At 29.8% G+C, this 57,671-nt stretch carries 56 protein-coding genes, 1 tRNA gene, 1 other RNA gene and 1 pseudogene (1 of these 59 running past the window's edge); 16 read left to right on the forward strand and 43 right to left on the reverse strand.

Features of this window, described 5'->3' with window-relative positions; genetic code table 11:
* Positions 1-37 precede the first annotated feature (37 nt).
* From L8V88_RS03340 to dcd, 11 genes are read right to left on the reverse strand one after another with little or no spacing between them, the layout of a single operon-like run.
* Positions 38-256 carry an acyl carrier protein gene (locus tag L8V88_RS03340; RefSeq protein ID WP_214100219.1) on the reverse strand — a complete coding sequence of 73 codons (219 nt, stop codon included), beginning with the start codon at positions 254-256 and terminating at the stop codon, positions 38-40.
* Positions 249-1,316, reverse strand: a complete 1,068-nt coding sequence (locus tag L8V88_RS03345; RefSeq protein ID WP_263726784.1) for a beta-ketoacyl-ACP synthase III — start codon at positions 1,314-1,316, stop codon at positions 249-251. The genes L8V88_RS03340 and L8V88_RS03345 overlap by 8 nt, the downstream gene beginning before the upstream one ends.
* On the reverse strand, positions 1,306-2,829 hold the full coding sequence (locus tag L8V88_RS03350) for an HAD-IIIC family phosphatase (protein WP_263726786.1): 1,524 nt from the start codon (positions 2,827-2,829) through the stop codon (positions 1,306-1,308). The genes L8V88_RS03345 and L8V88_RS03350 overlap by 11 nt, the downstream gene beginning before the upstream one ends.
* Positions 2,826-3,230 (reverse strand): VOC family protein, encoded by a 405-nt coding sequence (locus tag L8V88_RS03355; protein ID WP_263726787.1) that lies wholly within the window; start codon positions 3,228-3,230, stop codon positions 2,826-2,828. Before L8V88_RS03355 ends, L8V88_RS03350 begins: the two co-directional genes overlap by 4 nt.
* Positions 3,227-4,117, reverse strand: a complete 891-nt coding sequence (locus L8V88_RS03360) for a class I SAM-dependent methyltransferase (RefSeq protein ID WP_263726789.1) — start codon at positions 4,115-4,117, stop codon at positions 3,227-3,229. Before L8V88_RS03360 ends, L8V88_RS03355 begins: the two co-directional genes overlap by 4 nt.
* The gene (locus L8V88_RS03365; RefSeq protein ID WP_263726791.1) at positions 4,104-4,340 is read right to left on the reverse strand and encodes an acyl carrier protein; all 237 of its coding nucleotides are present in this window, start codon (positions 4,338-4,340) and stop codon (positions 4,104-4,106) included. Before L8V88_RS03365 ends, L8V88_RS03360 begins: the two co-directional genes overlap by 14 nt.
* A gap of 2 nt (positions 4,341-4,342) precedes the next feature.
* The gene (locus tag L8V88_RS03370) at positions 4,343-5,125 is read right to left on the reverse strand and encodes an AAC(3) family N-acetyltransferase (protein ID WP_263726792.1); all 783 of its coding nucleotides are present in this window, start codon (positions 5,123-5,125) and stop codon (positions 4,343-4,345) included.
* Complete coding sequence (locus L8V88_RS03375) at positions 5,122-6,381, reverse strand: DUF4910 domain-containing protein (RefSeq protein WP_263726954.1); 1,260 nt, start codon at positions 6,379-6,381, stop codon at positions 5,122-5,124. Before L8V88_RS03375 ends, L8V88_RS03370 begins: the two co-directional genes overlap by 4 nt.
* A gap of 4 nt (positions 6,382-6,385) precedes the next feature.
* Positions 6,386-7,516, reverse strand: a complete 1,131-nt coding sequence (gene pseC, locus L8V88_RS03380; protein WP_263726793.1) for a UDP-4-amino-4,6-dideoxy-N-acetyl-beta-L-altrosamine transaminase — start codon at positions 7,514-7,516, stop codon at positions 6,386-6,388.
* Positions 7,513-8,520 carry a UDP-N-acetylglucosamine 4,6-dehydratase (inverting) gene (gene pseB, locus L8V88_RS03385; protein ID WP_263726795.1) on the reverse strand — a complete coding sequence of 336 codons (1,008 nt, stop codon included), beginning with the start codon at positions 8,518-8,520 and terminating at the stop codon, positions 7,513-7,515. Before pseB ends, pseC begins: the two co-directional genes overlap by 4 nt.
* Positions 8,521-8,570: 50 nt before the next feature.
* Entirely contained in the window at positions 8,571-9,131 is a 561-nt protein-coding gene (gene dcd, locus L8V88_RS03390; protein ID WP_012661997.1) for a dCTP deaminase, read from the reverse strand.
* 130 nt (positions 9,132-9,261) lie between these two features.
* On the opposite strand from dcd, the gene accB reads away from it, so the two are divergent.
* Both accB and L8V88_RS03400 read left to right on the forward strand, forming a co-directional pair.
* On the forward strand, positions 9,262-9,711 hold the full coding sequence (gene accB / locus L8V88_RS03395; RefSeq protein ID WP_039626958.1) for an acetyl-CoA carboxylase biotin carboxyl carrier protein: 450 nt from the start codon (positions 9,262-9,264) through the stop codon (positions 9,709-9,711).
* A 1-nt stretch (position 9,712) separates the two neighbouring features.
* On the forward strand, positions 9,713-11,044 hold the full coding sequence (locus L8V88_RS03400) for an acetyl-CoA carboxylase biotin carboxylase subunit (RefSeq protein WP_039619123.1): 1,332 nt from the start codon (positions 9,713-9,715) through the stop codon (positions 11,042-11,044).
* A gap of 18 nt (positions 11,045-11,062) precedes the next feature.
* On the opposite strand, the gene L8V88_RS03405 is transcribed toward L8V88_RS03400, so the two are convergent.
* A complete protein-coding gene (locus L8V88_RS03405) occupies positions 11,063-11,890 on the reverse strand; it encodes a peptidylprolyl isomerase (RefSeq protein ID WP_263723824.1) in 828 nt (275 codons plus the stop codon).
* Positions 11,891-11,954: 64 nt separating this feature from the next.
* Here L8V88_RS03405 and gltX point away from each other — a divergent pair, with 64 nt between their 5' ends.
* The 4 genes from gltX to gdhA all read left to right on the forward strand — a co-directional run bounded on the left by gltX (position 11,955) and on the right by gdhA (position 16,875).
* Positions 11,955-13,346: a glutamate--tRNA ligase gene (gene gltX, locus L8V88_RS03410; RefSeq protein WP_263726796.1), complete on the forward strand. Its 1,392-nt coding sequence runs from the start codon at positions 11,955-11,957 to the stop codon at positions 13,344-13,346.
* Positions 13,346-14,581 (forward strand): malate oxidoreductase, encoded by a 1,236-nt coding sequence (locus L8V88_RS03415; protein WP_039628903.1) that lies wholly within the window; start codon positions 13,346-13,348, stop codon positions 14,579-14,581. Before gltX ends, L8V88_RS03415 begins: the two co-directional genes overlap by 1 nt.
* A 248-nt stretch (positions 14,582-14,829) precedes the next feature.
* Entirely contained in the window at positions 14,830-15,495 is a 666-nt protein-coding gene (locus L8V88_RS03420) for a 6-amino-6-deoxyfutalosine synthase (RefSeq protein WP_039626949.1), read from the forward strand.
* A gap of 12 nt (positions 15,496-15,507) precedes the next feature.
* A complete protein-coding gene (gdhA, locus tag L8V88_RS03425) occupies positions 15,508-16,875 on the forward strand; it encodes an NADP-specific glutamate dehydrogenase (RefSeq protein WP_080750165.1) in 1,368 nt (455 codons plus the stop codon).
* Between the two features lie 22 nt (positions 16,876-16,897).
* Here gdhA and L8V88_RS03430 read toward each other — a convergent pair whose 3' ends face one another.
* The 4 genes from L8V88_RS03430 to selA are packed head-to-tail and all read right to left on the reverse strand — an operon-like array spanning position 16,898 to position 21,307.
* The gene (locus tag L8V88_RS03430) at positions 16,898-17,425 is read right to left on the reverse strand and encodes a hypothetical protein (protein ID WP_214125005.1); all 528 of its coding nucleotides are present in this window, start codon (positions 17,423-17,425) and stop codon (positions 16,898-16,900) included.
* The gene (locus L8V88_RS03435) at positions 17,412-18,125 is read right to left on the reverse strand and encodes a thioredoxin fold domain-containing protein (RefSeq protein WP_039642184.1); all 714 of its coding nucleotides are present in this window, start codon (positions 18,123-18,125) and stop codon (positions 17,412-17,414) included. The genes L8V88_RS03430 and L8V88_RS03435 overlap by 14 nt, the downstream gene beginning before the upstream one ends.
* A 52-nt stretch (positions 18,126-18,177) precedes the next feature.
* Entirely contained in the window at positions 18,178-19,983 is a 1,806-nt protein-coding gene (gene selB / locus L8V88_RS03440) for a selenocysteine-specific translation elongation factor (RefSeq protein ID WP_263726800.1), read from the reverse strand.
* Positions 19,976-21,307, reverse strand: coding sequence for an L-seryl-tRNA(Sec) selenium transferase (selA, locus tag L8V88_RS03445; protein ID WP_263726801.1), 1,332 nt, complete (start codon positions 21,305-21,307; stop codon positions 19,976-19,978). Before selA ends, selB begins: the two co-directional genes overlap by 8 nt.
* Positions 21,308-21,396: 89 nt before the next feature.
* Between selA and L8V88_RS03450 the strand changes: the two genes are divergently transcribed.
* The gene (locus tag L8V88_RS03450; RefSeq protein WP_263726803.1) at positions 21,397-23,049 is read left to right on the forward strand and encodes a 4Fe-4S dicluster domain-containing protein; all 1,653 of its coding nucleotides are present in this window, start codon (positions 21,397-21,399) and stop codon (positions 23,047-23,049) included.
* Between the two features lie 10 nt (positions 23,050-23,059).
* On the opposite strand, the gene L8V88_RS03455 is transcribed toward L8V88_RS03450, so the two are convergent.
* The 4 genes from L8V88_RS03455 to modA form a co-directional block, all read right to left on the reverse strand.
* On the reverse strand, positions 23,060-23,374 hold the full coding sequence (locus tag L8V88_RS03455) for a DMT family transporter (RefSeq protein ID WP_214125741.1): 315 nt from the start codon (positions 23,372-23,374) through the stop codon (positions 23,060-23,062).
* A gap of 191 nt (positions 23,375-23,565) precedes the next feature.
* A complete protein-coding gene (locus L8V88_RS03460) occupies positions 23,566-24,420 on the reverse strand; it encodes a sulfate/molybdate ABC transporter ATP-binding protein (protein ID WP_263726804.1) in 855 nt (284 codons plus the stop codon).
* Positions 24,414-24,803 carry a hypothetical protein gene (locus L8V88_RS03465; protein ID WP_263726806.1) on the reverse strand — a complete coding sequence of 130 codons (390 nt, stop codon included), beginning with the start codon at positions 24,801-24,803 and terminating at the stop codon, positions 24,414-24,416. The genes L8V88_RS03460 and L8V88_RS03465 overlap by 7 nt, the downstream gene beginning before the upstream one ends.
* Positions 24,800-25,546, reverse strand: a complete 747-nt coding sequence (modA, locus tag L8V88_RS03470; RefSeq protein ID WP_263726808.1) for a molybdate ABC transporter substrate-binding protein — start codon at positions 25,544-25,546, stop codon at positions 24,800-24,802. The genes L8V88_RS03465 and modA overlap by 4 nt, the downstream gene beginning before the upstream one ends.
* A 220-nt stretch (positions 25,547-25,766) precedes the next feature.
* Between modA and L8V88_RS03475 the strand changes: the two genes are divergently transcribed.
* The 3 genes from L8V88_RS03475 to L8V88_RS03485 are packed head-to-tail and all read left to right on the forward strand — an operon-like array spanning position 25,767 to position 29,497.
* A complete protein-coding gene (locus L8V88_RS03475) occupies positions 25,767-26,453 on the forward strand; it encodes a VacJ family lipoprotein (protein WP_263726810.1) in 687 nt (228 codons plus the stop codon).
* Positions 26,454-26,462: 9 nt separating this feature from the next.
* A complete protein-coding gene (locus L8V88_RS03480; RefSeq protein ID WP_263726812.1) occupies positions 26,463-27,032 on the forward strand; it encodes an ABC transporter substrate-binding protein in 570 nt (189 codons plus the stop codon).
* Complete coding sequence (locus L8V88_RS03485) at positions 27,032-29,497, forward strand: efflux RND transporter permease subunit (protein WP_263726814.1); 2,466 nt, start codon at positions 27,032-27,034, stop codon at positions 29,495-29,497. The genes L8V88_RS03480 and L8V88_RS03485 overlap by 1 nt, the downstream gene beginning before the upstream one ends.
* Before the next feature lie 24 nt (positions 29,498-29,521).
* Here L8V88_RS03485 and L8V88_RS03490 read toward each other — a convergent pair whose 3' ends face one another.
* On the reverse strand, positions 29,522-30,139 hold the full coding sequence (locus L8V88_RS03490; protein ID WP_263726815.1) for a non-canonical purine NTP pyrophosphatase: 618 nt from the start codon (positions 30,137-30,139) through the stop codon (positions 29,522-29,524).
* 76 nt (positions 30,140-30,215) lie between these two features.
* Here L8V88_RS03490 and L8V88_RS03495 point away from each other — a divergent pair, with 76 nt between their 5' ends.
* On the forward strand, positions 30,216-31,517 hold the full coding sequence (locus tag L8V88_RS03495) for an MFS transporter (RefSeq protein ID WP_263726817.1): 1,302 nt from the start codon (positions 30,216-30,218) through the stop codon (positions 31,515-31,517).
* Between the two features lie 6 nt (positions 31,518-31,523).
* On the opposite strand, the gene L8V88_RS03500 is transcribed toward L8V88_RS03495, so the two are convergent.
* Both L8V88_RS03500 and ruvB read right to left on the reverse strand, forming a co-directional pair.
* A complete protein-coding gene (locus L8V88_RS03500) occupies positions 31,524-32,567 on the reverse strand; it encodes an AI-2E family transporter (protein WP_263726819.1) in 1,044 nt (347 codons plus the stop codon).
* Positions 32,557-33,567: a Holliday junction branch migration DNA helicase RuvB gene (ruvB, locus tag L8V88_RS03505; protein WP_039619088.1), complete on the reverse strand. Its 1,011-nt coding sequence runs from the start codon at positions 33,565-33,567 to the stop codon at positions 32,557-32,559. The genes L8V88_RS03500 and ruvB overlap by 11 nt, the downstream gene beginning before the upstream one ends.
* Before the next feature lie 87 nt (positions 33,568-33,654).
* Between ruvB and L8V88_RS03510 the strand changes: the two genes are divergently transcribed.
* From L8V88_RS03510 to L8V88_RS03520, 4 genes and pseudogenes are all read left to right on the forward strand, one after another.
* Positions 33,655-34,065, forward strand: a complete 411-nt coding sequence (locus tag L8V88_RS03510) for a histidine phosphotransferase (RefSeq protein WP_263726821.1) — start codon at positions 33,655-33,657, stop codon at positions 34,063-34,065.
* A gap of 1 nt (position 34,066) precedes the next feature.
* Positions 34,067-34,425, forward strand: a transfer-messenger RNA (tmRNA) gene (ssrA, locus tag L8V88_RS03515).
* A 237-nt stretch (positions 34,426-34,662) separates the two neighbouring features.
* Positions 34,663-34,824, forward strand: a pseudogene (locus L8V88_RS07995) (hypothetical protein); the annotation flags it as partial.
* Between the two features lies 1 nt (position 34,825).
* A complete protein-coding gene (locus tag L8V88_RS03520; protein ID WP_263726823.1) occupies positions 34,826-36,319 on the forward strand; it encodes a DUF4435 domain-containing protein in 1,494 nt (497 codons plus the stop codon).
* A 29-nt stretch (positions 36,320-36,348) separates the two neighbouring features.
* Here the strand turns inward: L8V88_RS03520 and L8V88_RS03525 are convergent, their stop codons facing one another.
* Together L8V88_RS03525 and L8V88_RS03530 are read right to left on the reverse strand one after the other, a co-directional pair.
* Entirely contained in the window at positions 36,349-37,278 is a 930-nt protein-coding gene (locus tag L8V88_RS03525) for a ribose-phosphate pyrophosphokinase (protein ID WP_039619082.1), read from the reverse strand.
* A 64-nt stretch (positions 37,279-37,342) separates the two neighbouring features.
* The gene (locus tag L8V88_RS03530) at positions 37,343-37,747 is read right to left on the reverse strand and encodes an acyl-CoA thioesterase (RefSeq protein ID WP_039619080.1); all 405 of its coding nucleotides are present in this window, start codon (positions 37,745-37,747) and stop codon (positions 37,343-37,345) included.
* Between the two features lie 64 nt (positions 37,748-37,811).
* Between L8V88_RS03530 and ciaB the strand changes: the two genes are divergently transcribed.
* Positions 37,812-39,647: an invasion protein CiaB gene (ciaB, locus tag L8V88_RS03535; protein ID WP_263726825.1), complete on the forward strand. Its 1,836-nt coding sequence runs from the start codon at positions 37,812-37,814 to the stop codon at positions 39,645-39,647.
* An 18-nt stretch (positions 39,648-39,665) separates the two neighbouring features.
* Here the strand turns inward: ciaB and L8V88_RS03540 are convergent, their stop codons facing one another.
* From L8V88_RS03540 to L8V88_RS03625, 18 genes are all read right to left on the reverse strand, one after another.
* Positions 39,666-39,860 (reverse strand): hypothetical protein, encoded by a 195-nt coding sequence (locus L8V88_RS03540; RefSeq protein ID WP_087690067.1) that lies wholly within the window; start codon positions 39,858-39,860, stop codon positions 39,666-39,668.
* Positions 39,853-41,322, reverse strand: coding sequence for a DNA methylase (locus tag L8V88_RS03545; RefSeq protein WP_263726827.1), 1,470 nt, complete (start codon positions 41,320-41,322; stop codon positions 39,853-39,855). The genes L8V88_RS03540 and L8V88_RS03545 overlap by 8 nt, the downstream gene beginning before the upstream one ends.
* Positions 41,323-41,407: 85 nt before the next feature.
* A tRNA-Ser gene (locus L8V88_RS03550) sits at positions 41,408-41,497 on the reverse strand.
* 49 nt (positions 41,498-41,546) lie between these two features.
* Positions 41,547-42,101: a PepSY-associated TM helix domain-containing protein gene (locus L8V88_RS03555; protein WP_263677721.1), complete on the reverse strand. Its 555-nt coding sequence runs from the start codon at positions 42,099-42,101 to the stop codon at positions 41,547-41,549.
* A 63-nt stretch (positions 42,102-42,164) separates the two neighbouring features.
* A complete protein-coding gene (pssA, locus tag L8V88_RS03560; protein ID WP_173787723.1) occupies positions 42,165-42,875 on the reverse strand; it encodes a CDP-diacylglycerol--serine O-phosphatidyltransferase in 711 nt (236 codons plus the stop codon).
* On the reverse strand, positions 42,872-43,489 hold the full coding sequence (locus tag L8V88_RS03565; protein WP_263726829.1) for a phosphatidylserine decarboxylase: 618 nt from the start codon (positions 43,487-43,489) through the stop codon (positions 42,872-42,874). The genes pssA and L8V88_RS03565 overlap by 4 nt, the downstream gene beginning before the upstream one ends.
* A complete protein-coding gene (ftsH, locus tag L8V88_RS03570; protein WP_263726831.1) occupies positions 43,489-45,411 on the reverse strand; it encodes an ATP-dependent zinc metalloprotease FtsH in 1,923 nt (640 codons plus the stop codon). Before ftsH ends, L8V88_RS03565 begins: the two co-directional genes overlap by 1 nt.
* Positions 45,411-46,247 carry a 50S ribosomal protein L11 methyltransferase gene (locus L8V88_RS03575; RefSeq protein ID WP_214124990.1) on the reverse strand — a complete coding sequence of 279 codons (837 nt, stop codon included), beginning with the start codon at positions 46,245-46,247 and terminating at the stop codon, positions 45,411-45,413. Before L8V88_RS03575 ends, ftsH begins: the two co-directional genes overlap by 1 nt.
* A 12-nt stretch (positions 46,248-46,259) precedes the next feature.
* Positions 46,260-46,637: a chemotaxis response regulator CheY gene (locus tag L8V88_RS03580; protein ID WP_039619063.1), complete on the reverse strand. Its 378-nt coding sequence runs from the start codon at positions 46,635-46,637 to the stop codon at positions 46,260-46,262.
* A 111-nt stretch (positions 46,638-46,748) separates the two neighbouring features.
* Complete coding sequence (gene pglF / locus L8V88_RS03585; RefSeq protein WP_263726833.1) at positions 46,749-48,512, reverse strand: UDP-N-acetylglucosamine 4,6-dehydratase (configuration-retaining); 1,764 nt, start codon at positions 48,510-48,512, stop codon at positions 46,749-46,751.
* Position 48,513: 1 nt separating this feature from the next.
* Positions 48,514-49,674: a UDP-N-acetylbacillosamine transaminase gene (gene pglE / locus L8V88_RS03590; RefSeq protein WP_263726835.1), complete on the reverse strand. Its 1,161-nt coding sequence runs from the start codon at positions 49,672-49,674 to the stop codon at positions 48,514-48,516.
* Positions 49,671-50,267: a UDP-N-acetylbacillosamine N-acetyltransferase gene (pglD, locus tag L8V88_RS03595; RefSeq protein ID WP_114640582.1), complete on the reverse strand. Its 597-nt coding sequence runs from the start codon at positions 50,265-50,267 to the stop codon at positions 49,671-49,673. Before pglD ends, pglE begins: the two co-directional genes overlap by 4 nt.
* Positions 50,254-50,856 carry an undecaprenyl phosphate N,N'-diacetylbacillosamine 1-phosphate transferase gene (gene pglC, locus L8V88_RS03600; protein WP_263726836.1) on the reverse strand — a complete coding sequence of 201 codons (603 nt, stop codon included), beginning with the start codon at positions 50,854-50,856 and terminating at the stop codon, positions 50,254-50,256. The genes pglD and pglC overlap by 14 nt, the downstream gene beginning before the upstream one ends.
* Positions 50,849-51,976, reverse strand: a complete 1,128-nt coding sequence (gene pglA / locus L8V88_RS03605; RefSeq protein ID WP_263726838.1) for a N,N'-diacetylbacillosaminyl-diphospho-undecaprenol alpha-1,3-N-acetylgalactosaminyltransferase — start codon at positions 51,974-51,976, stop codon at positions 50,849-50,851. Before pglA ends, pglC begins: the two co-directional genes overlap by 8 nt.
* Positions 51,973-54,111, reverse strand: a complete 2,139-nt coding sequence (locus tag L8V88_RS03610; RefSeq protein ID WP_263726839.1) for an STT3 domain-containing protein — start codon at positions 54,109-54,111, stop codon at positions 51,973-51,975. The genes pglA and L8V88_RS03610 overlap by 4 nt, the downstream gene beginning before the upstream one ends.
* 1 nt (position 54,112) lies before the next feature.
* On the reverse strand, positions 54,113-55,213 hold the full coding sequence (locus L8V88_RS03615; protein ID WP_263726841.1) for a glycosyltransferase: 1,101 nt from the start codon (positions 55,211-55,213) through the stop codon (positions 54,113-54,115).
* 1 nt (position 55,214) lies between these two features.
* Positions 55,215-56,279 (reverse strand): glycosyltransferase, encoded by a 1,065-nt coding sequence (locus L8V88_RS03620; protein ID WP_263726842.1) that lies wholly within the window; start codon positions 56,277-56,279, stop codon positions 55,215-55,217.
* On the reverse strand, positions 56,276-57,671 hold the 3' portion of the coding sequence (locus L8V88_RS03625; protein WP_263726844.1) for an ABC transporter ATP-binding protein. 299 nt of this gene lie beyond the right edge of the window; only the last 1,396 of its 1,695 coding nucleotides appear in the window; the start codon falls outside the window, past its right edge; the stop codon is at positions 56,276-56,278. The genes L8V88_RS03620 and L8V88_RS03625 overlap by 4 nt, the downstream gene beginning before the upstream one ends.

Here is a 57,671-nt window from a genome sequence, read left to right on the forward strand (position 1 = left end):
TGTTTTAAGTGTGGAAAGGGTTTAAACAAATATTTGTTTAAACACCAGCTAAAGCTAAAAGATCGCTTACTTTTTCACATTTTTTAAGATCATCACCGCTAATTTGCTTGCCAAGTGAGTTTTTAAATAATACCATGATAGATACAAAAGCTAAGCTATCCCATTCATCAATATCATCTAAAATCATATCTTCTTTTAGTGTTTCATCCATATGCATAGCTTCGCTAATAGCCTCTAGTAATTCTTCTTTAGTCATTTTTTTCTCCTTTATAAATTGAAATTGTATCAGTTTTAAAGTTTTTATCAAAATTTATATAAGCACTCCCCCAGGCATATCCAGCACCAAAAGCACTTAAAATAGCACTAAAATCATTTTTTTGTATTTCACAAAGTAAAGCAGGTAAAGAGCAGGCACTTAAATTAGCATATTTTGACATCAAAAAATTTGGTGCTTTAGAGCTATCAATACCCAAATCATTTATAATAGAATCGACTAAAAATTGATTGGATTGATGCAATAAAAAATAATCCACTTCATCTTTATCTTTTTCACAAAAATCAAGCATTTCTTTTATGCTTTGGCTCTCAAGATTAAGCGCTTGATTAAAAATTTCAGCCCCATCCATGTAAAGATTATCTAAGCTTCTATGCTTATTGGTTTGAAATATTTCTTTATTGGAGCTTTTACTCTCATCAAGTTTAGCAAAAGCTCTATTAGGTATGATGAGTTTATCAAAACCTTCTCCATTAGAATAAAGCTTAAAAAAAGATTTTTCATTTGCACAGCTTATGAGTGTTGCGCTTACTCCATCGCCAAAGATTGGAGCTAAATTTGTATTCAAAGGATTTATGGTTTTACTTAAAGTATCACCACAAATTAATAAAATATTTTTTGCATTTTGATTTTCTAAAAAAGAAAAAGCTATAAATAAGCCATATAAATACCCTGAACACGCTTGATTTACATCAAAAGCTATGGTTTGAGGCTTTAAATTTAATCGTTTGTGAAGATAGTTTGCACATGATGGCATAAAAAAATCAGGTGTTTGTGTAATAAAAATCACCATATCAAGCTCATTTTTATCAAAATCAAGCATTTTAAATAAATTTATACTTGCTTCATAGGCTAAATCTGTTGTGCTAATATTTTCATCAGCGATAAATCTTTCTTGTATGCCTGAAATTTTTTTCATTCTTTTTAGCATTTTGGCATCATTTTGAAAAACATCTTCCAAACAATCATCTATATTTATGCATTTATTAGGCACGCAAACGCTTATGCCCGCTATTTTGGCTTTATTAAAACTAGCTTTCAATTATAAGTCCTTCGTAATTTATCATTTCTTTTTGGATTAGAGCAAAATTTTCTTTTATATTTGCATTTAAACTATATAAAAATTCTAAAAATGGCATATTTCTTTCGCCCTTTTGAAAGTATAAAATACATTCTTTTGTATTAAAATGCAGGTGTAATAATTCTATAGCCTTATATAGCATAATTTTTTCAAGCTTTCTTCCTAAGGCTCTACAACTTATACAAAGATCTTTTATGATTAAATTTGTTTCATCTTTATAAGCTACAAAAATTGCTATAATACCACTATCACTTAATTTATCATTCATGCTTATAGTCAAAATAGCATGTTTTTGCATAAATTCTTCACACTCTTTAAAGCTTAATCTTGAGTAATTTGATATAAATTGATTAGTTTTATTAAGCAGTTGTGAAATTCTTTCAAGTTCATTCGCATAGTTGATATGAAATTTCAAACAAATTTGTAATTTTTCAAAATACTCTTTAGAGCTAAGCTTGCCAAGCTCTTGTCTTTGTAAATTTGCTTTAATATCAGCACTTCTTAACTCATCTTCCTTGCTAAAGCTTGTTTTTAAAAGTCTAGGATAGAGCTTTAAACTATAAGCACTATTTTCATCAGCTAGTAAGGTATTAATATGAAGGTGTGATACATTTTCAATTTCGGCTATATTATCATCAATAAACAACACACTATCAAAAGCTATATTAAAAAAATTTACAATTTCTTTAATATTTTCGTCTTTACTTTTCCAATTAGCCTTGATCATACTAAAATCATCAAGTTGTAATAAAAAGTCTTTTCTTTGTGAAAAAAGTTTTTTTACATCTTTTTCTTCGTTTTTTGAAGCAATGGCGAGTAAAAAACCTTGATTTTTTAAATTTAAAAGCTCACTTTGCAAGGCTTTATGATTGCCAGATAAAGCAAGATTTTCAATGCCATCTTCACCTAAAATTCCTTGGTATAATGTATTATCAAGATCTATGATGATTGCTTTTAAAGTTGGTTGTAAAAAGCTAGGTAGGATTTTTAGTCCTAGAATTTGGGCTAATTTTACACAAGCTTTATTGCTAAGTCTGCTTGCATTTATTTCAAAATTACTATCATCTATGATGAGATTTTCATCTAAAAAGGGCTTTAGTATTTCACAAATACTATATTCTTTTAAGCTTGTATCGCCAAGTAAAAGTGTGATGATAGGAGCGTTGCTAATGCTTGATAGTTCTTGTATTTTTTCTTTGATAAAATCATCTACATTTTTTTTATAATTATTTAAATCTATAAATATGATGTTTAAATCTGCTTTTTGAAAATTATCATAACTTAAACTATCATCATAAGAGCTTATGTTAAATTCAGCCTTTAATCTGCTAAAAGATAAAAATGCATTTAGTATGCTTGAAATCACTTCAAAAGAGTGATTTCTAAAAACATTGATAGTAATTTTTTTATGATGATTTTCTTTGCTAAATTTTATGAGATCATTTCTTTTTAAATTTGGTGAAAAAAGATTCATTTTAGCTCTACCAATTCTATCAATAAATTATTACTCATCATCACAAAGCAAAGTTTTGCAAAATAACTTGCTTTCATTATATCAACAACTATCAAACCATCATTTAAAAGTAAAGATAAATCTTGCTCTATATTTTTGCTTTCATAAGCTATATGATACATTTTAGTTTTATTTTTCAAATAACTATCTAATACACCTTTTTCATTTAAATTTGATAAAAGTTCAAAGCGATATTGAGGAAATAAGTTATTTTTTGGAATAATAAATTCTCCTTTTACTCCCTGTTGTTCGTCTATAAATTCAGCTTCTTTAATAAAACCTAGCTTTTCAAATATTTTTCTTTCATTTTCTAAAGATTTACATGCTACACCTATATGGTGGATTGGTAAATTTAAATTCATTTTTCAAATACCACAGCCATAGTTATAGCATTTTTAAATTTCAAAGCTTTTTCTAAAGAATAGTCATTTGCCATAAAACATTCATATTGTTTTATTTTTAAATTTGCTTCTTTTGCCATTTCAAAAATTTCATTTGGATGTGTAAATAAGTATATATGATCAATTGCAGGTGCGTTGATAGGTATGGTTGCGAAAATTTCACCTTCATCATTTAATAAGTCTTTTGCTCTTTTTAAAAATTCTAAAGGTTGCTCAACATGTTCTAAAACTTCTCCAATTACTATTAAATCAGCCTTTTTGTGAAATTGAAATTGAAAAAAATCTTTACATAAAAATTCACAATTATTAATTAAATTTTTAACTTGATTTTCCACCATATTTTTTGTCAATTCACAACTAGTAGGGGACAAATCTAAACCTAAATAATAATTAAATTTTAAACTTTTAACAGCTTTAGTAAAAAATTCTCCATGTCCTGGACCTATTTCAAAATAATTATCATGTTTGCTTTTTGATTGAAGGTAATTTTCAAAATACTTTCTAACTTTTATATGAGCAATCCAAATATAAGATGAAAGTGCAAGCCCTATCATGTATTTTTTCATATAAGTTTCATTAAAATAGACTTTATCTTTTACTTCTTCAAAACTTTTATATCTGTATGAGTTATTTTCTATGAAATATTTTGTTTCTTCTAAAGTGTCATTAAGTATAGTTAAATAGCATTCGCACTGCTCTTGTAAAGAAATATTATTTTGAAGATAATATGAAATGAGATTTTCAAATTCTATTTCGTCTTCATTTGTTAGACTGATTTTATTTAAATATTTTGCGTGAATTGGATTTTTTATAGCTATTAACTCAAATAAGTTTTTAATATTTTTCATTTTTTACCTTTGATTTGATAGCTTGCAAAAGCTCATTTTGTGATTTTAGCTGACTTAATTCATCTTTGCTAAATTTGACTTCGAATTCTTCTTCTAAGCTCATGATTATATCAATATGATTTAAAGAAGTCCAATTTTTACAATTTTGTATGTTTAAATTTGAGTTTTCATCAACTTTTACTTCTAGTATATTTTCTAAAATTTCATAAAATTTATTTTCCATGATTAATCCTGTAATATAAAAATATTTTTATCTTCATCAAGAGCATTTTTTATCGCTTCTTTGTATTCTTTTGTATGAAATAAACATATAGTTGCACCACCAAAATTTTCGTATATAAAATTTTTTGTTTTTTTAGTAATATAGTTTATATTATCGACATTTGGTAAAGATTTTTTATCTAAATGTCTAACATAAAATTTTATTTTTTTATCATGCATTCTGTTTTGTTCGTCTATTATTTTTCCGTGAAAATCTTTAAAATATCTGTAATCTACTCGGTATTCTTCTTCGATATAATGAGTTAGAGTGTGTCCTGTAGTGCTTCCAAAAAGTATATATTTTCCATTTTCTTGTGTTAAAATATCATACACACAATTTTCTCCAAAACAACTTGTAGTGTCCTTTAAAAACAATTCTTCTTTGGCTCCTTTTATAGCAAAGGAAAATATAGGATCATTGGTGCGTTTTACCCCTGCTTGTTTGCGAAAATATTCATTTAAAGCACCCATGTTAGTTGGAGAATTTAATTTATCATAAACTTCATTTTTACAAAAGCTATAAGTGAATGTAGGCATGATTAAAGTACCTTCTTTGTCTATGACTTCAAAAAAACAATCTAATATAGTTTGTAAAAATTCATTTCTAGGAAGTAAGGGTGTGCCAAAATTAAAAAGTTCAGTATGCACACATAAAATATCGCCTTTTTTGATGCCAAGTTTTTTAAAAGCTTCTATTAGGTCAACATTAGAGTATTTTTTATCATTGTGTTCTAAGAAATATTTCATTTTATTAATCCGTGAAATTTTAATTTTTCTATTAAATCTTTTAATTCATAAGCTTGTATATTTAGCTTTGAGGTTATATCTAAAACATCATTTTTACCATCACAAAAGGCTAGAAAATCAGCTGAGATTGGTTTTTTGGTAATTCCTTGATTTAAAGTATGATATAATCCTCTTTTGCCTAAATTTGGTTCACAAAAAGTTGTGATTTGATAAATTTCATTCGCTTCTAAATTCATAATGATTTCTTGCATGGCTTTTAAGCCACCTTGCAATCCTTCTTCGCTGATGAAATTTAAATCATCCTTGCTAGTGTGGTATTCTTTATAATCACCAAATCTAGTCCTACATACACAAACTATGGGTAAATTTACTAAAGGAGAACAAAACTGTCTTTCGTTGCCACCTCTATATAAAAAACTAAATTCTTTAAAATTATTTTTAACTTTTAAAGTGTGCAAAGCTACTTTGTCTGCTAGGGTATTTTCACTTGGAGTGTGAATGAGTGAGTAAGCATTATCATCACCTATGCAAGAGAGTACAAAACCTGCTTTAGTGTGTTTTTGTAAATGTTTTAAGTGCTTGCTAAGATAAACTATACTTCCTATAGTTTCAGGAGCAAAAACAAAACGATAATTATATTTTCTCTCTTTGAGCTCTAAAAGCCATTTAACTAAAAATACAGCTACCACAGGACCACTTAACTCGTTATTTGCCATAGATGGATGACAAAGGTAAGTAGAGATTAAAATTTCATCTTTTGTTTCTTGCGTGCTAGGTATGAGTAAGTCAGCATAGTTTAAAACCCCATTTTCATGGTGCTTTGCATCTATGAAAACTTTATATTTTCCTTCTTTTAGTTTAATTCTATCTTCATGTTTTATGCAAAAACCCCAACGCCTTTTATAATAGCTTGTCACATAAGGTATGGCATCAGGCATATCCTCTATAGAGTAAAGATGTTCTTGTAAGCTTGCTAGATTAAGCTCTGTGTCTATGCCTGTGCTATAGTTTAATACATGAAGATTATTTTGCTTAAAATCACAAATTTTTTCTCCATCTGGAGTGATGATATAAGCATTGTTTATCTCCCATTCAGCAGGCACCTCCCAGTCAAATACTTTACTTCCACTTGCTATAGAGTGAATTTTTAATATACTCCCACCCATAGCTTCATCAAGTATTTTTAAGCTTTGTCTAAAGCCTTTCCCAGTGATACTTCTGCATATAGGAAAAAGCTCACAAGCTAGCTCATGCATACTTTTACTCACAACAAGCCTTTTTAGTTTCTTCTAAGATCTTAAATAAACTATCTTTAACAAATTGCGCTTCTTTTAGACTCATTTCTTGATGAGCAGGTATGCTAAGCTCGGCTTTATAAAAATTATCCGCATTTTCTAAAAATAAATTTCCATATAAATTTTTATAAAAACTAAACTCATAAGTTGGCTTATAATGCACTTGTACACCTATGCCTAAATTTAATAATTTTTCAAAAATAATCTCTTTTTGGCAATAAAATTCAGGAAAAAGCAAAATAGGGTATAAATGTCTTGAGCTTTTTTTATAATCTTTGATTTTTATAGTGCTAAAATAAGGATTTTTTTCAAATTCTTTATCATAAAAACTTGTGATGATTTCTCTTTTTTCTAGCATATTGTCAAGTTTTTTAAGTTGGTTTATACCTAAAGCACAAGCAACATCACTTAAGCGATAATTATAGCCTAGTTCAATCATATCACTATCCCAAAGCCTTTTTTTGACTATGCCATGACTTCTTAAAAGCTTGATTTTTGAGATTAATTCCTCATCATTGCTAACAACCGCACCACCCTCAAAGGTTGTGATAGGTTTAACCGGATGAAAAGAAAATATGCTCAAATCCCCCATAGAACCTACTTTTTGATTTTTATAAGTAGCACCTAGAGCATGACTTGCATCATCTATTAGTGGGATATTATATTGTTTAGCTAAGGCTAAAATTTCATCCATTTCTACGCTATTTCCCGCAAAATCAACCACGCAAATTGCTCCTATATTAGAGCTATCTTGGCTTAATCTTAAAGCAAGTTTTTTCTCATCAATATTTCCATCACTTTTTACATCTATAAACTCAACCCTAGCACCTGCCATTAAAGCTGCATTTGCAGTTGCAGCAAAGGTAATGGGGGTTGTTAAGACAATTTTATCTTTTACATCTAAAGATAAATACGCAAGGTGTAAAGCAGAAGTAGCTGAATTTAGCACGCAAGCATATTTTACACCTACATATTCACAAAGGGCTTGTTCAAATTCTTCAACCTTTCTTCCACCGGTTAAAAAATCATCTTTTAAAGCCTCGCAAACTACTTGTATGTCTTGCTCGTCGATATTTTGATGAGAATAAGTTATCATTTTTCAAGCTCTGTATGATTTATTATATTTAAAAGCTCTTCTTGGCTAATCCATGATGGATTATTATCTGAGCTATAAGAAAAGCCATTAGAAACTTTTTTGCCCTTTTGCCCTTTTGCATTTATGCTAAAATCAACATTAATGTTATTAAATTGAATACTTGGACTAATAGCATAATAATTTTCAAATTCATAAGTTAAATGACTATCATCACTTGAAATCATAATTTCATGTAGTTTTTCACCCGCTCTTATACCTATGATTTTATGAGTTAAATTAGGAGCCATGGTTTTAGCTAAATCAACGATTTTCATAGAAGGAATTTTTGGTACGAAAATTTCCCCTCCATGCATATAGGCAAAATTATTCAGCACAAAATTAACCCCATCTTCTAAAGATATCCAAAATCTTGTCATTCTCTCATCTGTGATAGGAAGCTCTTTAGCACCTTCATTGATTAGCTTTTTAAAAAATGGTATGACAGAGCCTCTTGAGCCCACTACATTGCCATATCTTGTAACGCTAAATTTAGTATGAGAATTTCCTGCAATGTTGTTTGCTGCTACAAAAAGCTTATCACTTGCAAGCTTTGTAGCTCCGTATAAATTAATAGGATTACATGCTTTATCGGTTGAAAGAGCGATACATTTTTCTACATTATTTTCCAAACACGCATCGATTACATTTTGTGCTCCATGGATATTAGTTTTTATACATTCCATTGGATTATATTCTGCAATTGGTACATGTTTCATAGCAGCTGCATGGATAACAAAATCAACATCTTTCATTGCTATACTCAGTCTTTCTTTATCTCTTACATCGCCTATAAAATAACGCATACAATCATCATTAAATTCTCTTGCCATTTCAAATTGTTTTAACTCATCTCTTGAATAAATGATGATTTTTTTGGGTTTGTATTTTTGAAGTAAAGTTTTAGTATAAGTTTTTCCAAAACTTCCTGTACCACCGGTGATTAAAATGCTTTTTCCATTAAACATATTTATTTTCCTATTACTTGACTAAGTTTTTATATCGGCTGAAAATAAAATTATTTTAAAATTCTTGGTAAAGTTATACCTGTTTGAGCTTGGTATTTACCCTTTTTATCAGCATATGTTACATCACAAGGTTCATCTCCTTGTAAAAATAAAACTTGAGCTATACCCTCATTAGCATAAATTTTAGCAGGTAGTGGGGTTGTGTTTGAAATTTCTATAGTGATATGTCCTTCAAAACCTGGCTCAAAAGGAGTTACATTTACTATAATGCCACATCTTGCATAAGTGCTTTTGCCAAGACAAATTGCTAAAACATCATTTGGCATTTTAAAATACTCAACCGTTCTTGCAAGCGCGAAAGAATTTGCAGGTACTATACATACATCGCCTACAAAATCTACTACATTTTCCTCTACAAAATTTTTAGGATCTACAACAGTGGAATTTACATTAGTAAAAATCTTAAATTCTCTTCCAACTCTTATATCATATCCATAGCTTGAAAGCCCATAACTAACTATACCTTTACCTATATTTGCTTCACAAAATGGCTCTATCATATTGTGCTCTAATGCCATTTTTTTGATCCAATTATCTGCTTTTAAGCCCATTTTTGTCCTTTATAATTAAAGTGAATTTTTAAATTATATCTTAAAATAAAAGTAAAAAATAAATAATTGAAGTTATTTTTAGTATTTTTATATATAATTATAAATTAAGTCTTATAAACAAGGAGAATATATGACAAAAGAAGAAATCAAAGAACTAATGCAACTTTTTGCAGAAGCAAATATAAGCAAGATTAAAATAAAAGAACAAGATGGATTTGAAATAGAACTTGAAAGAGATATGTGTTGTGAATTACCAGCTCCAGCTCCTGTTGCTCCAGCTCCACAACCAATTAACGTAAATGTAGTTAATGAAACCAAAGCAAGCTCAAACTCTTCTAATAAACCAACTATCAACAGTCCTATGGTAGGTACTTTCTATCAAGCTCCAAGCCCGGGTGCAGCACCTTTTGCTAAAGCAGGACAAACTATTAAAAAAGGAAGTACTATAGCAATTATTGAAGCAATGAAAATCATGAATGAAATCGAAGCTGAATATGATTGTAGGATAGTAGAAGTATTAGTTGCAGATGGTCAGCCTGTAGAATTTGGTATGCCTTTATTTGTGGTGGAGAAATTATAAAATGGAAATTAAAAAAGTTTTAATAGCAAATCGTGGAGAAATTGCATTAAGAGCTTTAAGAACTGTAAAAGAAATGGGAAAAAAAGCAATTTGTGTGTATTCTACTGCAGATAAAGATGCTTTGTATTTAAAATATGCTGATGCGAGTATTTGTATAGGAAATGCTAGAAGTTCAGAAAGCTATTTAAATATCCCAGCTATTATTAGTGCAGCTGAAATTAGCGAAGCGGATGCGATTTTTCCAGGATATGGATTTTTAAGTGAAAATCAAAATTTTGTTGAAATTTGTGCAAAACACAACATCAAATTCATAGGCCCTTCAGTAGCTGCTATGGCACTAATGAGTGATAAAAGCAAAGCAAAACAAGTAATGCAAAGAGCAGGCGTGCCTGTAATCCCAGGAAGCGATGGAGCTTTAGGTGGGGTTGAAGCAGCTAAAAAACTTGCTAAAGAAATAGGCTATCCTGTGATTTTAAAAGCAGCAGCAGGTGGTGGTGGCCGTGGTATGCGTGTAGTTGAAGATGAAAAAGATTTGGAAAAAGCTTATTGGTCAGCAGAAAGTGAAGCTATGAGTGCTTTTGGTGATGGCACTATGTATATGGAAAAATATATCCAAAATCCACGTCACATAGAAGTGCAAATCATAGGAGATAGCTTTGGTAATGTGATACATTTGGGTGAGAGAGATTGCTCTATGCAAAGACGCCATCAAAAGCTTATAGAAGAATCTCCTGCAATTTTACTAGATGAAAAAACAAGAGCAAGACTTCATGAAACAGCAGTAAAAGCTGCTAAGGCTATTGATTATGAGGGTGCGGGAACTTTTGAGTTTTTAGTGGATAAAAATTTAGATTTTTATTTTATCGAGATGAATACGCGCTTGCAAGTTGAGCATTGTGTGAGTGAGATGGTAAGTGGGGTGGATATTATCGAACTTATGATTAAAGTAGCAGAAGGGTATCCTTTGCCAAAACAAGAAGAAATTAAACTTAAAGGCCATTCTATAGAATGTAGAATCACTGCCGAAGATTCTAAAACTTTCTTACCTTGTCCAGGTAAAATCACAAAATACGTAGCTCCAGCAGGACGCAATGTAAGAATGGAAAGCCATTGTTATCAAGATTATAGCGTACCTCCTTATTATGATTCTATGATTGGAAAATTAGTCGTTTGGGGAGAAGATAGAAACACAGCTATAGCTAAAATGAAAATAGCCTTGCAAGAGCTTATCGTAGGTGGGATTAAAACAACAAAAGATTTTCATTTAGCGATGATGGATAATGCAGATTTTATCAATAATAATTATGATACAAATTATCTTTCAAGACATTAATTAAGATAGGTTTTAAACCTATCTTAATTCTTCTATATGGGCATTTGCTCTTATTTTATCAAGATGATTTTTTAAGGCTTGTTCTCTTTGGGTTAGGGTGTAGACATTGCTAACTTGATCTTTGATTAAGTCAAATTCGATAGGATTTTTACCATATTTTTCTTTTACAAAATACACTATATAAGCATTTTCGCCATTTAATACCGGAGTAAATTCTCCTATTTTGGTATTATTTAACAAAGCAAGTAATCTTGGATCTATGCTAGCTGCGTTTAAACTAATGGCTTTTGATTTAATTTGAGAATTTTTATACATAGGATTTTGTGCAAGCTGTTGTAAAAGTTCTGGATTAGTAGAATTATAAACAACTAAGTCTATATTTGAAAAAGTGCTAAATTTATCAAGATTGCTTTCATAAAAATGTTTTAGTGTTTCATCATCGATATTGATTTTTGCATTTTGCATTATACTTCTATAAAGTTTTTCTCTTTCAAGATCTTTTTTAATCTTGTTTTTAAAAACTTCAAAACTTAAACCGTCTTTTTCTATCTTTGCTTGCAAACCATTAATGTCAGTTTTATTGCCTTTTGCTATTTGGGCTAATTTTTCATTAAGTTCAAAAGTACTTACATAAATTCCTAGTTTTTTAGCTTCACTTTGTTGAATTTTATCATCTACTAAAAATGCTATAGCTTTTTGTCTATCGTTGGTTTTTAATTCTTTCATGGTTTGTTCTATATCATAAAGAGTAATAGGTTGATTTTCTACTACCATTGCTACGCCACCAAGGGTTTGAGCATATAAAATATTTGCAGCAAAACAACAAGATATTAAAAATTTTCTCATATAAAACCTTTATTTAAGTGTAAATATAGCATTATAACAATAAAAATTTAAAAAAGGTAAAAATATGCAAGAAATCACAACGCGTTTTGCTCCTTCTCCAACAGGATATTTGCACATAGGAGGGCTTAGAACGGCTTTATATAATTATCTTTATGCAAGAAAAAATAAGGGTAAATTTTTATTGCGTATTGAAGATACGGATTTAAAAAGAAATTCACAAGAAGCTACACAAGCTATTATAGAAGCATTTAAATGGTGTGGGCTTGATTATGATGGGACGATTGAGTATCAATCCCAAAGATTTGAAATTTATAAAAAATACATTCAAAAATTACTAGATGAGGGTAAGGCTTATTATTGTTATATGAGCAAAGAAGAGCTTGATGAGTTAAGAGCTAAGCAAGAAGCAGCCAAAGAGCGCCCAAAATATGATGGTAGATATAGAGATTTTAAAGGAACTCCCCCAAGTGGTATTGAGCCTGTAGTGCGTATAAAAGCACCACAAAGTGGAGAGATCAAATTTATAGATGGTATTAAAGGCGAGGTTAGTTTTAAGGCTGAAGATATTTTAGATGATTTTGTAATTGCAAGAAGCGATGGTAGCCCAATTTATAATTTAACTGTTGTAATTGATGATGCACTAATGGGTGTGAGTGATGTTATAAGAGGGGATGATCATTTATCAAATACCCCAAAACAAATCGTTCTTTATGAGGCACTAGGCTTTAAAATTCCTAAATTTTATCATGTGGCTATGATACATGGTGAAGATGGTAAAAAACTTTCTAAGCGTCATGGAGCAACTGATGTGATGGAGTATAAAAATATGGGGATTTTACCTCAAGCCCTACTAAATTTTTTAGTGCGTCTTGGTTGGAGTCATGGCGATGATGAAATTTTTTCTTTAGAAAGTATGCAAGAGCTTTTTGATCCAAATCATATTAATAAAAGTGCTTCTTGTTATAATTTTAAAAAGCTAGAATGGCTTAATGCTCATTATATTAAAACTTTACCTTTTGAAGAAATCAATAGACAATTAAAAGATTTAGGTTTTGATTTGAGTCAGTATGAAAAAGCAGGCTTTTTGCTAGATATGTTAAGAGAGAGAGCTAAAACCTTACATGATATTATTAGTGGGGCTAAAGTGTTACTAAATGACCCAAAAGAATACGATCAAAAGGCTGTAGATAAATTTCTTAATGTAACAAATTTAACTTATTTGGAAAAATACGCTATGGTTTTAAATGAGCAAAAAAATGCTTGCGAATTTGAAGAATTAACTAATCAATTCTTAGAAGAAAATAATCTTAAGTTAAAAGATCTAGCTCAAGCTATACGCATTGCACTTACTGGAAGTTCGGTAAGTCCTAGTATATTTGAAGTATTAGAATTTTTAGGAGTGCAAAAAGCTAAGCTTAGAATAGAAAATTTACTAACTTACATGAAGGAGAAATAATGAATTTAAAAGAAGAGGCTTTAGAGTACCACCTAGGTGGTAAAGTAGATATTATTGCTAGAAAGCCTATGGATAGTGCGCATGATTTGTCTTTAGCTTATTCTCCAGGGGTTGCTGAACCTTGTGTTGAGATAGCAAAAGATGAAACTTTGGCTTATAAATACACTAATAAAGCTAATTTAGTTGCCATAGTAAGTGATGGTAGCGCGGTTTTGGGACTTGGCAATATAGGAGCAAGCGCAAGTAAGCCTGTGATGGAAGGAAAGGCTTGTCTGTTTAAAAAATTTGCTAATGTTAATGCTTATGATTTAGAAATTAATGCTCATAGTGTAGATGAGATTGTTACATTTTGTAAAGCTATAGCACCTACCTTTGGAGGAATTAATTTAGAAGATATTTCAGCACCAAAATGCTTTGAAATAGAAGCTGCTTTGCAAGATCTTGGAATTCCTGTAATGCATGATGATCAACATGGTACAGCAATCATTTCTACAGCAGGATTAATGAATGCTATGGAAATTAGTGGTAAAAAATTTGAAGATATTAAAGTAGTAGTAAGTGGTGCGGGTGCAGCAGGTATTGCAAGTGCTAGAATGTATAGAAATTTAGGGGTTAAAAATATCGTTTTAGTAGATAGTAAAGGTGTGATTAATACCCAAAGAGATGATTTAAATAAATACAAACTAGAATTTGTAAGCGATACCAAAGATAGTACTTTAAGAGAGGCCTTAAAAGGTGCTGATGTGTTTTTGGGTTTAAGCGCACCTAAGATTTTAGATGATGAGATGATTTTAAGTATGGCTAAAGATCCTGTGATTTTTGCACTAGCTAATCCTGTGCCTGAAGTAATGCCTGAAGATGTTAAAAGGGTTAGAAATGATGCTATAGTTGGAACAGGTAGAAGTGATTATCCAAATCAAATTAACAATGTTTTAGGTTTTCCTTTTATTTTTAGAGGAGCCTTGGATGTAAAAGCGACTAAAATCACTGAAAATATGAAAGTAGCTGCTGCTAAAGCTTTGGCTGATTTAGCTAAGCTTGAAGTAACTGATGAGGTAAAACAAGCTTATGGAGTAGAAGAGCTTAGCTTTGGTAGAGATTATGTGATACCAAAACCATTTGATAGCAGGGTAAAAGCTGTAGTTAGTGCTGCTGTGGCAAAAGCTGCGGTTGAAGATGGAGTGGCTTTGGTAAAAGAATTTGACTATCAAAAATATCTAGCAAGCTTACAATAGTTTTTATAGATTAAGTTTTATTTAAAATATTTTTTTGAATAAAACTTAATTTTTATTTTTAATCTTTCAATTTGACTTTTCTATTATTTTAATTTTTTACTTAATAATCTAAGATTACAAAATAATTTTTTACAATAAATGTTAAATTTTGATATAAATTTTAGTATTGATTATATTTTTAATTAAATTAATTTATATTTAAGATATTTTTTTATAGGATACTAATACTTAATCATAGAAAGGCTAAGATGGTTTTTGGAAAGATAGATTATCTTAATTTACTCCCTTTGCATATCTATCTTAAAAAAACAGCTTTTCCTAGCTATGTTAAGCAAACTACAGAATACAAAAAAGGGGTTCCTAGTAAGCTAAATCGCCATTTGTATTTTAGACGCATTGACGCAGCGATTATTTCAAGTATTGAAAGTCGTAGAAAAAAATACAAAACCTTAAATGTGGGAATTTGCGCAAGCAAAAAGGTAAAAAGCGTTTTAGTGAAAAAACATTCTCAAAGCAAAGAAGATGCAAGTTCTGCAACTTCTAATGCTCTTGCAAAAGTTTTAAAGCAAAAAGGGGAGGTTATCATCGGTGATAAGGCTTTAAAACTTTATTTGCAAAATCCAAAAGATTATATTGATTTGTGTGAATTATGGTATGAAAAAACAAAATTACCTTTTGTTTTTGCACGTTTTTCTTGTGTTAAAAATTTTTCTATTTATAAAAAAATGATGAAAAATTTCACAAAAAGTAAAATTTTCATTCCGCAATATATTTTGCTAGATTATTCTAAATCAAGAAATCTTTCTCAAAAGGAAATTAGCGCATATTTAAAGCTAATTTATTACAAAATAGGAACAAAGGAGCAAATGGCGCTAAAAAAATTTTTAGCTAAAACAAACAGCAAGATACTATAAAAAGGACAATTTATGAGTATGGCTAAACAATATATCAATGAAACTTTAGAAAAAATTCAAACAATTTCCCCAAGACAACCTATATTTTTTCAAGCAGCAACTGAGGTATTAAATTCTTTAGAACCTTTACTTGAATCTAATAAAACCTATCAAGATCATGCAATATTAGAGCGTATTGTAATGCCTGAAAAAACAACTATATTTAGAGTTGTATATATCAATGATGCGGGTAAAGCTCAAACGCATTTTGGCTATAGAGTGCAGTTTAATTCTAGTTTAGGTCCTTATAAAGGTGGGATTAGATTTCATCCTAGTGTGAATTTGGATGTTTTGAAATTTTTAGGTTTTGAGCAAATTTTCAAAAACTCTTTAACGGGTTTGATGATAGGTGGTGCTAAAGGTGGAGCAAATTTTGATCCTAAAGGTAAAAGCGAAGCAGAAATTATGCGTTTTTGTCAAGCTTTTATGGCTGAACTTTCAAAAATCATAGGCGCAAGCACTGATGTGCCAGCGGGTGATATAGGGGTTGGTGCTAGGGAAATTGGATATATGTTTGGAGCTTATAAGAAAATTAGCTCTAATTTTGATGGAACTTTAACGGGAAAGAAAATTCCATGGGGTGGAAGTTTAGCAAGAACAGAAGCAACAGGATATGGTTGCGTGTATTTTACTCAAGAAATGCTAGCAAAATATAACAATGCATTAGAAGGAAAAGAGTGCGCAGTTTCAGGTAGTGGAAATGTGGCAATTTATACCATAGAAAAATTACATCAACTTGGTGCAAAAGCAATCACAATAAGCGATAGCGATGGATTTGTTTATGATAAAGATGGAATAGATTTAGATTTATTAAAAGAAATTAAAGAAGTAAAAAGAGCTAGAGTGAGTGATTATGCAGCGCTTAAAAAAGGTGCTATTTTTACTCCAAAAAGCGCGTATAAACAAGGTTGTAATGGAGTATGGAGCATACCTTGTGATATAGCTTTTCCAAGCGCTACGCAAAATGAGTTAAATTTAGAAGATATTAAAACCTTATATCACAATGGTTGTCGTATGGTAGCAGAGGGAGCTAATATGCCAAGCACACTTGAAGCGATTGATTTTATGTTAAATCAAAAAGACTTTTTATTTGCTCCAGCTAAGGCTGCAAATGCAGGCGGTGTAGCGACTTCTCAACTTGAAATGCAGCAAAACGCAAGTATGTGTCAATGGAGTTTTGAGGAAGTTGATGCAAAATTGCATAAGATTATGAAAAATATTTTTGAAAATTCATACGAGTGTGCAAAAGCTTATAATCATGAAGGAAATTTAGTAGTAGGTTCAAACATAGCAGGCTTTAAAAAAGTGGCTGATGCGATGATTGATCATGGTTATATTTAAAAAGATGGCTTAAATGCCATCTTTAATGCATATAAAAAAAGCTTGTTATTTGATTAGCAATTTTTTCTTCTAAAGATTCTTTGGCTCTGTCTATATTGCTAAGATAAGCAGTTCTTGCTAAAAGCGAGGTGCTTTGAGTAGAGTTTTTGGAGCTAATTTGTAAATTAACTTGCAAAAGATAGTAATTTTCTACTTCCATTTCAAAAACATCATCTATTTTATCAAAGTCATTATAAAAAAATCTCGCATTAGAAGCAATTAGTCTTTGTGCATAAGAAAATTTTTTAAAATCTACTATATTGATATAAATTTTATAATCACTTTGAGTATTATCTAAAACCAATCCCAAATTTTGTAATTTTTGAGTGAGCTTAGCTTCTAAATTTGTGTTTAGTTTTGAAGGATTATTGATGTGTAAAGAAAAACTTTGATTTTTATTAGCATGTAGGAAAATACCCTCATTATTTGTTTGGATAAAAGTTTGCATAGGGCCTGTGCAAGCACTTAAAAATAGTGCAAACACAAGCAAGAAAAGATTATTTTTGAGCATCGATTATGGTTGGTACGGCACGAAGACCAAGTTTAGAGTATTTTGCGAAAGTTTCTCTTACTGCTTTAACCTCAGCTTCACTAGGTTTTTTATAATCTTTTAAATTTTTATCATAGTATTTTTTCATGATAGCAATTTTTTGTGCATCATCTTTAGCATTTTTACTTTCTTTATAAATTAATGCAGATTTTTCAAAAGCACTAGTATCATGGATAGGGGTTAAGATAAATTTAACTTGATGAGTTTTTAGTGTTTCTTCTATCTTATCTAAATGCATTCTACAATATGGACATTCAGGATCGCTAAATACATAAAGTAAAGGTTTGTTTTTATCGCCTAAAGAAACAAACATTTTTTCTTTTTTAAGTTCCACTAGAGCTTTTTTTGAAAATTCAGCTTGTTGTTTTTCCATGAGTTTTGCTTGATAAACTTGAGAATAAAACTCACCTTTTTTTACATCAATTACTTCGGTTGTGATGATATTATCTTGAGTAAAAACGATTTCTTGGAAATTTTTACCACTAATTTCAAAATTAACTATCACAGCTTCAAAGTTAGTATCAGGAATTTTTTCTCTACTAGAAACACTAATATTTGCATTTGATAAATTTGGATTTTTCTTAAAAAAATTAATAATTTCTTCATTACTTGCAGCAAATAAAGAGCTAGCAAGAGTTAAAAGAGCTAGAGATTTTTTCATTTTTTTCCTTTAATTTAAATTTTTATCAATTATAAAATGTAAATTTTAACACTTAGACTTTTAGCATTCTTTTTTCCTCGATTTTTATCACTTGAGGATAGTTTTTATCAAGGTATTCTAAATAAGCTATGGCGTATTTTCTTGAAATTTGAAAATGATTTTTTACAAAAGCGACATCTAAATGATGATTTTGTAAAAGCTTTAAAAACTCTTGCATGAGATTTTCAAGGGCATTTTTTTCTATAAAAAGATTATGTGCTAATCTTTTGACTTTGTTTTCTTTAGTGAGTTTTTTTAAGATAAGATCTCCATTTTTCCTATCAAGTTCTAAATATTCATAAAGATTATAAGGTGCGGTAGGTTTTATACCTTCTTTTTTTAAAATTTCATAAAGCTCACAATGAGCCTTTTCTTGTAATTTTTCAAAATTTTGTCCTTTTAAAAACCATATGCCATCTTTAAAATCTAATTTTTCTTGCATTTGCTTGAGTATATAAGCACAAAAACTCTCACTTGCCCAGCTAAGCCTTAAGGCGATAGAATGAGGCGAGATTAAAGCATAAGGATTTTTAGAGAAAATAAAATCAATAAATTCTTTCAAAGTTTGCATAGCATTTAGATCGTATACATTTAAAGCTTGCTCATCGACAAAAACATGATCTAAACTTTTTGCTAAGTTTAAGGCTTGCTCATGAGTGAGTTTAAAGCGTTGATAGCTTGAAAGTAAGCCAAAGCCAAGTTTGTGAGTTTGTTTTAAAAACTCAAATACTTTTTTAAAATCATTTTGTTCTAAAAGTGTTAAATACTTAGCTTTTATATCTTTTTTTAAAGGCTCACTCACTGCATTTAATACCACACCACCACTTTTAATACGCCCATTTTCAAGCAAGATGAATTTATCATCAAAACACAAAGGTAAGTTTTTATCAAACTCTAAACTAATATAAGTTTTATCTTCAAATTCTTTGATTACACTAATTTTTGCATTAAGCTTTTTTGAGCCACTACAAAATTCTAAAATACTTCCGTGTTTAATCTCTGTATTAAAAACAACCCCATCGATACTTTTAAAGCTTTTAAAAACACCTTTTTTACTTAATACATAGCCTTTTTTTAACTCATGATAATCACAATTTAAACTCAAAGCAACTCTATTATAAGCTTTTGCTTCTAAAACATTTTCTTCATGAATTTGTATATTTTTTACAATGATATCTTTTTGATTTTCAAGGCAAAATATTTTTTCATTTTTGCTGATTTTTCCTTCATTTAAGCTCCCTGTTACTACCGTTCCTATACCTTTTAAAGAAAAAACCCTATCAATGTAGTATCTAAAAATCAAATTTTCATCATTTTCTTTAGGCTTTAAACTAAGTAGATAGTTTTTTAAATTTAATATACTTTGCTCATCATAAATGCTTGTTGGAAAAACTTTTAAGATATTGATTTTAAAGGCTTTTAATTCTTTTAAAAGCTCTGTTTGCTTTTGTGCTAAATTTTTACATAAATCAACCTTACTCAAAATAAGCATCACATCTTTTACGCCTAAAAATTCCAAAACCCTTAAATGCTCTATACTTTGAGCCTTTAAACCCTCGTTTATATCTATGACAAACATACACACTCTAAAGCCAAAAGCACCACTTATCATAGTTTTAATCAAACTTTCATGCCCAGGCACATCGATAAAAGCAATATTTAAATTTTCACTTTTTAAATTTGAAAAGCTAAGATTAATCGTAATACCTTTTTCTTGCTCTTCTTTTAAATCATCACCTTCAAAACCATTTAAAGCTTTTATAAGCGAAGTTTTACCATGGTCAATATGCCCAGCAGTGCCTATGATGATACTATGCATGAAATACCTCTTTGATAGCGTGGATTAAACGGTTTAAATCTTTTTCTAAAATACTTCTAAAATCTAGCACAAAATGCCCATTTTCAACACGACCAATCACTCTTTTTTTTCTAAATTTTTCTTGTAAAAGCAAAGCTTTTTCATCAAAACTTAGCACAAAAGTATCTAAGCTTTTATCAGGCATAGAGCCACCGCCTACTAAACTTTTAGAAGTTTTTAACTCACATTTAATAGGAATTTTTTCTTTGACAAAAAGAGCCTTTTTTTCTATGGTTTTTAAATCATCATTTAAAAGTTTTAGTGTAGGAATTTTTTCATATTCTTTTTCTAAGTAAGCTTTGGTAGTTTCATTTAAAAAAGCTAGAGTGATTTTATCAACCCTTAGCATTCTTAGAAGTTGATTTTTCTTTAATTGTTGAATGTATTTTTTCTTTCCAAGTATAATGCCTGCTTGCGTAGAGCCAAAAAGCTTATCACCACTAAAACTTAAAATATCACAATGTTTTAAAAGCTCTTTTACGCTTGGCTCGTTTTTACTAAGTTGTTTATTAATTTTTTCACACCAGCCAGCACCCAAATCATAATAAGATATGAGTTTTTTCTTTTTTGTTAAAGCATGAATTTCACCTAAACTTACCTCTTCAAAAAATCCTTTAAAAGCAAAATTAGAGCGATGAGTTTTTAAAATCATCTTAGTATTTTCATTGATAGCTTTTTCATAATCGTACAGATGAGTTTTATTAGTCGTGCCTATTTCTTTTAGTTTAACTCCAGCTGCTAGCATAACTTCAGGAATTCTAAAATTTCCCCCAATCTCAACTAACTCACTTCTTGAAGTAATAACTTCTTCATTTTTTGCTAAGGTGTTTAAGATTAAAAATACAGCTGAAGCGTTATTATTAACAACCAAGCAATCTTCACAATCAAATAATATTTTTAAATTCGCACTAAGTGCGTCATACCTTGAGCCTCTTTTGCCACTTTGCATGTTAAACTCTAAATTTGAATAAGAGCAGATGATTTCTTTAGTTCTTTCAAAAATACTCTCATCAATAATGCTACGACCAAGATTAGTATGTATGATAACTCCAGTAGCATTGATCAAACTTTGACTTTGTATATTTAAAAACTCATCAATACTTTGAGCAATTTTACTTAGCAAATCTTGCAAGCTAAAATTTAAATTTTCATTTTTACTTAGTTCTTTTTTACAATTTGAAACAACTATTTTTGCAAAATGAGATCTTAAATACAAAGGATAATTAGCCAAGTTTTCATCGTTTATAAGCGTGTTTATGGGTGGAAAATTTCTAAATTTGTTCATCTTAAACCTTAAGAATAAATTAGTAAAATTATAACTTTTTTATAATGAAATTTATATAATTAAGATTAAAAAATTTAAAAGAGAGTGTTATGAAAGATTTTGTATTTTTAGAAAATAAAGATTTAATTCCTCTAAGTGATGATATTAGTATAGTTCAAAAAGCCTGTAATGAAGAAGTTTTTATAGGAAATTCAAAGCTTTTAAACCCTGAAGTTTATGCGCCTGAGATTAATTTTTACCTTAAAAACTCACAAGATGATGTGCTTAAAAAAGCCAAAACTATTGAGTCTTTATATAAGATTAGATCTAAAGTTTATGATTTAGGACTTGATTTAGAATACACCAAAGAAGTGGGTAAAAATGTAATTATTGTAAGCAATGAGGATCAAGATGAGCTTATAGAAAGTTTAAAAAAACAAGAATACAAGGTTTTAAAACTAAACAATGAGCAATGTTTGGGTGTTTTAGGTTGCGTGGGCGAGCTTTGCGTGATAGCTTTAAAAGATAATGAGCAAGTAGAGATTGATTGTGATTTTTTCTTATATGATGTAAAAAAAGAAAGTTTTGATCAACAAAGTGGTTGCTATGATTTAACTACTTTAAGTCAAGAAGAAATTATAAAACTTTTAAATTCTAATTCTCCAAAATATAAATTTAGAAATTATATTAGTTATGATGATAGCATTTGTCAATACCATGAAAGAAGAAGTATTCATTGTGGAAAATGTGCTGAAATTTGTCCTAGTGTGGCTATTTTAAAAGATGATGAGCAAAGAAAATTAGAATTTTCTCATGTGGATTGTTTAAGCTGTGGTGATTGTGTAGGAATTTGTCCTAGTGGGGCGCTTGATTATGCACCTATGCCACGTAATAGCTTTTATGAAATTTTAAAATTTTATGAAGATAAAATCATTTTAATAATCCCTGAGAAAATGCCTATAGAAAATTTAAACATCGCTTTAAAAGAAGATATAATGCCTTTTATGATTAAAGGCGAAAACTATCTTGATCAAGCGCATTTTTTAGCTATGCTTCAAACAAGTGGTGCGAGTGTGATTTTTTATAGCGATGGCTTATCGCAAGGTGCTTTAGAAGTGATAGCTTTGATGAATGAAATTTTTCAAAGAAAATTTAAACAAAATGCAATTTTTCTAGCTAAAGATGAAAAAGAACTTTTAGAGGCTATAAATCAAGCACATTTTATAGAAAATCTTAAATTTATATCTTATAATCCTGCGCTTTTAAAAAGAGAAGATTTTGCTATAAGATTAAGAGAGCTTATAAAAGAAGAAAATTTAGGCAATATTCCAAGCAAAGAATGGATACGCTATGGAAAAATCACTATCAATACAGACACCTGTACCTTATGTCTTTCTTGTGTGGGAGCTTGTAATGTAGGAGCTTTAGTAGCTGATGCTAAGGATAATTCTTTGAAATTTAATGCAAGCTTATGTACTACCTGTGGATATTGTGAGGCAAGTTGTGCTGAAAAAGATACTTTGATACTTCAAAGAAGTGGGATAGATTTAGAAAAAGAGTATTTTTCTTTTATGGTTTTAGCCCAAGATGAACTTTTTGCTTGTGTAGAGTGTGGAAAAGAATTTGCTACTAAAAAAGCTATTGAGAAAATCGCTAGCATTATGAAGCCAAGATTTATGGGTGATGAAGCTAAGATAAAAACACTATATTGCTGTGCTGAATGTAAAGCAAAAGTGATGATACAAAGTATGAATGTGCTTTAAGCCAAAAGGCTTAAGCACTAAGTTTTAATCCCACCACTCCAGTGATGATTAAAATAATAAAAATGATTTTATTAAGAGTAATTGTCTCTTTAAAGATTAAAAATCCCACCACGCTAACTAATGCCAAACCACAACCTGCCCAAGTTGCATAAGCTATACTTAAATCAATTTTTTTCAAAGCATAAAATAAACCTACTAAAGAAAATGAAAAAAACACCGCAAAAACGATTAAATAAAGATTATTTTTACTTATGCTTGCATACTTCATCGAGCTTGTTGCAATCACTTCAAAAACTATACTAATTGCTAATACTAACCAATGCATTTTATATCCTTTTAAATTAATTTAAAAATGAAACTACAAAAGGATAAAAGGTGGAGCTATGGCGTAGAAAAAATAACCATATGCAGTTTTTATCTTCCATTTTGTCCATAAGCTAGTATAAAATTTTAAGATAAAAAGTCCATAAGTCATTTATAACCTTGCAATAATTTATCTTATTTTAGCATTGTTTTTTATATCTTAGTTAAATTTAGCGCAAAAGCTTTTTGACTTAAAAGTACTTCATCATTTTCTTTAAAATCTTTAGCTTCTAAAGGGCTTAGTGCTACTTGGCTGATTTGATTACCTATGGCAAGTATGGCTATAAATATGCTATCTTGCTTTTGTAGTTTTAAAATGCGTGCTTTTATAGCAAATTTTTGTGAGCCTTGTGTCTTTAAAAAAACTTCATTAGGCGAGCCTTCTTTGATAATGGCTCCATTTTCTAAAACAATGACTTTATTAGCCAATTTATAAACTTCACTTACATCATGACTGATTAAAATAGTAGTGATTTTATAAGTTTTATGTATATTTAAAAGATAATCATGCAAGTGTAGTTTTATCTCATTATCTAAGGCGCTAAATGGCTCATCTAAAAGTAAAAGTTTGGGTTTTTGCATAATAGCTCTTGCTAAAGCTACGCGTTGTTTTTGTCCCCCGCTTAGTTCTAAAATATGACTTTTTTTGTGTTTGTTTAAATCTAAAAGTTCTAAAAGTTCATTAGCAAATTTTAGATCTTTTTTGGCAAAAAGTAAGTTTTGCTCTACATTCATATTTTCAAATAAAGCATAATCTTGAAAAACAAAGCCAAGCTTTCTTTTTTGTGGACTTAGAAAGTTTTTATCATCAAAAAATATCGTATTATTAAAAGTGCAAATTCCTTGTGCTTTTTCAAAACCTGCTAAAATTCTCAAAAGCGTAGTTTTACCACTACCACTTTTTCCAAAAATAGCACAAAAATCCCCTTCTTTAACTTCAAATTTAACCTTAAGTTTAAATTCTTTTTCTTTATTTTTAAAGATTTTTTCAAAGTCAAGTTTTAGCATAAATACTCTTTGATAAATAAAGCACTAGGATGTACATAAGCAAATACAAAATCATTTTTTTGATAATTTTGTTCTAAAAACTCATGGGTGCTAATTTGAGCTTCAAAAGTGCAAATTTCATTTTCTAATCTTACGATAGTGATGATTTGTCCTTGAAAAATATCAATGATTTTTGCATAAAAGGTATTTAAAAATGAGTTTTCTAAATTTTTTTTACTAAGCAAACACTCGCTACTTTTAAAAGCAAGTAAAACTTCTTGATCAATGCTTGCTTTTTCATCAAGTTCTAAAGCAAGCATATATAATTTATGTTTATTTATAAGAAATTCTACCCAGTTTATATTTTCATGATTTTTTATAGTGTTTATTTTAGCTTTAATCATGGGATATTATAGCCATAAGCTTTGAAAATTTCCTTAGCCTTTTTGCTTAAAATAAAATCATAAAATTTCTTAGCTTTGGCATTATCTTTACCATAAGAAGTGATGATAATACCTTGATTGATTGGTTTATAAAGTTTTGGATTGATTAAAATATAATTTTTTCCTTCTTGGAGTTTATAAGATTTTAGCGTATCTTCATATAAAGCACTTGCTGCTATAAAACCCACATCGGCTGCTTTTAATGTTTGAGTAAGTGCTTCTCCTATTGATTTTGCTTCGATGATTTTAGCTTTTGTTTGCTCATAAATTTTAGCATTTTGTAAAGTTTCTATGCTAGCTTGACCATAAGGAGCAGCTTTGGGATTGGCTATGGTGATGATTTTTACTTTTTCTTCTTTAAGTGTGTCTAATCCTTTGCTTAAATCCATTCTAACACTGAGTAAAGCTAAAGCTCCTTGAGCATAAATAACAGGTTTTGTGCTAGCAAAATTATCATCATACAAGCTTTGTGCAAATTTCATATTTGCAGCCATAAATATATCAAATGGCGCACCATTTTTAATTTGTGAGACTAAATTTCCACTAGCGCCTAAGCTTACATTGATACTAATATCAGGGTTTTCTTTTTGAAATTCTTTTTGCAAGGCTTTAAAAGCATAAGCTACATTTGCAGCTGCAGCGATATTTACATCAGCGCTATAACCAAAAATGCACAAAAAAAGTAGGGTGAAAATTTTTTTCATTTTTTATCCTTTTAGTAGTAAATTTTGAAAAAATTATAGCTTATTTTTAAAAGCAAAAATAAATTTGTATTTTTTGCATATTTTCTAAGACTTATTTCATAAGCAAATAAAAAATTTTAATTTTTTTAAAGAATATTTTAAAAGCATTTTAATGTAAAAATTTATTTTAATTTTTGTATAATTTAAGATTTTAATTTATGAAATTTTAAAAGGAAAAAGCTTGTTAAAATACATACTAAGTTTGTGTTTATTTTTTAACACTTTGATTTTAGCAAATGACTTTGAAGATTTTGAACAAGAATATCAAAAAAAAGAAGTCAAAGATAGCTTTTATACCTATAATAAAGCTATGAGTAAGTTTAATTATGATCTTTATACTTATTTTTTAAGACCGGTTGCACTTTCTTATAAAAGTATTACTCCAAGTTTTATAAGAACAGGGGTAAAAAATGCTTTTGATACCACAAGATCGCCTTTTAGATTTATCAATCACCTTTTAAGTTTAGAATTTAGAAAAGCCGGTGAGGAATTTGGAAGATTTTGTGTGAATATGATTTTTGGATTTGGTTTGTTAGATAGTGCAAGTAAAACTCCTTTAAAAAGTTATGAGGCTGATTTTGGAACGACTTTGGGTAAATGGGGAGTGGGTAGTGGACCACACCTAGTGCTTCCGCTTTTAGGTCCTTATAATGTAAGAGATGCTTTAGCTTTACCTGTAAATTGGTTTATGGTGCCTGAGGGGTATATTGAGAATTTTTGGGTTGGTGTGGGTGTAAATGCTGCATTAAAACTTAATGAATTAAGTTTTGAGTATGAAAAAATAGATGATATTTACCAAAATAGTGTAGATTATTATACTTTTATACGCGATGCGTATGAACAAAGACGCCAAGAACTCATCAAATAAGGAGATAAAATGAAAAAAATCATAGTATTATTTTTTAGTGTAGTATTTGTTTTTGCTCTAAATTTGCAAGATATTTCTAAAACTATGCAAGAAAAAATTGATGAGAGCTTAAAAATTTTAGATCAAAATAAAAACGATAAAGCTAAAGCAGCGGAAAAAATCTTTGCTTTATTTGATGGTGTTTTTGATTATGAGCTTATGGCTAAACTTAGTCTTTCTACAAGATATGAAAAATTAAGTGAAAATGAAAAAAATGAATTTAACAAAGCTTTTGAAAAAAACCTTAAAAAAAGTTTCACAGATAAGCTTGCTTTGTATGATTCTCAAAAATTAAAAGTGATTAATTTAGAAGAAAAAAATAAAAGAGCTTTTTTGAAAACTTCTATGATAGTAGATGGCAAAGAAAATTTTGTAATTTTTAAATTTTATGATAAAAATAATGATTGGCAAATTTATGATGTAGATATTTTTGGCATAAGTATCATACAAACTTATCGCTCACAATTTAAAGATGTCTTACAAAATGGCGATTTTAAAACCTTGCTTGAAAAGCTTTCTAGTGTTGATTTTTCTAAATAATGCTAAGTAAAATTTTAAAAATCTTTCTTAATTTCCCAAAGCTAACTTTGGGGATTACTTTAATCTTTTGTATATTTTTTAGTTTTTTTGCTAAAAATTTAAGTGTTGATGCAAGTGCTGAAAGCTTGCTTTTAGAGCATGATGAGGGTTTGAAACTATATAGAGAAGTTTCAGCACGTTATGGCAATGATAATTTTTTAATGCTTGCTTTTGCTCCTAAAGATAAAGATATTTTTGCTAAAGAAAATTTAGAAACTATAAAAAATTTAACTCTTGATTTAGAAAAAATCAATGGTGTGCAAAAGGTATTTTCTATCACTAATGCGCCTTTACTTGCAAGTTCTAAAGGTAAAGAGTTAAAAGAGCTTATCCAAAATATACCTAATATTTTTAGTCAAGATGTGGATGTTAATCTAGCTAAAAAAGAAATTTTAAACCAACCCTTTTATAAAAATAATATCATCTCAAAAGATGGAAAAACAACAGGAATTTTGATTTATCTAGCACCTGATCTTGTTTATAATGACTTGATTAATTCAAGAGATAATGCAAAAAGTGAAAATGAAAAAGAGCATTTTAGAGCCTTGATTAAAAAACACCAAGAAAACTCAAGAGAATTTAGTGCCAAAAGATTAGAAGAAATTACTAAAATAGTATCTAAATATAGTCAAAATGGAGACTTTTTGCACCTTGGCGGTGTAGAAATGATCGCTAATGATATGATTAATTATGTAAAAAGTGATTTAAAAATTTATGGTCTTAGTTTAATAGGGCTTTTATTTATAGCGCTTTGGTGGTTTTTTGGCTCTTTGCGCTTGGTGTTTTTGGCTTTGGGAATTTGTGTGGTTTCGCTTTTTACTTCAAGCGGGATTTTCGCACTTTTGGGATTTGATATTACTGTGGTGTCTTCAAACTATGTAGCTTTAGTGCTTATTATCACCGTTTCTGTTGTGATACATTTGATCGTACATTTTATAGAAAATTTACACAAACACTCAAAAGCTAGCGTTTATAAGCTTTTGCTCTCAACCTTGCTTGATAAAGCAAGTCCTAGTTTTTTTGCTATTTTAACTACAGTTGTTGGGTTTTTAAGTTTTGTCTTTTCAGATATTGAGCCTATTATCAAACTTGGTATTATGATGAGCCTTGGTATTAGCGTGAGTTTGGTTTTAGCTTATATTTATTTTGCAAGTATTTTGGTACTAATGCCGCGTTTAAATTTTAAAGAGCTTAATCAAAATTCATTGAAATTTTTAAGTTTTTGTGCAAATGCAAGTTTAAAACATAGAAAAATTATCTATGGCATAAGTTTATTTTGTGTAGCTTTTGCTTTGTATGGAATTTTACAAATCAAAGTAGAAAATAGCTTTGTGAGTTATTTTAAAGATAGTTCTAGGATTAAACAAGGTTTATTGATTATAGATAAAGAACTAGGCGGAACTATGCCTTTAGATGTGATTGTTAAGTTTAAGCAAGATCTAAAACAAAATGAAAGTTTAGATGAGTTTGAACAAGAATTTGATGATTTGGCCAAAGATGATAGGTATTTTTTTAGTAGTGAAAAAACAAGAATAGCTGCTAAGGTTCATGAGTTTTTAAGTAAGCAAAAATATGTAGGCTCTGTGCTTAGCTTGCAAAGTTTGCTAGAGCTTGGAAAAAGCATTAATGATGGTAAGGCTTTAGATGATTTTGCCTTAGCATTTTTATATGAAAATTTAGATGAGAATTTTAAAAAGCAAGTTTTAACCCCTTTTGTAAGTGTAGAAAATAATGAGTTGCGATTTAGCGTGCGTATGCTAGATAGTGATCCAAATTTAAGACGCGATGCTTTTTTAAAACAGCTTGAAAAAGACTTAAAAGAACTTTTGCAAAATGATAATGTAGAGGTTAAAATCAGTGGTATTATGCCTTTGTATAATAATATGCTTCAAAGTCTTTTTTCATCACAATTTGACACTTTAGCCTTTGTGGTGCTTGTGATTTTTGCTTTGTTTGTGGTGATTTTTAGAAGTTTTGTTTATGCTTTTGTGGCAATTTTAGCTAATCTCATACCTTTGGCTTTAGTATTTGGCTTAATGGGTATTTTCAATATACCACTTGATATTATGAGTATTACCATAGCTGCTATTTGTATAGGAATAGGGGTTGATGATATGATACATTATATTCATCGTTTTAAAGAAGAATTAAAACATAAAAGCTTAGAAGAGGCTATAAAAGCTTCACATATGGGTATAGGAAGTGCGATTTATTATACTAGTGTTACGATTATTTTAGGTTTTTTAGTGATGATTAGCAGTAATTTTATCCCAACGATTTATTTTGGCTTACTTACGGTTTTGGCTATGAGTTTGCTTTTGTTTGGTTCGCTTTTTTTATTACCAAGTTTTATTTTAAGCTATCATTATCTTAAGCAAAATTATAATAAAGCAACATCCAAATCACATAAAGCCCAAAAGCAATAAGCATATATTTTATAAATTGTTTCATTAATACTCCATTTTTTCTAATGCTCTTAAAATATAAGTAGCAAACATTAGTGCTTGTGAGCGGTGTGAAATTTTTAATTTTACTTGCTCATCTAATTCACCTAAGGTTTTATCAAAACCTTTTGGGATAAATAAAGGATCATATCCAAAGCCATTATTACCCCTTGGAGTATCAATAGCAAGGCCATGCATATATCCATGTGTGCTAAAATGTCCATATTTTGAGCTTATGGTTATGGCTGCAGTGTAAAAAGCTTTGCTTTGATGTAGATTTTTTTCATGTAAGGCTTGGATGAGCTTGTTTCTATTGGCCTCATCAGTGCCTTCTTGAGAGTATCTTGCAGAAAAAATCCCTGGTGCATTGTCTAAAGCCTCTACGCTTATACCGCTATCATCACTTAAGGTGATAAATTCGTCTTGTTTTTTTCCTAAAGCATTAAAAATGGCTTTAGATTTTATCAAAGCATTTTCTTTAAAACTTGTGCCATCTTCGATGACTTCAAAAGGGGTAATGATTTCATTTAAGGCATAAATTTCATAAGTAGTTAAAAATTTTTTGATTTCTTCTACTTTGTGTGCGTTAGAAGTTGCTAGAATGATTTTTAATTTTTTCTTCATAAATTACTCTTTTTGTTTTGACTTTAAAAAAAGTTTATCAAAATCATAGTAAAATTATCCTTTATAAGGAGAAAAGATGTTAAAAACCGTTTTACCTTTGTCTTTTATTGTAGGAACTAGATTTTTTGGATTGTTTATAGTTTTGCCGGTTTTAAGTTTATATGCTTTAAATTTAAAAGGAGCTAATGAGTTTTTAGTAGGGCTTTTAGTAGGTGTGTATGCTCTAACTCAAATGGCATTGCAAGTTCCTTTTGGAATCATTTCAGATAAAATAGGGCGTAAAAAAACTATGCTAATAGGACTTGTGGTGTTTATCATAGGTTCTTTGGTGTGTTCATATGCTGATGATATTTATACGATGATGTTTGGAAGGCTTTTACAAGGTGCAGGAGCCATAGGAGCAGTAGCTACTGCTATGATAAGTGATTTTATCAATGAAGAAAATCGCGGCAAGGCTATGGCTATCATGGGTTCATTTATAGGACTTTCTTTTGCAGCTTCTTTGGTGCTTTCTCCTTTAATGAGTGCTAAATTTGGACTTTCAAGTTTGTTTGATTTAAGTGCTATTTTGAGTTTAATTTGTATCGTGCTTTTATTTAGCGTTGTGCCAAAAGAGCATACAATAGTACATGAAAATACTAAAACCCCATTAAAAAAACTTTTAAAAGAAAAAAACTTAGCTTTGATGAATCTTACTAATTGTATGCAAAAAATGCTTATGAGTATCGCGTTTTTAAGTATTCCTTTGGTTTTGGTGCATGAGTTTAATTACCCAAGTGAGAATTTATGGCATGTTTATGTTAGTTCTATGGTGCTTGGGTTTTTAGCTATGGGTTTATCAGGATCGTTGGGAGAAAAAAGAGGCTTAAGTAAAGAGATATTGCTTTTAGGTGTGGCGTTTTTTATCATTGCTTATATTATATTTGTTTTTTCGCATAATGCTTTAGTGTTTATGGTGGGTGTTGTAGTATTTTTTATAGGATTTAATTTGCATGAGCCTATTATGCAAAGTTGTGCGAGTAAATTTGCTAAGGTAAATGAAAAAGGCGCAGCTTTGGGTGTGTTTAATGCTTTTGGCTATTTTGGAAGCTTTTTAGGTGGTGTTGTTGGAGGGTATTTTTTACACCATTTTAGTTTAGTTTCTCTTGCTTTTATTTTGATAGCTTTGTCTGTAATTTGGTTTGTATTGCTTTTGTTTTTACAAAGTCCGGCAGATTTTAAAAATGTCTATTTATCTTTAGAAACAAAACATGATTTAAATAATATTAAAGGCATAAATGGAGTTTTAGATGTGTATAAAAACTCTAAATTTTTAGTGATTAAATACAATAAAAAACTTACAAGCGAAGAAGAAATTTTAGCGATTATTGAAAAATAATCGCTTTTATACAAAATGCTTTTCTTTTAAAATCACATATAATTTTAAAGTAGAAATAAAGAAAGTCAAAATAGCAGGTCCAAGGATAATACCCCAAAAGCCAAAACTTGAAATTCCTGCTATCATCGCAAAGAAAATTAAAAGTTCGTTAATTTGTGTTGGAATTTGAACAAGTTTTTCATTGATCCATTTAATGATATAGGGTTTTACTAAAGTATCTGCGATAAAAGATATCATTACCACGCTATAAATGAAAATCACTAAAGCACCGCTTAGATTGTTATTTGCAAATTCATATAAAGAAACAGGCACATAAACTAAGGCCCCACCTACAACAGGGATTAAAGAGCTAAAGCAAAATAATATCCCCATTAAAATCGCATCATAACCATAAAATTTAGTAATGATAGCAAAAAGCACCCCTTGTAAAATGGCATTTAGCACCATAGAATAAAACACAACAGACATTACATTACTCACTTCACTTAAAATGCCTTGAGTTTCTTCTTTTTTCATAGGCACTATGCTTTTTATATAGCCAATGAGTTGGGCTCCATACAGATTAGCAAAGAAATAAAACACACAAATTAACACCATATCAGTTAGAAATTTAGTGCCAAATTTAGTTGCACTTGAAAGATAGGTTAAAACATTTTTAGAGATAGAATTTAAATCAATACTTGCTAGTGTTTCTTTGATTTTGGGTTCTATAAAGCTTAAAGATTCAGGTAGGTGCAAAGAATAATTTTTAAAATATTCTATGGTATTGTGAAAATAGCTTATATCAAAACCTTTTGCAGCTTTTGCAAGTTCTATAATAGCATATACAAAAGGTATAAAAAATAAAGCCAGCATAAAAGCAGTAGTAGCTGCTGCAGCAACGACTTTTTTACCTTTGAAAATATTTAAGAATTTAACATTAACATTAGAAGTAGAAACAGCCATTAAGCTTGCTATGGCTATATTCATCAAAAAAGGTTTAAATAAAAAAAGTACCCAAAATAAAATGATCAAAATAAAACTAATCAAGAAAAAATTACTACTTTTCATCAAATAAACCCTTGTTGTATTTTAATTTTAAAACATCAAAACTTTTTAAGCTCGCAATACGACCTTTGGCTGTTCTTTCTATATAGCCATTTGCTAGTAAATATGGCTCTATTACATCTTCTATGGTATTTTCATCCTCGCTCAATGCTGCGGCTATACTAGAAAGTCCTATAGGTTTTCTTTTAGCTTCAGTTAAAAGCTCTAAATACCGCAAATCCATCGCGTCAAAACCAAGCTCATTTACCCCTAAAGAATCAAGCGCTTCTTTAGCTCTTTTTTCGCTAATAATTTCTTCATCATTTACATCAGCAAAGTCTCTTACACGCTTAAGCAATCTTAATGCTATTCTTGGGGTTGAGCGACTGCGTTTGGCTATTTCTAAAGAAGCTTTTTTTTCACATGTTTTATTAAGCTTTAGAGCTGCTTTTTCTAAAATGATAGCAAGTTCTTCATTTTTATAAAATTCCAAGCGAAATTGCATACCAAAGCGATCGCGTAAAGGATTGCTTAGCATACCTGCTCTTGTAGTAGCACCAATGAGTGTAAATTTAGGTAAATCGATTTTGATTGTTTGTGCAGCAGGGCCACTACCGATGATAATATCAAGACGAAAATCTTCCATAGCAGGGTAAAGCACTTCTTCTATGGCAGGGCTTAAGCGATGAATTTCATCGATAAATAAAATATCTCCCTCGCTAAGGTTAGTTAAAATCGCAGCTAAATCCCCGCTTTTTTCTATCATGGGCGCAGCGGTAGTTTTGATATTTGCATTCATTTCATATGAGATAATGTTTGCTAAAGTTGTCTTGCCAAGTCCTGCAGGCCCACTAAAAAGGATATGATCTAGACATTCATTTCTTTTTTTAGCAGCTTTGATGAAAATTTCTAAATTTTTTTTAATGTTTTCTTGTCCTATGTAGCCGTCAAAATTTGAAGGTCTAAGGCTTGTTTCATAAGTTTCATCAGGGGAGAATTTTTCAATCTCTACGATTCTATCCATATTTTTTCCATTTTATTTTGTAAGAAATTTTAATTTTATCTAAAATTTGCTAAAATAAACATTTAAACTTAGATTATAGAAGTTTTTATGGGAATTTTAGAGCAATTAGAGTTAGATTACGAGCTTGAAGAAATCGAGCGTTTTTTGTATTTTTTTAGAAGTCTTTGCGATGTTTTAGAGCCTTTGATAGTAAAGCTAAGCAGTGATAGCTCAAAATACAAAGAAGCTTTAAAAGACTTAGAGCAAAATATCCACAACGTAGTTTGGGCTGCTAAAAGATTAAATTTAGATGAGATTGCAAATTTTTGCATATTCTGTGAGGAAATTATGCAAGAAGCAGCTAAATTTGATGGTCCTGCTAGCGATGAATTTGTGGATTGGATGTTTTTAGTGGGTGAGCAGCTTGATAGATATTGCAATGATTATGAAAAAAATGCTTCTTTTTTAAGCGTATTTAACCCTCAAATTGCAAATGTTCCTGATAAAATTTCTAAATAATGGGGACGACTTGGCTTCGACAGGAGTAGAGTGGCCTTGGTGGCATGTCGCTTTGAGCAAAGCGTATAAAGCTCAAATTAAAATTAAACGCAAACAACGTTAAATTTGCTCCTGCTTACGCTAAAGCTGCGTAAGTTCAGTTGAGCCTGAATTTTAAGTGATACTATCTAGCTTAGAATTTGGTTATTTTTGATAGTGTAGATTGAAATTTGACAAGTTTTAATTGAAGTTAAAGTCTTAGTCTAGCTTGAAATTTTGGAAGGTGAGTTTGGCTAGATGAAGTTTTCACCTTTGCTAAGCATGTAGATGCCGTGGTTGTTTTATTTTTGGACAGGGGTTCAATTCCCCTCGTCTCCACCAAATTTAATCTTTCATATATCAATTTATTAGAATTTAATATTTTAATAATATAATTTCATCAAAGGTTCCTTGCTACTGATAAGACTTCAAGGAAGGCTTCTTTTTAGATAGGCAGTGAGGTCTTTATTAATTCTAAATTTAAATTACATTATAAAGCTTGATAGTATTTCTTAGCATTTTAAAAAGTTCTTTTTGCTGTCATTTTAAAAAAATACTAAGGTATTCTATGAATTTTATGAAGAAATTCAAAATAATGAAATTTATAAAACTCTAGCCAAAAATACTTTATTAGTTAAAGAACTTTATGGTTTAAGTGATGATGAATTTTCTTACATGATAAGCACTTTTAAAGTCTTAAACGAAAAACAAAGCGAATATATAGCATTATTAAGGAATTAAGATGGAAGAATATATTTATTATTTACCTGATGAAAATGGAGATAAAAAAGAATTTAAAACAAATGCAAATTCTATCATAATCGTAGGTGCTAATGGCTCAGGTAAAAGTAGGCTTGGGGCTTGGATGAAAAATAATGAAAATATACATATTATTGCTTCAAAAAGATTGTATTATATAGATGAAAAAATTGAATACGTGTATTCAGATGCGTCAGATAGTAATAACTTAGAGATAAAAGATATACAAGATGACTATACTACTGTGATATCTAATTTATTTTTTAAACAATTTAGAGAAATTCTTTTGAGAAACAAAGAAGAGCCTATTACAACTTGTGTAGATTATTTATTTGATATTTTTAAAGAAACCACGCAGAAAGAATTAGGAATAAATCATGATAATAAATTTTATATAAAACATAAAGATTATGAAATAATTAATTTTAGCAGAGGAGAAGAATTGATTTTATATTCAATAGCTAAAATATTAACAATACCAATTAAGGACAATAAACAACAAACTATTATAATTGATGAGCCAGAATTACACTTACATTCATCTTTGACTAATAGACTTTGGAGTGTTTTAGAAAAGCATAGGCAAGATTGTTTATTTATATACATAACGCATGATTTAAATTTTGCCGCAAATCATATAGAAGCGGATAAATTTTGGATTAAATCCTACAATGGGCAAAAATGGGAAATAGAAAAAATAGAAAAAAATGATATACCACAAGAATTATTTTTAAAGCTTTTAGGTGTTAGAAGAGATATTTTATTTGTAGAGGGAAAAAGTGAAAGTTTAGACACTAAAATTTATAGTATATTATATCCACAATATCAAATCATTCCATGCAGTAGTTGTAAAAATGTTTTAAACTATACAAAAACTTTCAACGAACAAAATGCCTTGCATGGTTTTAATGCTTATGGGATTATAGATAGAGATTTTAGAGCACAAGAAGAAATAGATAGTGCAAATAAAAATAAAGTGAAGGTTTTAGAAGTAGCTGAAGTTGAAAACTTATTTTTATTAGAATGCATTATTTTAGCTATTTTAGAACAATCAGATGTAAGAGAAAAATTTAAAGAAGTAAAAGATTATATCTTTGAAACAAAATATAAAAATGTTCTACAAACTCAAATTTCAGAAAAATTAAAAAAAGAAGTAAAACATAAATTAAAATCTATATTTAAAAAATCAAAAACATCTAAACAAATACAAGAAAAAATTAGTTCTTTAGAGCAACTAATAGACTTTAAAAATTTACACAAAGAGATTGAAGATAAATTTAATTCTGTATATGAAAGTAAAGATTATGATGAATTGTTAAAAATATTTAATCAAAAAGGAATTTTTGAAGATGGTGTATTTTTAAAGAAAGTAGGCAAAACAAAAGATACTTATGCAAAATCGGTTTTAAAATTATTAAGAGAAAATGAAGTTCTTAGAGAAAAAGTCTTAAAATACATCCCAAGCTTTAAAGAATAATTCTTTGCAAGATAATTCTTGCAAAGAATTTATACAAATAAAGAATTTACGCTTTCATTGTGATAAACTCTGCGTATTACCTCACCAAAGATAGGTGCTACGCTTAGGACTTTGATTTTATCCATTTGTTGTTTTAAAGGTATAGTGTCAGTTACTACTAGCTCATCAAGCGCATCTTTGGCTATTCTTTCATAAGCTACGCCACTAAGCACAGGGTGGGTACAGCAAGCTATAACTGACTTTGCACCTTTGCTTTTAAATACTTCAGCAGCTTTTACTATGGTTCCTGCTGTATCGATAATATCATCTACCAAAATTACTTCTTTATCTTTTACATCACCGATGACATTCATTACTTCGCTTTCATTAGCCTTTTCGCGTCTTTTATCTACTATAACTATATCAAGTCCTAAAGCTTTTGCTACGCTCCTAGCTCTTGCTATACCGCCTATATCAGGACTTGCAATGATAGGATTTTTATAGTTTTTATTTTTAATATAATCATTAAAAATAATACTTCCATAAAGATTATCCACGGGTATATCAAAAAAGCCTTGAATTTGTCCAGCATGTAAGTCTATGGTAGCTACTCTATCTACCCCCGCTGATTCTATAAGATTTGCTACTAATTTTGCAGTAATAGGCACCCTAGGACTTGCTTTTCTATCTTGTCTAGCGTAACCAAAATAAGGGATGATAGCTGTGATAGAGCTTGCACTTGAGCGACGCAATGCATCTGTCATGATTAAAAGTTCCATTAAATTATCATTTGTTGGAGCACAAGTACTTTGTATGATAAACACATCTTTACCACGCACGCTTTCATCTATTTGAATGCTAATTTCACCATCGCTAAAACGCTTCACACCTGCATTGCTTAGAGGCAGTGAAAGGTATTTTGAGATTTTTTTAGCAAATTCCTCATTTGCTGAACCAGAAAATATTTTATATCCACGCATATATAAGCCTTAGAAAGTTTTCTGTGATGATATAAAATTTTTTTTGAAAATACAATAAAACATATTAAAAGCCATGTAATCTTTTTAAATCCGCATCAATAGGAAATTTATTTCCATCTTTATCTACGCTCACATAAGTTACCACAGCTGAAGTTACATGCATACAGTATACACGGCCATATTCATTAGCTCTTTGAGTAACTACTTCTACTTCTACGGTGATGGATGTATTACCTGCTTTGATGATTTTTGCATAGCAAGATACCAAATCACCTACGAAAATTGGCTCTTTAAAAATGATTTTATCCACTGCTACAGTTACTACTCTTTGTGGGGAGAGTTCTCTTGCGGCAATGGCTCCAGCTAGATCAATTTGCGACATGATCCAACCACCAAAGATATTACCAGCGGGGTTTGTATTGCTTGGCATAGCTATAACTCTTAGCTTAGGTTCTCCCATATCTTTCATACATTCTCCTTGTGTTTTAAAAAAAACATTATAATTAAGTTTTAAAAATAAAGAAAGGTAAAAAATGAATGATTTTAAGCAAATAGCAAAAATTGTGAAAAATAGGAAACAAAATATCAATAGTCTTTATAATATACTTCAAACTAATCAAAGTCATCCTTTGATAGATAGAGCTTTAGAACTAGCTAATCTTGAAAGCGAAAAAAGCAATGTTTTGGCAATGTTGCGTCGTTTGGTGGATTTAAAAGAGGAAAATTTAGTCCAAGAACTTGAGAAAAAAGGTTTAAATGAAGAAGAAATTTCTCAAATAAAATATAAAGTTTTTTCTTTAGTAAGAGCCTTTTATGAAGTAGAACATCAAGATTTAATCGATGAGATTAAGAGTAAAAATTTACTTGATGAGTTTTATTTGGCTTTAGTTCAAGGTGTGCATAATATAGGCGTAGTTATGAATTCTTTTGAGCTTGTTTGGAGCAAGCAAATTTTAGATACAAATAATAAAATCTTAAAAGAACAATTTCCAAATTTAAGTGATGCTTTGGAGTTTTTAAAACAAAATGAGCTTTATCAGCTTAATCAAGATGGCGAAATTTGTGAAAGAAGTTATGGGGCTTTAGTTAAAATAGGAACACTTTGGAGATTTTTACCTTATGCAAAAGCTTTTGAAAATGAAGTTTTAAAGCTTGAATATGAGTTTGATAAACTTTTAGAAAAACTAAGAAATTGTGCATTAGATGATGAAAAAAATGCTTACATTGATTATATAGAAAAATTAAAATTTGCTTTTTGTGAAAAAGATAACAATGAAGTGGTTAAAAAATGGCAAGAAGCAGAGCTTGCGTGGATGGAAGTAAAATGCCCATTGCAAATTGGCCATCCTTTAGAGTACTATGAAGACTCTTACACACATGCAGTAGCACTTGAGTGGGATATACGCTTAGAAGATGTGAGTGATTTTAATGCGAGTGAGTTTAAAGATAAAATCAAAGAAAGTTTTGCAATGGTGTATGCAAATTTAGATGAAGAAGATGAAACTTTGTTCGATGAGGTAAATTTTAATCTTGAAAAAACTCAGCTTTATATTTGTATGCCTATGATTTTTTATGGAGCAGAGCTTAAGGGGCTTTTTTCTGCTCAAGTAGTGCCAAATGATGAGTATGTAAGCAATATAGCAGGTAAAAAGATCTTTGCTTTTTTAAATTATGTTTATGAAAATGCTAAAACCAAGCCTTTTATGAAGCTTTCTTCTATGGTGTTTGAAAAAGAATTTTTAGATTATGGTAGAGAAATTTTATTTTATAATGAAAAATTATGGAAAAGAATTTATGAAGTTTCTACCATAGGTCATGAGTTTGGGCATATTTTCTTTGTAGCAAATGATAGTGAAAAGAAAATGAATGAAAGCGGTGTGTTTAAAAATATAGAAGAGTTTAAAGCTACTGCAGGTGGGCTTGTAAATTTCTTTTTGCATGAAGAAGATGACTTAAAGCTTCCTGTGTTTTATGAGCTTATTAAAAGAGCTATAGGCTTGATTGCTTGGCAAAGAGTAGAGGAGGTTAAGCCTTATTATACTGAAGGTTTGATTCATTTGTCATTGTTGTTTAAATCAGAGGTGTTATCTTTTGCAAACGAGAAATTAAACATTAAATTTGATGAGGAAGCTTATGAAGCCTTTAAGGCTGTGTTTATGCAAAATTATTATAAGCTAGCAAGACATTATATGTTAAAAGAAGATGCTAAAAATTATTTAGACGAATTTTGTGTTTTAGAAGATGAGGTGTTTTTACCACTTGATGAAGAATGCAAGGAATTTGTAAAATACTACTATGAATTACACAAACTTTATGGTAATGAAATCGATGAAAGTGGAGAGTTTGAAAAATACTCTAATGCAAAATAAAATTTTATCAAGAAGAACTTAGCTTTCTTCTTGATATTTACTATTTTCTAATGCTTTTTCCATATCTTTTTGCGTTTTTAAAATAGCTTTACTAAAGCCATTTAGCACTGAAAATGGAGCAAATTGCGCTGCTCTTTTTTCTCTTGGCATTGGTGGAAATTGTTTTGATTTTTGATATTTTTTATCTATTATATCTTTATACTCATCATGCATTATGACCTCCTATTAAAGAAGTAATTTCTTTAGTTTCATTATCTAAGCTTGAAGCTTTTAAAATAGCCTTTTTGCCAAATTTTTGCATGATTTGAAGTCTTGCTTTTTGGAGCTTTTCTTCTTTTTCAAGTTGATTTTTTTCTTGCAAAATTGCATTAAAATCACTAAATAAATTTAATTCTTGGAAATTTTCTTGAGCTTTATCTGTGATATTATTTAAACTTAGGCTGATTTTTCTAATGCTTAAGTTTTTATTGTTGATTTTACAAAAAAGTTCTAAGGCTTTTTTATTGATGATTTTTAAAGAATGGGTGAAATTTTCTAAATTTATACTTCCATGAGCATTTTTAGGTATAGTTCTTCCGTAATTATCTTTAGTAATAGCTCCTTTATAAGAAGCTAAAAGGTTTGAATTTTCTAAATTGCTTTTATCATATTGTATATCTAGTGTGATATGATTTGTTTTAAGGTTATTTTGAATAAGTTCAAGTACTAAATGATCGACAAGTTCTTTTAAAACTTTTATTGTTTGATTATTATCATATGCAAAAGGCAAAACCTTAGCCATGACTTTAGAGTGATTTTGTGATTTGTAATTTTTAATATCTTTCATCGTGCAAGTTTCAATGCCCCATGCATGATCGATTAATAATTCAGCATTAACACCAAAGTGTTTATAAAGCAAAGCTTCGTGTTTTAAAGAAAATCTTGCAAGATCTCCCATAGTATGAATGTTTAAATTTGCAAGTTTTAAGGCAATGCCTTTACCTATACGCCAAAAATCTTTTAAAGGTTTGTGTTGCCATAATTTATATCTGTATAATTTTTCATCTAAAAAGGCTATAAGCAAGCCATTTTCATCTACTTGTTGTCTTTTAGCAAGTATATCCATGGCAATTTTAGCTAAGTATAAATTTGTGCCTATGCCTGCTGTTGCGGTGATTTTACTTGTATGTAAAATATCAAGTAAAACCTTAGTAAGTAGCTCATAAGCTGATAGTTTGTATTTTTCAAGATAAGAACTAAGATCGATAAAAACTTCATCAATAGAGTATATATGGATATCTTTAGCATCAAAATACTTCAAATAAATGCTGTATATTTTAGTGCTAAATTCTATATAAGTAGCCATTCTAGGCTTAGCAATAATGTAGTCTAATTCTAAATTTAAATCATTTTCAAGTTCTAATGTGTCAAAACTTTTAGCTTTAAAGCGGTGTTTTTGAGCTTGTTTTAATCTTTCTTGATTGATTGAATGGATTTTTTGTTTAAACTCAAAAAGCCTTAACCTACCGGGTATATTGTAAGTTTTCAGCGCAGGTGAAACTGCTAGTATGATGGTTTTATCTGTTCTTGATTCATCTGCTACAATGAGATTAGTTGTTAAAGGATCTAGATTTCTTAAAACGCATTCAGCTGAAGCGTAAAAAGATTTCAAATCAATAGAAGCATAAATTTGCATAGTATGTGAAGCTTGCCTTTAAATTTATTATAATTATAACAGTAAAAATTATTAAAATAGATGAAAGGAAATGAATTTTATAAGGTGGCGGACAGAGAGGGATTTGAACCCTCGAGACCCGTTAAGATCTGCACCCTTAGCAGGGGTGTGGTTTCAGCCACTCACCCATCTGTCCGTATTAAAAGGGAAAGTATATCTTATTGTTTATAAGATATACCTTAAATTTATACACTAAGATAAGCTATGATTAAAGTTATAACAAAACCAGCACCTAAAACTGCGATTTGTTTGCCTCTGTCTTTGCGTATAGCTATGATAGTGATTAAAAGTCCTGAAATATAAAGGATTATCATAGCAAGTGCAAAAGCTAGTCCAAGCACAGAAAAATACCACATACCTTTATCTTTATGAAGCAAAATCATATTTCCAAGTAAACTTCTTTCTTTTGTGATGATTTCATAATTGTTTTCATCTATTTTAATAATACTTGCAGTATAGCTTATAGTGCCAAGCTCTATACCATCACCTTTTTTGTTAAGTTTTGGTTCTAAAGATGAAGGAAGTTTTAAGTTATTTTTCTTTAAAAAATCAATTAAAAATTCAGCTTCGGCACCTTCTTGGATAATGGCTTGAACTTTTTGACTTTGAATTTTAGCTCCACTTTCTCCATCAAAACCAGCTATATAGGCAAAACCAGTAACAGCATACAAAAATGCTAGTGGCAAGAAAAATAAGCTAATGTAAATGTGAATTTGTCTGAATAATTTGTTTTTATTCATTTTTAACTCCTTTTTTAAAAATAATGAAAAGTATATTATTAAAAAATGAAGTGAAAATAAAATTTAATCTTTTTTAAATTTACGGGCTAGGGTAAAAAAGCTTCGTATAATTCCATAAAGTACATATAAACTTGCGACGATTAATGCACTTTCTAAAAAATACAAATAAAGCATTGAAAATAAGATTACTAAAAGGATTAACACTTTTAAAACATTTGCGCGTTTTAAATCGATTTTTTTAAAGCTTGGATATCTTATATTGCTTACCATTAAAAAAGCTAAAAGCATTTGAATACATACTATCATCAAAGAAAAATCACGCAAAAAATCATAATATAAATAAGCACTTACCCATAAAGCGCTTACAACTGCTGCTGTTGGTATAGGAAGTCCTATAAAAACTGAAGGTTCATAAGTACCTGTGGTAACATTAAATCTTGCTAAGCGTATGGCACCAAAAACTACAAACAAACCTGCTATTAAGGAGCCAAAACGACCATATTCATAACCTATACTCATATAAAAAAGCATAGCAGGTGCTACGCCAAAGGCTATTAGATCTGCTAGTGAGTCAAACTCAACTCCAAATTTAGAAGTTGAATTTGTAGCTCTTGCAACGCGTCCATCTAAACCATCACAAATTAATGATAAAATGATATAAATTAATGCTTTATCAAAATTTTGATTAATAGAAGCAATCACTGAAATAATGCCTAAAAATATAGAAGCAGCTGTAAAAAGATTAGGTAAAATATAAATTAGTTTAAAATTCATGGATTTAAATACCCTATCAATGCACCAATGCGTACTTTGTCATTTTCATTTACGCAAATTCTAGTATCTTTTGGAAGCAATAAACTCACACTACCATCAAACATAAAACCTATATTTTGCCCATGGTTTAAATGATGACCAAAATCATCAATATGAGTTTTTCTATTTAAAGCGCCAAAAATGATGCGTAATGCCCATTGTTTGCCTTTGGAGTGTGCTAAAAATAGCATTCTTTCACCCATTAAATTTGTATTTTTCATAAATGGACATAAAAAAAGCCCATGTCTTAGCCTAGTTTCTTCTATATCCATATCAAGTGGAGCTATGATGTTGCCTTGATGAATGATATTGTTTATAATTTGCACTTCTATACATTCGCCAAGCTCTTTATATGAGCTTGTTTTAATGCTTTTTATTTTTCCTTCTATGGGGGCTATGATAGTATTTGGATCTGCTATATAATCGATTTTACTAGTTCTAAAAAGACAAGCAAAAAGTATAAAAATACACCATAAAAGCCAAGAAAATCCCCATATAAATTGAGCTATTGCAAAAACTATAGCTAGAACTATGAGTAAATTCCAGCCTGCCTTTGCAATAAAATTTGTTTTCATTAGTTATCCTTAGTAGCTTCTTGCTCTTTTTCTTCTAAGCGCGTTGGAAGATTATTTTCTTCTTCATAATTTTTAATAATCTCTCTAACTTTAGCACCATCAATAGTTTCTTCTTCATAGAGTGCTTGCACCATTACTTCTATAGCACCGCTATAAGTTTTTAAAATTTCTTTTACACCCGCGTAGCGTTCATCTAAGGTTTTCTTCACATACTCATCTAAATCTTGCGCCATTTTATCAGAATAATCTTTGATAGTTTGTCCACCACTTAAGAAAGTATTTCTTTGTTTTTCAAGCACCATTAAACCTGCGATTTCACTCATACCATACATAGAAATCATAGCTTTTATGATATCAGTTGCGCGTTCAAGGTCATTGCTTGCACCAGTTGAAATTTCTTTAATGAAAATTTCTTCAGCTGCACGTCCACCTAAAAGTACATCAACTTCAGCTAAAAGCTCATGTTTTTGCATTAAAAATTTATTTTCTTCAGGAGTATTGAGTGTATATCCTAAAGCTGCTAAACCACGCGGTATAACAGAAACTTTACTTACTTTTTTAGCACCTTTTGTGGTTTCAGCGATTAAAGCATGGCCGCATTCATGATAAGTTACGATTTTCTTCTCTTTATCATTAATTCTACGTGATTTTTTCTCAAGTCCTGCTATGGCTCTTTCTACTGCTTCAACTAAGTCTTTTTGTTCTACATGTTTTTTAGAATCCCTACCTGCAAGTAAAGCTGCTTCGTTAATGATATTTGCTAAATCAGCACCCGCAAGTCCTGCTGTTAATCTTGCGATATCTTCTACCTTTACTTCAGGTGAAATTTTAACATCTTTCATATGAACTTTTAAAATATCACATCTGCCTTTAAAATCAGGCTTGTCTACCAAAACTTGTCTATCAAAACGTCCCGGTCTAAGTAATGCCGCATCTAAGACTTCAGGACGGTTTGTCGCTGCTAGTACGATTACTGGCGAGCTTTCAGTACCAAAGCCATCCATTTCTGCTAGAAGTTGGTTTAAAGTTTGCTCTCTTTCATCGTTTCCACCCATCATGCCACTTGCAGCACGTGATTTACCTATAGCATCGATTTCATCTATAAATACAATAGCTGGAGCTTCTTTTTTAGCATTTTCAAATAAATCTCTAACCCTACTAGCTCCAACACCCACAAACATTTCTATAAAAGATGAACCTGAGACGCTAAAAAATGGTACATCAGCTTCGCCCGCTACTGCTTTTGCAAGTAAAGTTTTACCCGTACCTGGAGGGCCTACAAGCAAAAGTCCTTTTGGGATTTTTGCTCCAAGATTGATATATCTTTCAGGATATTTTAGAAAATCAACTATTTCTTTAACTTCTTCTTTTGCTTCTTCAACGCCTGCAACATCATTGAATTTAACTTTTGGTTTTTCTGAATTTACAAGTTTTTTAGAGCTTCCTATACCAAGTATAGATCCACCCATATTTTTTTGCATACGAGAGGCTAAAAACATCCATATACCAAAGAAAATAAATACCGGTAAAACCCAAGAAAGCAAGATATCTATAAACCAATTACTCTCGTTAAAAGCTCCATAAGAAACGCCTTTTGAATCAAGTAAAGGCACAAAAGTAGCATCATTTGGAACTTTTTTAGTAATATATACCATATTTCCTGCTTTAGACACAGCTTTTACGGTGGTTTGGCCTATATTAACTTGGGCAATTTGATTATTTTCAATTAGAGTTTTTAATTCAGAATAAGTAACTTTTTTGGTATTTTCTCCGCCCATAATACCCATGCTACCATCATCTGAAAATCCTTTAAATAAAAGAATCATCACAATGGCAAAAATAGCAAAAATAAAAATAGGGTTTTTATTGAAAAAGCTATTATTGTTTGGATTATCTTTTGGTTCGTTTGGTTTTTTATTCATTATTTTGTTTCCTTTTTGTAAGCTAAACTCAACCACTCTCCTTTGTGTTTGCATTCTAACAAAGTCAAATCTTTGAATTTATCTTTAATTCTTTCTTCGTATTTGTTTAAAATACCAGATAAGATTAAAATTCCACCTTCTTTGGTTTTTTCTTTAAGATCTTTTTCTAGTATGATTAAAATATCAGCAATGATATTTGCCACAACTATATCATATTTATGTAAGCTTTTATTAATAGAACCTACCCAAATATCATCAAAGCTAACTTGATTTAATTTTGCATTTTCCTTGCTTGCAACTATGGCTAGTTCATCTGTATCGCAAGCTTGCACTTTAGCTCCAAGCTTTGCCATGATGATACTTAAAATCCCACTTCCACAACCTACATCTAAACAAAATTTGGAATCATCTGTGTATTTTTGTAAAAATTCTATACAAGTATAAGTACTTTCATGATGTCCTGAGCCAAAAGCTAGGGCAGGATCTATAATGATATTGATTTTATCTTGCATAGGTTTTTGCCAAGTGGTATGAATGTGGATATTGTCAATTGTTAAAGCTTGTATGCCTTTTTTATACTCTTCTATCCAGTTTTTATTTTCTTTTTTTTCTAAAGTAGAATGAAAATAAATCTTAGTGTTAAATTTTTCACATAATTTTTGATGAAAATTTTGTAAGGCTATTTGAATGAGTTCTATATCTTCTTCTGATCGTATATAAATGCCATCGTTTTTTTCTTCTATGGCGTCTATATCTAGAGAAAAAATAAGATCAAGGAATAAATCTAAATATTCCTTGTCTGTTTGAAAAAAAAGTTCGTAATAATGTGTTTGCATAAAAACTTATAATTAGCCTTCGTTTGTTCCTAAAACATCTTCAAGTTTTTCTTTTAATACTTGAGGTGTAAAAGGTTTTACGATATAGTTATTTACACCTGCTTTTAAGGCTGTAATAACTTCTGCCTTACCACCTTCTGTAGTTACCATGATAATAGGCATATCAGCATATTTTTCTTCTGCTCTTACTTTTTTTACTAATTCTAAGCCATTCATTTCAGGCATATTCCAGTCGGTAATTAAAATTTTAATATCATCATTTTGTGAAAGTAAATCCCAAGCTTCAACTCCATGTTCAGCTTCTAAAACATCTTTATGACCTAATCTTACAAGAGTGTTTTTGATTATTCTTCTCATGGTAGAACTATCATCAACTACTAATAACTTCACTTTTTTTCCTTTATTTCGATGTAATTACATAAGTGTAATTGTATCGTTTTTATTTTTATTAATCAATTAAAAGTATATATTATACCATTTTAAAATAAAATTAGAATTTAATCACTCTCCATTTTTATTGTGATTAAATTCAGGCACAATTTCCTTTAAAACTTTTGCAGGATCTGTGCTTTGGAGTAATTTTTCTATTTCTTGATTTAAAATTTTTAAATCTTTAATTTCACTAGTGGTGACAAAAATGCTTTCATATTGAGTTTTTAAATCATCTTCATGGATTAAAAGCTCTTCATAAAGTTTTTCACCTTTTCTAAGTCCGGTGATTTTAATTTCTAATTTTTTATTAGAAAGCAAAAGCATTTTTTTAGCTAAATCCATGATTTTAACAGGCTCGCCCATATCAAGTACAAATAATTCTCCACCTTTTGCAATAGCCGCAGCTTGTAAAACAAGTTGTACAGCCTCATCCACAAGCATAAAATAACGCACTATATCAGGATGAGTAAGAGTAAGTGGCTCATTAGCTGCAATTTGAGCTTTAAATTTAGGTATAACACTTCCACTTGATCCTAAAACATTACCAAAACGCACACAAGCTACTTCAAAATTTTCACAACTTGAGCTTAGTGCATAAAGCTCACAAATTCTTTTTGTACAACCCATGATATTAGTTGGTCTTACAGCTTTATCAGTACTTATCATAACAAATTTAGCAACCTTGTAAGTTTTTGCAAGATCGATTAAATTTTTAGTACCTATGATATTATTTAAAATAGCTGAATGCGGATTTTGCTCACACAAAGGCACGTGTTTATAAGCTGCTGCGTGTAAAACCAAATCTATGTTTTTTTCTTGTAAAAGTTTTTCTAGAGCCTCTTTGTCTAATATACTCATCATAATAGGCTCGATTTTTTCTTTATGCAAGCTTAATTCTTCATTGATTTTATATAAATTATACTCACTATGATCAAGCATGATTAAATGTTTTGCACCAAATTTAATGCATTGTTTACAAAGCTCGCTTCCTATAGTCCCACCAGCCCCACTAACTAAAACTACCTTATCTTTGATAAAATCAATCACGCAAGCATTATCTAAATCTTTTGGCTTACGCGCTAATAAATCTTCGATGCTTATATCTCTTGCTTCATTTTGTGTAAAAGAAAAAAGTTTTATATCATTAATCCCATAAGCAATAAGCTCATCAAAAAGCTTTTTGAGTTCTTCTTGCTCAAGTTTTAAAGCAATGATAGCAGTATGAATACCTTCAGCGGTATATTTTCTAATTGCTTCTTTTTCTTCAACTATAAATTTATCACAATAAGTACCTATTAAATTTTTACGCTCATCTACCACAGCTACAGGGAAAAGCCCTAAGCTTCCTTCTTTGGCTCCTTTTAATAAATGTAAAGCCTTTGAAGTGGCACCAACTACTATACAAGGGTGTTCTTCGTTGTATTTTGGCTTTCTAAAATCAACTATCATTCTTTTGCTTATACGCAAACTTCCAATTAGCATACAAGATAAAACAAAGTCTATTCCTATAACGCTTCTTGGAAAAGGATTAAAAAAATCATCATAAAAATAATAAATTGCTAAAAATACAAGTTCAGCTAAAGCTAAAGCGATAACTAATTTACGTGCCTCATTAAGTGAGAAAAATCTCCAAGCAACTTGATAAATTTTAAAAAAAGCTAGAAAAATGATTTTAAGTAAAATCAAAATCACAGCACTTTTAAACATGCCTTCATAAAATTCACTTGGAATGTCTGCACTAAAGCGTAAAGAAAAAGACAAATAAATACTTATAACAAAAAGTAAAATATCAGCGCCTAGGAAAAAACCTAAGCGTTTGCTTTTATAATCCATCTTAGTCCTTTAAGGTGTTTAAGATTAAAGTAGAAACTTCCTCTACATCAGCTTTACTCATAGTAGTTGCACTTGGAAGGCAAATTCCATTGCTAAAGAAAAACTCACTATTGCCATTTAAGTAAGCATCGCAACCTTTGTAAAGTTCTTGTAAATGCATCGGTTTCCAAAGCGGACGACTTTCGATTTTATTATCTTTTAAAACTTGTATGATTTTTAAAATTTTATCTTGAATTTGAACATTGTTATTTTCACATATACAATGTTTTTCATAAGTATTAAGTTTATTTAAATCAAAATCAAGTAAAGCAGTGCTTAACCAGCGATTTGACTTGGTATTTTCAAGTTCATCTAAAAAAGTAAAGGTGCCACTTAAAAATTCTTTATACCAGCTATAAATTTCACGCTTTTTATTCACTCTTTCTTCTAAAACTTCCATTTGAGCAGTACCGATTGCACCTAAGATATTGCTCATTCTATAATTATAGCCGTATTCTTTATGCTCATAATGAAGGCAATTTTCTCTAGCTTGAGTGCTATAAAATCTTGCTTTTTCAAGATTAGCATGATTTTCACTCACAAGCATACCACCACCACCTGTTGTGATAATTTTATTACCATTAAAAGAATATACTCCAAAATCACCAAAAGTACCTAAAGCTTTATTTTTGTAAAAACTTCCCAAAGCTTCAGCAGCATCTTCGATTAAAAAAATCTCATTTTCTTTACAAATTTGGACAATCTCATCCATTTTAGAAGCATTACCATAAAGATGTGTTAAAATGAGAGCTTTTGGCTTTTTAGGGCTTTCTTTGATAGCTTTTTTTAATAAATTTACATCTAAATTATAAGTTTCATCACAATCAATAAATACAGGCGTAGCATTCATATAAGAAATGGGTGCTACTGAAGCTATGAAAGTAAAACTTGAAGCTAGAACTATATCGCCTTCTTTGATGCCCAAAACTCTTAAAGCTAAATGAATAGCTGCAGTGGCTGCATTTAGAGCAAGTGCGTTAGAACTTTTTGTATAATCTTTAATACTTTGTTCTAAGGCATTAACAAACTCACCCAAAGGTGCTATATAATTACTTTCAAAAGCTTTATGTATGTATTCTAATTCTTTTCCACTCATATGTGGTGCTGATAGAAAAAATCTCATTTTACCTCCTTTATTTTTTTAGCAGGAACTCCGGCATAAATGCCTTTAGAAGTTAAGTTTTTAACCACAACTGCTCCTGCACCTAAAGTTATATCATCATTTAAACTCATACAAGGAATAACACTTGAATTAACTCCTAAAAAACAACGTTTTCCTATTTTTACATTTCCTGTTAGTTTAGCTCCAACGCTAATATGGCTAAACTCATCTACAAAACACTCATGCTCAATCACACAAGCAGTATTTAAAATCACACCTTTTGCAATGCTAGCTTTAGCATTAACTACGACATTTGGCATGATTAAAATACCCTCATCATCTAAAAAAGCACTTGGGCTAATAATAGCACTTTTGTGTATCAAATTTACTAATCTAAATCCATCTTCTTTTGCTTTTTTGAAAAGTTTTTCTCTAATAGAGTTTGCACCAATAGCAATAAACATATCGTGTTTTTCTAAGTTGGAGTGATATTTTAAGCCTTTATTATCATCTAAAAAGATGATTTTTTCATATCCTAAATTTCTAGCTACATCAGCACAGACTAAACCATGCCCACTAGAACCATATATATAAATACTTTTAGTTGTGTCCATTGAATTTATCCGTTGTAGCTACTCCTTCTTTATTAACCCCACTTCTTTTTAAAACTTTAATAATGGTCATAAAAAAGATTTTAAGGTCAAATAAAAAAGAGCAATTTTGCACATATTCTACATCATATTTAAATTTTTGCTCCCAAGAAATAGCATTGCGTCCATTGATTTGCGCCCAACCTGTAATGCCTGGTCTTACATCGTGGCGTTTTTTTTGCTCTTGATTGTATAAAGGCAAGTATTCTACAAGTAAAGGTCTTGGGCCTATGAAGCTCATATCGCCTTTTAATACATTAAAAAGCTGTGGTAATTCATCTAAACTCAAGCTTCTAACTAGCTTACCAAAAGGCTTTAAGCGTAATTCATCAGGAAGTAATTCTCCATTTTCATCGGTTTCATCACTCATAGTTTTAAATTTATAAATATAAAAAATTTTTTCATTTAATCCTGGCCTTGCTTGTTTAAAAAGCACACTTCCTTGAACGATTTTTAAAACAATACTGATAAGCACTACAAAGGGTGAAAAAACAATCAACAAAATCAAAGCCAAAAAAAAGTCAAAAACACGCTTTAAGCCATTTTTATACATTTATAAAACCCCTATAAAAATCAAGATATTTCAAAGCTATGATATTTTCATCATAATTTTGTGCTCTAAGAAAAGCATTTTGTGCTAAAGTATTTTTTAGTTTTTCATCTTCTAATAAAACCGCAATTTTTTCAGCTAAATCTTTACTATCTTTGCATTTGCAAATTAAACCATCTATGGCATTATCCACTGCTTCAATGCAACCCTCAGCATCACTTACCACGCATGCTTTTTTACAAGCTTGTGCTTCTAAAACTGTTCTTGGGTAGCCTTCTTTATAACTTGGTAAAACAAAAATATCACATAAATTTAATAAATGTGCAATATCACTTCTTGCGCCAAGATAAAAAACATCATTTGAGTTTAAAAATTCTAATGGTGCGCAAGATTTATTATCATCTCTTCCACCTACCAAAACAAAATTTGCCTTATCTTTTAAAATTTGGCTTGCTTCATAAAATTCTTTAATTCCTTTATGCCAAAGCGCTCTTGAGATCATTAAAACGATAGGTTTATCAGGCATGTTATGTTCTTTTAAAAAAGCTTGTTTTTCTTCTGTGCTAATTTTTAAAGGTAAAAATTGTTTTAAATTTAGTCCTACGGATTTGATGATTTTGATTTTTTCTTCTTTTAAGCCTAAATTTTTCATAAATAAAGCATTGCTTTCATTGACAAAAATAAAACCATTAGCAAGTTTAAAAGAAATTTTATAAAGTAAATTAATGCTCATTCTTACTAATTTGCTTTTAAAATCATCATCTATATAAAAACTTCCTAAGCCTTCAACCAAACCAAAAGTGTATTTAATACCCGCCATTTTGGCTGCTATGATACCTGTTGTATTGCTTTTGTGTGCACTTGTTTGTAAAAGATCTAAATTTAAACTTTTGAGTGTATTTTTTAAACTAAGTAGATTTTTAAAAACAATCAAAGGATTAACGCTTGATCTAGCTAAATCATAAAAGCAAACCTTATAGCCTAGCTCTTGTAATTTAATAGCAAAATCATCTTTTGGAGTGATGATTATAACTTCATGATTATTTTTTTCTAAAGCCCTAATGAGTGCAAGACGAAAATAATACACACTCATTGCACTATGGGTTAAAATTCCTATTTTCATCTTTTTAGCCTATAAATTTTTGCTCTTGCATCATTAGTGACTTGTTCAAATAAATCTTGATCATATTGATTTAATAAAAACATTTGTATATAAGCACTATTATAAAGACTTTCATCTAAAATCACAAAGCTTTTGTATTCTCTTAAAAAGAGCAAATAAATTTGAGCTTTTGAATCAATTTCATTGTAATAAAATTTGCCATTAGTGATGGATTCTATATCCACAAAAGCTTTTAAAGGTATACTTGCACCTTCTACTTTTAAGGCTCTAAAATCATTAATAATTTCTACTCCATTATCAAGCATAACAGAACCTGTAGTTTTATCTTGAGCTATGGCATTAGCTTGAGAGAAAAATAAACTTTTTTCTTGCTCTCCATTGTCAGGATTTGTATTTGCAAATTGTGCCACCACAGGCATAATACGCAACATTCTATAAGGCATATAAATATATACATCTCTAGTTTTATTGGTATCAAATTTAAAATCTTTATCATTTAAACTTTCTAAAAAATCTTTAGCACTTGTTTGGTTATAGTCTTTAACCATAGCTTTTAAAACATCAGGATAGTTTTCTTTGAAAGATTTTTCAGTGTATTCTACGCTAAGTCTTGCCATATTAGCTGCTGGAATTTGTTCTTTGCTTAAGACAAAAGATGAGAAAAAATTATCTTTTCCTAGGTGTTTTCCACCATCGATTAAGGTTTTTACATCGCTATAATAGCGTATTGGATAACCATAATCCCACCAAGCAACGACATAATCTTCTCTTTGAGCTTTATTTTTTAAATCATTTAAAATACTAGCTTCATAAGAAGTAAAAACAGTAGAGGATTTATAATAATAAATATGCATCAAAGCAGGGCTTATACTAAAAAATGCAATGAGTATGAGTAAGATATTTTTATTTCTTAGACTAAGTTTGATTTGTTTTTTTTCTAAAAAATTAAAAAATGCATATAAAAAATACCCAAAACCCAAAGCCATCACAGGAACTGCATAAATGGTAAATCTAAGTCCAGCTCTTAAAGCCATAAAACCTAGTGCAAGCATAGGTAGAGCCAAAAGCATACTTTTATGATCTTTGCAAAGTAAGATAAAACCTATAAAAGAAAGGATAAATACTAAAACACTAGAACTAATTCTTTGCATAAATACTTCAGGATCGATAGTATTTACTTCCATAATAGTTTCATTGACATTAAAATACATAAAGGCAGCATCTTTTAAATTTTGCACATCAGAAGCTTTGAAAACATAAAATTTAAGTTGATATAAAACAGGATCTAAGCCACCGCTTAAATGTAATATCAAAATGCTAATAAAAATCAAAGCCCAAATCATATAAAAATTGATTTTTTCTTCTTTAAAAGCAAAAATAGCAAATAATAATACAATCAAAGCAAGCTTATATTGCCATGCTAGCATACTTAAAGCTATGATCATCAAAGCAATAGCTAGATAAAAAATCTTTTCTTTTCTATGAAATACTAAAGTATAAAGTCCAAAAAGTCCTATCATGGCAAAATTTAAAGAATAACTTGATGGATACCACCATAAATAAATCATGATGAAAATTGGACTCAAAAGTAGGGTGAAAATGTCTTTATTAATAGTTAAGCGTATAAAGGTAAGCAAAATAAGCATTGGTAAAACTAACACTAGCATATCAGTATCATAATACCCACTCATAGTGCGGTTGTAATAACTATTTGCAATGCTTCCAAGTAAAGCTGCTATAAAGCCATAGGTAGTGAGTTTGTACTCTCTTGCGATTAATATAATAGGCACAACAATCAAAGAAGCAAAAAAAGTACTCATATATAAAATAATACTTTCAAAGCTAAAAGGCAAAATACTATAAAGCCAATAAGTCAAAGTAGAAAGTGAGCTTCCAAAATAAGATAAGTCATTAGGTTGATGAAAACCTGCTATCATATCTCTTGCACCTTCTGCAAAAGCATAGCCATCATTAGTAGTAATCATGAGTTGATCATTAAAGAAAAACTCATAAAACTCACTTGCCCAAGCTACCCAGTATAATCTACACAAAACACTAAAAGCAAAGGCTATAAGGATTAAAATACAGGTATATTTTATAGAATTATTATCCGTGAAATTCTGTCGTAGTTTCATTTTATGCCTTGTTGAAAAATTCAAATAATTGCTTTGCTATGCTAATTTTATCAAATTCTTTTGCACGCAAAAAAGCCTTTTGTCTATATGAAGCTTTTAATGCTTCATCATTGCACATTTTCTCTAAGCCTTCTTGCATGGCTTTTTCATCATCTACTTTTACTAAAAGTCCAAACTCATCATTTAAAAATAACTCCCTTGCGCCACTTTTATGATCAGTGCAAAGTACGGCAGTATTACAAGCTAGGCATTCGATTAAAACATTGGAAAAGCCTTCAAAACTTGAAGCAAAAGCAAAAAAGTCACATTTGCTCATGTATTTATAAGGATTTTTATCAAAACCTAGTAAAAAGACTTTGTCTTTTAAATTTAAAGTTTCTATTAAAGCTAAAAGCTCATCTTTTAAAATACCCTCGCCTAAAATGACTAATTTTAAATCAGTTTTAACTTTTGCATAAGCCCTTATAAGCATAGCATGATTTTTACCATGATCAAGTCTACCAACACTTAGTATAAAAGGATCTTTAAAGTCTATTTTTTCTTTAGATTTTTCTATAATACTTTCTAAATCTATGGCATTGTATAAAATATCGCATTTTTTAGCCTCTATATTGAAATTTTGTATTAAATCTTCTTTATTTCCTATAGAATTTGCTAAGATTAAATCTGCTTTATTATAAAGTTTTTTAATAAGAAATTTATTGATAAAAGAATTTAGATTATTATGCTTGTAAATCACACTTGGAGTAGTGCATTCATTGATAATAAGGGTTGATTTAAGTCCTAGAGATTTTGCCATTAAAGCAATATAATTAGGTCTATTTAATAATACAAATTGTAAATTGATTTTTAAATCTTCACAAAGCTTTTTATATTTCATAGCTAGCAAGGGTAGTTTTAAAAATTTAGCTAAATTACTTTCGCTTGGATTTGATTTTTCAAGGTAGTGGATATTAACCTCAGGAATATCATAGGATATTTTATCATTCATTAAAATCAAATGTACTTCATATTTTAAATTTAACACAGGCAATAGCGTAGATACAACCCTTTCAGCACCACCGCTTCCTAAAGAATAAATAAAAATTGCTAGTTTTTTCATATTAAACCCTTACTTCTTTGATCAAATCAAGCCATTTTTGTGCTACATTGGCCACTTCATAATCTTTGCATCGCTGCTGTGCATTAAGCGCTAGTGTTTTTCTTAAATTTTCATCTTGCATTAAAAGGGCGAGTTTTTCGCTTAAAGCCTTTTCATCATCTAAATCTACTAAAAATCCATCTTTTCCATCATCAATTAAATCTTTATGGCCACTTGTGTATTTAGTGCTAATGCGTGCTACTTGATAATATAAACTTTCAAGTAAAACCGTTGGTAAGCCTTCTATGAAAGAGCAAAGGCAGATTATTTTTGCTTTTTTATAAAGCTCTTGCATATTTTCAACTTTACCTAGAAAATTAACTTTGATATTTAAATTCTTAGCTTCTTGCTCTAAATCTTGTCTTAATTCTCCATCGCCTGCTATGAAAAAATTGTATTGATTTTGTAAATTTATATCTAGTCTTGCTATGGCTTTTAAAAACATAGAAGCATTTTTATTATGATCAAGTCTGCCTACGAAAATGACATTATTTTCTTTTTCTAAATTTTCTTTAATGGGGCTAAAATGACAAGGATTTGGCATATTGATAACTTTTTTAACAAAGTTATCATAGTATTTTTTATCATCATTACTTAGCACGGTTAGAGCATTTGCATGAGGAAAACTTATACGGCGTAAAAACTTCCAAATTTTAGATTTCAAATAAGTATAAGAGCTATGCTCGCTAATAATTAAAGGTGTATTAGAACCTTTATTTGCCCAAATGCAAGCGATGTTAGTGGTATCTAAAAATGAGATAAAAATATCGCTTTTATGCTCTTTAAGTGCTTGTTTTAAGGCTTTGAGTTTTTTAATGCGTGAGGCTATTTTATTATAAAGAGTGGAAAAGTCAAACTGCTCTAGGGTAAAAAGTTTGATTTTTGGATCAAGCTTGTAAAAAGAGTCTTCTTTGTGAAATTTAATAATATTTATTTCATGATTTTTGCAAAGCTCATTAGCTAAAGTGACCAATACTCTTTCAGCACCACCTGAATTTAAAGTAGCTATGATGAAAGTGATTTTCATATTTGCTCCTTTAAATGCCCATGATTTACTTCAAATACTCTATCACAACCTTGTATAGTTGAAAGTCTATGGGCTATGATGATGAGGGTTTTGTCTTTTGAAATTTTATAGATTTCTTCCATGATTTTTGCTTCACTTTCTTGATCAAGAGCGCTAGTTGCTTCATCTAAAACTAAAATTTCAGGCTGTTGGTAAAGTGCTCTTGCTATGGCTATTCTTTGTCTTTGACCCCCACTTAAAAATGAACCTGAATCACCCACCTTAGTATGCACTCCATCTTCAAGTGAATTTACAAAGCTTTCAAGATTAGCTTGTTTGATTACCTTATGCAAAAGTGCTTCATCTATTTCTTCTCCAAAGCTAATATTTTTAGCAATAGAATCATTAAAAAGATAAATTTGTTGAGGTATGTAGCCAATTTTACTTCTAAAACTTTTTATATTGCTCTCATCAAGCTTAATTCCATCTACAAATATAGCTCCATCGCTTGGTTTTAAAAGCCCTATAATAAGATCGACTAAAGTGCTTTTACCACTTCCGCTTTTACCTATAAAAGCGATTTTTTCATTTTTCTTAAGCTCAAAATTTAAATTTTTAAATAAATTTTTCTTACCCTTATAAGCAAAGAAAAGATTGTTCAAAACGATTTTTTCTTTAAATTCAATGTTTTCATCACCCAGTTTTTCTTCTTTTTCATTGAGCATGTTATAAATAATATCTAAAGAGTTTTTATAATATGTGATTTCATTATAACTTGTGATGATACGATTAGCACTTGGCATAAGCCTATAAAGAGCCACCACAAAAATAGTAATAGTTGCTAAGATAGATGAAATATCACTTTCATATCTTAAAACTAAATACACCACAATAAAACAAAGCATACAAAAACCTATACATTCAAGGTAAATTCTAGGTATGCTTGACATGCTTTCATTGCTAATGTTAGCTTTGGCAAAAAGCCCACTTTGAAGTTCATAAAGCTTTTGTGTGCTTTGTTCTTTGGTTTTGAGTTTGATGATTTTAAGATTGTTTAAATTTGCATTTAAAATTTCAAAATAATTTTTCATCGCCTCTTCTCTAGCTATGGAAGCTTTTTTTACCAAGGGTGAAAGAATTTTGATCAAAATAAAAGCATTTAAAAGTAAAAAAGCACTTAGAGCTAGGGTGATTTTATAGTTGATAATTAGCAATAAAGTATAAAGCAAAAACACCACAAAGCTTTCACTTAGCATAAGCAAAAACGCACTAATTAAAGTACTTAAATGAAATACTTCTTGAGTGATAGTTTTTAAAAGTTCTGATTGATTTTTATTAGTAAAATTTTCATATTCAAGATGTAAGTATTTATCAAAAATACGACAAGCAAGGCTGTGATAACGCCCTTTAGAA

It is taken from the genome of Campylobacter sp. IFREMER_LSEM_CL2101, assembly GCF_025771825.1.
In the GTDB taxonomy this organism is placed as follows: domain Bacteria; phylum Campylobacterota; class Campylobacteria; order Campylobacterales; family Campylobacteraceae; genus Campylobacter_D; species Campylobacter_D lari_C.

What these genes read in the sequence shown, in the direction of transcription:
- L8V88_RS03615 (WP_263726841.1), bottom strand. Translation starts at nt 55,213, where the DNA reads ATGAAAAAACTAGCAATTTTTATTTATTCTTTAGGAAGCGGTGGTGCT.
- L8V88_RS03420 (WP_039626949.1), top strand. Translation starts at nt 14,830, where the DNA reads ATGGTTTTTGGAAAGATAGATTATCTTAATTTACTCCCTTTGCATATC.
- L8V88_RS03490 (WP_263726815.1), bottom strand. Translation starts at nt 30,139, where the DNA reads ATGAAGAAAAAATTAAAAATCATTCTAGCAACTTCTAACGCACACAAA.
- L8V88_RS03415 (WP_039628903.1), top strand. Translation starts at nt 13,346, where the DNA reads ATGAATTTAAAAGAAGAGGCTTTAGAGTACCACCTAGGTGGTAAAGTA.
- L8V88_RS03520 (WP_263726823.1), top strand. Translation starts at nt 34,826, where the DNA reads ATGGAAGAATATATTTATTATTTACCTGATGAAAATGGAGATAAAAAA.
- L8V88_RS03485 (WP_263726814.1), top strand. Translation starts at nt 27,032, where the DNA reads ATGCTAAGTAAAATTTTAAAAATCTTTCTTAATTTCCCAAAGCTAACT.
- L8V88_RS03460 (WP_263726804.1), bottom strand. Translation starts at nt 24,420, where the DNA reads ATGCTAAAACTTGACTTTGAAAAAATCTTTAAAAATAAAGAAAAAGAA.
- L8V88_RS03610 (WP_263726839.1), bottom strand. Translation starts at nt 54,111, where the DNA reads ATGAAACTACGACAGAATTTCACGGATAATAATTCTATAAAATATACC.
- L8V88_RS03355 (WP_263726787.1), bottom strand. Translation starts at nt 3,230, where the DNA reads ATGAATTTAAATTTACCAATCCACCATATAGGTGTAGCATGTAAATCT.
- L8V88_RS03545 (WP_263726827.1), bottom strand. Translation starts at nt 41,322, where the DNA reads ATGCAAATTTATGCTTCTATTGATTTGAAATCTTTTTACGCTTCAGCT.
- L8V88_RS03555 (WP_263677721.1), bottom strand. Translation starts at nt 42,101, where the DNA reads ATGAATAAAAACAAATTATTCAGACAAATTCACATTTACATTAGCTTA.
- pglF (WP_263726833.1), bottom strand. Translation starts at nt 48,512, where the DNA reads ATGGATTATAAAAGCAAACGCTTAGGTTTTTTCCTAGGCGCTGATATT.
- L8V88_RS03430 (WP_214125005.1), bottom strand. Translation starts at nt 17,425, where the DNA reads ATGCTCAAAAATAATCTTTTCTTGCTTGTGTTTGCACTATTTTTAAGT.
- pglE (WP_263726835.1), bottom strand. Translation starts at nt 49,674, where the DNA reads ATGAGATTTTTTCTATCAGCACCACATATGAGTGGAAAAGAATTAGAA.
- L8V88_RS03400 (WP_039619123.1), top strand. Translation starts at nt 9,713, where the DNA reads ATGGAAATTAAAAAAGTTTTAATAGCAAATCGTGGAGAAATTGCATTA.
- L8V88_RS03500 (WP_263726819.1), bottom strand. Translation starts at nt 32,567, where the DNA reads ATGAAAAGTAGTAATTTTTTCTTGATTAGTTTTATTTTGATCATTTTA.
- L8V88_RS03450 (WP_263726803.1), top strand. Translation starts at nt 21,397, where the DNA reads ATGAAAGATTTTGTATTTTTAGAAAATAAAGATTTAATTCCTCTAAGT.
- L8V88_RS03530 (WP_039619080.1), bottom strand. Translation starts at nt 37,747, where the DNA reads ATGAAAGATATGGGAGAACCTAAGCTAAGAGTTATAGCTATGCCAAGC.
- L8V88_RS03350 (WP_263726786.1), bottom strand. Translation starts at nt 2,829, where the DNA reads ATGAATCTTTTTTCACCAAATTTAAAAAGAAATGATCTCATAAAATTT.
- L8V88_RS03510 (WP_263726821.1), top strand. Translation starts at nt 33,655, where the DNA reads ATGGGAATTTTAGAGCAATTAGAGTTAGATTACGAGCTTGAAGAAATC.
- ciaB (WP_263726825.1), top strand. Translation starts at nt 37,812, where the DNA reads ATGAATGATTTTAAGCAAATAGCAAAAATTGTGAAAAATAGGAAACAA.
- L8V88_RS03525 (WP_039619082.1), bottom strand. Translation starts at nt 37,278, where the DNA reads ATGCGTGGATATAAAATATTTTCTGGTTCAGCAAATGAGGAATTTGCT.
- selB (WP_263726800.1), bottom strand. Translation starts at nt 19,983, where the DNA reads ATGCATAGTATCATCATAGGCACTGCTGGGCATATTGACCATGGTAAA.
- L8V88_RS03495 (WP_263726817.1), top strand. Translation starts at nt 30,216, where the DNA reads ATGTTAAAAACCGTTTTACCTTTGTCTTTTATTGTAGGAACTAGATTT.
- L8V88_RS03370 (WP_263726792.1), bottom strand. Translation starts at nt 5,125, where the DNA reads ATGAAATATTTCTTAGAACACAATGATAAAAAATACTCTAATGTTGAC.
- L8V88_RS03465 (WP_263726806.1), bottom strand. Translation starts at nt 24,803, where the DNA reads ATGATTAAAGCTAAAATAAACACTATAAAAAATCATGAAAATATAAAC.
- L8V88_RS03405 (WP_263723824.1), bottom strand. Translation starts at nt 11,890, where the DNA reads ATGAGAAAATTTTTAATATCTTGTTGTTTTGCTGCAAATATTTTATAT.
- L8V88_RS03435 (WP_039642184.1), bottom strand. Translation starts at nt 18,125, where the DNA reads ATGAAAAAATCTCTAGCTCTTTTAACTCTTGCTAGCTCTTTATTTGCT.
- pseC (WP_263726793.1), bottom strand. Translation starts at nt 7,516, where the DNA reads ATGATAACTTATTCTCATCAAAATATCGACGAGCAAGACATACAAGTA.
- L8V88_RS03375 (WP_263726954.1), bottom strand. Translation starts at nt 6,381, where the DNA reads ATGCATGAGCTAGCTTGTGAGCTTTTTCCTATATGCAGAAGTATCACT.
- pssA (WP_173787723.1), bottom strand. Translation starts at nt 42,875, where the DNA reads ATGAATTTTAAACTAATTTATATTTTACCTAATCTTTTTACAGCTGCT.
- dcd (WP_012661997.1), bottom strand. Translation starts at nt 9,131, where the DNA reads ATGGGCTTAAAAGCAGATAATTGGATCAAAAAAATGGCATTAGAGCAC.
- pseB (WP_263726795.1), bottom strand. Translation starts at nt 8,520, where the DNA reads ATGTTTAATGGAAAAAGCATTTTAATCACCGGTGGTACAGGAAGTTTT.
- L8V88_RS03365 (WP_263726791.1), bottom strand. Translation starts at nt 4,340, where the DNA reads ATGGAAAATAAATTTTATGAAATTTTAGAAAATATACTAGAAGTAAAA.
- pglD (WP_114640582.1), bottom strand. Translation starts at nt 50,267, where the DNA reads ATGGACACAACTAAAAGTATTTATATATATGGTTCTAGTGGGCATGGT.
- L8V88_RS03455 (WP_214125741.1), bottom strand. Translation starts at nt 23,374, where the DNA reads ATGCATTGGTTAGTATTAGCAATTAGTATAGTTTTTGAAGTGATTGCA.
- L8V88_RS03480 (WP_263726812.1), top strand. Translation starts at nt 26,463, where the DNA reads ATGAAAAAAATCATAGTATTATTTTTTAGTGTAGTATTTGTTTTTGCT.
- pglC (WP_263726836.1), bottom strand. Translation starts at nt 50,856, where the DNA reads ATGTATAAAAATGGCTTAAAGCGTGTTTTTGACTTTTTTTTGGCTTTG.
- L8V88_RS03360 (WP_263726789.1), bottom strand. Translation starts at nt 4,117, where the DNA reads ATGAAAAATATTAAAAACTTATTTGAGTTAATAGCTATAAAAAATCCA.
- selA (WP_263726801.1), bottom strand. Translation starts at nt 21,307, where the DNA reads ATGAACAAATTTAGAAATTTTCCACCCATAAACACGCTTATAAACGAT.
- gltX (WP_263726796.1), top strand. Translation starts at nt 11,955, where the DNA reads ATGCAAGAAATCACAACGCGTTTTGCTCCTTCTCCAACAGGATATTTG.
- gdhA (WP_080750165.1), top strand. Translation starts at nt 15,508, where the DNA reads ATGAGTATGGCTAAACAATATATCAATGAAACTTTAGAAAAAATTCAA.
- ruvB (WP_039619088.1), bottom strand. Translation starts at nt 33,567, where the DNA reads ATGGATAGAATCGTAGAGATTGAAAAATTCTCCCCTGATGAAACTTAT.
- L8V88_RS03340 (WP_214100219.1), bottom strand. Translation starts at nt 256, where the DNA reads ATGACTAAAGAAGAATTACTAGAGGCTATTAGCGAAGCTATGCATATG.
- pglA (WP_263726838.1), bottom strand. Translation starts at nt 51,976, where the DNA reads ATGAAAATAGGAATTTTAACCCATAGTGCAATGAGTGTGTATTATTTT.
- L8V88_RS03575 (WP_214124990.1), bottom strand. Translation starts at nt 46,247, where the DNA reads ATGCAAACACATTATTACGAACTTTTTTTTCAAACAGACAAGGAATAT.
- L8V88_RS03540 (WP_087690067.1), bottom strand. Translation starts at nt 39,860, where the DNA reads ATGCATGATGAGTATAAAGATATAATAGATAAAAAATATCAAAAATCA.
- modA (WP_263726808.1), bottom strand. Translation starts at nt 25,546, where the DNA reads ATGAAAAAAATTTTCACCCTACTTTTTTTGTGCATTTTTGGTTATAGC.
- L8V88_RS03620 (WP_263726842.1), bottom strand. Translation starts at nt 56,279, where the DNA reads ATGAAAATCACTTTCATCATAGCTACTTTAAATTCAGGTGGTGCTGAA.
- accB (WP_039626958.1), top strand. Translation starts at nt 9,262, where the DNA reads ATGACAAAAGAAGAAATCAAAGAACTAATGCAACTTTTTGCAGAAGCA.
- ftsH (WP_263726831.1), bottom strand. Translation starts at nt 45,411, where the DNA reads ATGAATAAAAAACCAAACGAACCAAAAGATAATCCAAACAATAATAGC.
- L8V88_RS03565 (WP_263726829.1), bottom strand. Translation starts at nt 43,489, where the DNA reads ATGAAAACAAATTTTATTGCAAAGGCAGGCTGGAATTTACTCATAGTT.